This window comes from Agromyces sp. Y782 (assembly GCF_059445405.1).
This window is the reverse complement of sequence record NZ_JCAIUG010000001.1, coordinates 1,756,482-1,813,513: the sequence shown is the minus strand read 5'-3', so window position 1 is coordinate 1,813,513 and position 57,032 is coordinate 1,756,482. Positions and strand designations below refer to the sequence as shown.

The window sequence follows — 57,032 nt, the reverse complement described above, 5'->3', positions numbered from 1 at the left end:
GCGGCGCCGCCGTCAAGCGCCGGCATGAGGCGCCAGCGCGGGCATCAGCCATCAGGCGTCAGGTGTCGAGGAGGAGTCGGCGTCTCCGACCACGCGGTCGGTGTTTCCGTTCGGGCCCCGGTTTCCGCCTGACAGGAAACACCGGGAGCGAACGGAACATTGGCCGAGGGGCAACCTGCGGGTCAGGTACGGGGTCAGGCACCCGCTTCGCGCGACGCCCACCAGGCGAGCAGCCGCTCGGCCGCGGCATCCGGGCCGATGGGCCCCTCGTCGAGGCGCACCTCGAGCAGGAAACGGTATGCCTCGCCGACCACCGGGCCGGGTTTCACGTCGAGCAGCCGCATGATCTCGGCGCCGTCGAGCTCGGGGCGCACCGCGGCGAGCTCCTCCTCCCCCGCGAGCACGGCGATGCGCTCTTCGAGGTCGTCGTACGCGAAGGCGAGCTGGTCGGCCTTGCGGCGATTGCGCGTCGTCACGTCGGCCCGCGCGAGGATGTGCAATCGCTCGAGCTGGTCGCCCGCGTCGCGCACGTAACGGCGAACGGCCGAGTCGGTCCAGGCCCCATCGGTGTAGCCGAAGAATCGCAGGTGCAACTCGATGAGCCGAGAGACCGCCGCGATCGTGTCGTTGTCGAACCGCAGCGCGCGAAGGCGCTTACGGGCGAGCTTCGCGCCGACGACGTCGTGATGGTAGAAGCTCACTGCGCCGCCCGGCTCGAACCGCCGCGTCGCCGGCTTGCCGATGTCGTGAAGCAGTGCGGCGAGCCGCAAGATGAGATCGGGGGAGTCGAGCACCCCGCGTGCGACCTCGTACGCGATGGCCTGATCGAGCACCGTGAGGCTGTGCTCGTAGACATCTTTATGGCGGTGATGCTCGTCGCGTTCGAGTGAGAGGGCCGGCAGTTCGGGCAGCACGCGTTCGGCGAGCCCCGATTCCACGAGCAAGCGGATGCCGCCGCGCGGAGTTCCCGTCAGCAGCAGCTTCGTCAGCTCGTCCCTGACGCGTTCGGCCGAGATGCGGTCGATCTCCTGTGCGAGGTCGCTCATGGCCTGCTCGGTGGCGGGATCGACGGTGAAGCCGAGCTGGGCCGAGAAACGGGCGGCACGAAGCATCCGCAGCGGGTCGTCGCCGAACGACTGTTCGGGCGCCGCGGGGGTGCGCAGCACTCGGGCGATGAGGTCTTCGACACCGCCCGACGGGTCGACCAGTTCGAGCTTCGGCAGCCGGAGGGCGAGCGCGTTGACGGTGAAGTCGCGTCGGGTGAGATCTTCGTCGAGGCTCGTACCGAACACGACCTCGGGCTTGCGCGATGCGCCGTCGTAGGCGTCAGCGCGATACGTCGTGATCTCGACCGTCTCGCCGGCGATCTTCGCACCGATCGTGCCGAATGCACGACCGATGTCCCAATGGGCCTCGGCGATCGGCTTGACGATCGCGAGGATCTCGTCGGGCGTCGCATCCGTCGTGAAATCGAGGTCGTTGATCGGCCGGTCGAGGAAGGCGTCGCGCACCGGGCCGCCGACGAGTGCGAGCTCGTGACCGGCAGCCTCGAAGGCGCTCGCGAGCCGCGCGACGGTCGGCGAAGCCGCCAGCTCGCCCAGCCGGTCGAGGGCCGTCGCGACACTCTGCATGGCTCCTATATTAAGCGGGCGTCGGCCCGAGTCTGGTTTCGTGAAGGGCCCGACCGCCTGTGGATGCCGAACGGATACTCGGCGGGCACGCCGTAGAATCGCCAGCATGCTGCCCGAGTCGTTCCCTGCGCGCCGTCGGCGTCCGAGGGGCGAATCGACGGATGCGACCGCGCGACGCCCCCCACGCGCGGTCGCCGCGACTCGACGAGCGATCGCCGGTTTCGGTCTGATCACCGCAGTGGTCGCCTCGCTCGTCACCGCACCTCTTGCCGCGAACGCGTCGGTTTTCGATGCCTCGGCTGAGAGTGCGACCGCGACGAAGGCCGGGCATACGGCGCGCTCCGCGGCCCGCAACGTCGACGGCGTTCTTGTGCGCATCGCCCCGACCGTGTCGACGACGATCACTCCGGGCATGGCGCTCACCTTCGAGGTCGAGGTCGAGAACGCCACCGCCGAGTCGATCTCGGCGGGATCCCTGCGCCTGGTTCGTGCGAACGGCGCCATCGACGACACGAGCGAGCTCGATGCCTGGCTCGATCAGGCAGTCGCCGAACCGGATGCCGCGGCCGATGCCGATTCCGACGCCCCCGAAATACATTCCCTTGACGGCATGGTGATTGCGGCGGGTGAGTCCCGTGCCCTCGCCGCGGGTGCGGTCGACGTCGTCTCCTTCACGCTTCCGCCCGACACGCTCGACGGACTCGCCGAGTCACCGGTGTTCGGTTTCGGCGTCGAGCTCCTCGTCGACGGTGCCATCGCGGCATCCGCGACCGACGCCTACGCCAACAGCTCGGCGCCCGCGACCGACGCAGTGTCGCTCGCCCTCGCGTATCCGCTCACGGTGCCCGCATCGTCGTCGGGACTCCTGAGTTCCGACGATCTGTCGACGTGGACCGCGCCATTCGGGCTGCTCACCCGCCAGCTCGACGCCGTCGCAGGCCGGCAGGTCGCGATCGGCATCGATCCCCGCATCATCGCGTCGATCAGGGTGCTCGGCACTGCGGCGCCGGCCACGGCCACCGCCTGGCTCGAACGCCTCGCCGTACTGCCCAACGAGATATTCCCGCTCGCGTATGCAGATGCAGATCTCGCGGTGCAGGCGCAGGTCGGCCTGACCGCGCCGCTCACCCCCACGTCGTTCGCCGACGCGCTCGATGCCGCGAACTTCGCGGATGCCGCGGCCGATGGGGGCGCGGATCCCGATGCCGACACCGATGACGCCGCCACGGGCGATACCGCAGCCACCCCGTCGGCGAATCCGACACCGCCCGCTTCGGGCGAGTTGCCCACCACCGAAGAGCTGCTCGCGTGGCCCTACACGCGGACCGACATCGCTTGGCCGGCCGACGACACGGTCGCCGCGGGCAACCTCGCCTTCCTGAGCGATGCCGGGCTGACGACAGCGCTCCTCGCCCCCGGCAACGTCGGTGCGACTGAATCGTGGTCGAACGCGGCATCGAACGTCGACGGCTCGACCGCGGTCGTGGCCGACTCGCGACTGACGGCGCCGTTGCGCGAGGCGTCCGAAGCGCTCACCGACACGGAATGGCGTTCCGCGACCGGATTGCTCGGCGCCGAGTTGGTGCTCGGCGCCGAAGCGAACCCCGGGCAGCAGCTCACACTGCTCACGACGTTCGACCGTGGCGCGGGAACGCAGTCGTCGCGCGTCTCGGCGACGCTCGACGAATTGGCCGCGAGCCCCTGGGCCCGACCGGCGACGCTCTCGGATGCCATCGGCGCGCCCCCGGTCGAGCGTGCGCTGGTCGACCTTCTCGAGACCGAGCAGCGCCGCGCGAATGTCGATCGGCTCGTACGCGCCGAAGCGGATGTCACCGCGTTCGCGACCGTGCTCGAAGACCCCCGCCTGATCTCCGCACCAGCGCGGCGCGATCTGCTCGCCCTGCTCGACGTCGCCTGGCTGGAAGACAATGCGGGCTGGGAGACGGCCGTCGGCCAGTGGCTTCTCGACCAGCGCAACACGCTCGGCGCAGTGTCGGTCGTGCCCAGCAGCCCGATCAACGTGGTCTCGAGTGAAACCGGCGTGCCCACGACGATCCTCAACGCGCTGCCGTACCAGGTCACGGTGATCGTCGATGTCGAGCCATCGAACGGTCGCCTGATCGTCGAAGACCAGAAGACGGTCACGGTCGACCCCGAATCGCGCAGCCTCGTGCGGGTGCCGGTCGCCGCCGGCATCGGCAACGGCGAGGTCACCCTCACGGTGACGCTGACCTCGCCAGAAGGTGTGCCGATCGGCACCCCCGCGATGATCCCCGCGAACGTGCAGGCCGACTGGGAAGGTCTCGGCGCCGCCCTGCTCGGCGTCGTGGTCGTCGTGTTCTTCGGCATCGGCGTGTGGCGCAACATCCGTCGCCTCCGCCGACAGCGCGCCGAAGCTGCTGCGGAAGCACCCGACGATGCAGAGGTAGCAGCGGAGGAATCGGATGCCGCGGACGCGGACACGACCGAAACCGCAGAAGCGACCGAAACCGCGACGCCTACGGAGGAGCCGGATGCCACCGAACCCGATGCCGCGGCAACGCCCCGGGAACCCGGTGACGAGCGCCGCGATGGCTGAAGATCGCATCGGTCGCGCGAGCGTCTTCCTCGCCTCGGGAACGATCGTGTCCCGCATCCTCGGTTTCGTGAAGGCGGCCCTCCTCGCAGCCGTCATCGGCGGCAGCGGTGCCGGTGCCAACGCGTTCGCCGCAGCGAACCAGCTGCCGAACACCATCTACGCGGTCGTTGCCGGCGGCGTGTTGAGCGCCGTGCTCGTGCCGTTGATCGTGCGGTCGGCCGCGCATCGCGACGGTGGCGTCGCCTACATCAACAAGGTCATGACCCTGGGGTTGGTGATCCTCAGTGCTGCCGCGCTCATCGCGACGCTGCTCACACCGCTGCTCACGGCACTGATCGGCAGCCGCATGAGCGACGGCGTGTTCGGTCTGGCCGTCGCCTTCGGCTATTGGTGCCTACCGCAGATCTTCTTCTACGGCATGTACTCGCTGCTGGGCGAGGTGTTGAACGCCAAGCGCGTGTTCGGCCCCTTCACGTGGGTGCCGGTACTGAACAACATCGTCGCTCTCGCGGGGCTCGCCGTATTCGTGCTGGTCTTCGCCTCAGACCCCGATGGCTTGCGCACCGCAGGCGAGTGGTCGCCCGGCATGATCGCCCTCCTCGCCGGAAGCGCGACGCTCGGCGTCGCAGTCCAGGCGCTCGTGCTGTTCTGGTTCTGGCGTCGTGCGGGCCTGCGCTACCGACCCGATTTCGCCTGGCGCGGCGTCGGCCTGAGGTCGACCGCGGGCATCGCGAGCTGGACCTTCGGAATGCTGCTGCTCACGACGATCGCCGGATTCGTCGAGACCTCCGTCGTGGGTGCCCCCGCGGCATCTCACGACGAAGCCTCGATCGCCGCGCAGCAGAACGCCTGGTTGATCTTCATGCTGCCGCACTCGGTGATCACGGTGTCGATCGCCACCGCCTACTTCACGCGGATGAGCGAGCACGCCGCCACCGGCGAACTCCGAAAGGTGCGCGACGACCTCTCCAGCGCGGTGCGCGGCGTCGGCGTCATCCTGATGGTCGCGACCGCGGTGCTCATGGTGTGTGCGTTCCTCTTCGCTCGAGTGTTCTCCTCCGTCGAGCCCCTCGTGTGGTCGACCGGTGCGGTGGTGCTCGCCTACCTCGTCGGCCTCATTCCGTTCAGCATTCTCTTCATCGTGCAACGCACCTTCTACTCGCTCCACGACACGAAGACCCCGTTCTTCATCACCCTCGTGCAGGTCGTGCTGATCATCGCCGGCACCCTGGCCTGCATCGCCCTCCCGAGTGCGTGGGTGGCGTTCGGCATCGCCGTGGTCATCACCGTCGCAGGAACCATCCAGGCGATCCTCGCCATCGTGCTGCTCCGGCGACGCATCGGTCCACTCGACGGCCGACGCATCTTCGTCGCCTACGGACGGTCCGCTGCCGCGCTCGTGCTGCCCGTGATCGCCGGTCTCGCATTGCTCTGGGCGCTCGGTGGAACCACCTTCGACGGTTTCGCGCTCTCGAGCGTGTTCGCCGCGATCGTGTCGATGGCGATCATCGGCGCAGTGATGAGCGCGCTGTACTTCGCGGTGCTCTGGATGCTGCGGTCACCCGAGCTGCGCGGATTCGCCGCCCCGCTCGTCGCGCGCCTTCGCCGGCGCTGAGCCGAGGCGTTGAGCACCGGCGCTGAGCCGCGGCGACGCGGACACGGGCACAGCACCCGCCCCGCAGCATCCAAACACCCTGGCTCGCCGACCGGCCGCGGAATAGTCGCCGCTTAGACTGTGTTGAGCATCTCGTGGCATCCGATTCGTTGAATGCTACGAATCACCAGCAACGACGGGAGCGGCTTTGCGCGACATCATCATCATCGGTTCGGGCCCGGCCGGATTCACGGCCGCGATCTACGCCGCCCGCGCGCAGCTGAAACCCCTGCTCATCGCGAGTTCTGTCGAGATCGGCGGCGAGCTGGTGAAGACGACGGAAGTCGAGAACTTCCCCGGCTTCCCAGAGGGCATCATGGGCCCCGACCTCATGACGAAGCTGCAGGAGCAGGCCGAGCGATTCGGCACCGAGGTCGTCTACGACGACGTCGTCGAGCTCGACCTCGACGGCCCGGTCAAGCGAGTGAAGCTCGGCAACGGCGATGAGCATGAGGCAGCGACGGTCATCTACGCGACCGGTTCGGCGTACCGCAAGCTCGGCCTCTCCGAAGAAGAGGTGCTCTCCGGGCATGGTCTCTCCTGGTGCGCCACGTGCGACGGCTTCTTCTTCCGTCAGAAGACGATCGCCGTGGCCGGCGGCGGCGACTCCGCCATGGAGGAAGCGACGTTCCTGACGCGCTTCGCCGACAAGGTCTACGTGATCCACCGTCGTGACACGCTCAAAGCGTCGAAGATCATGCAGCAGCGCGCGTTCGACAACGAGAAGATCGAGTTCATCTGGAACGCCGAGATCGCTGCGATCCACGGCACCAGCGCGGTCACGGGTGTCACGTTGCGCGACACCGCCACCGGTGACGAGCGCGGCCTCGACCTCGACGGGCTCTTCATCGCCATCGGCAACGATCCGCGCACTCACCTCGTGCACGGCAAGCTCGACCTCACCGCAGAAGGCACCATCGCGGTCGAGGGTCGCAGCTCGAAGACCTCCATCCCCGGCGTCTTCGCGGCCGGCGACGTCGTCGATCCCCACTACCGCCAGGCCATCACGGCGGCCGGATCCGGTGCGGCCGCCGCACTCGACGCCGAACATTACCTCGCGGCGCTCGGCAACGAGAATGCCGCCGAAGCCGTACTCGAGACGGAGTTCGCCGCCGTCAACTGACCTGGTGTCACCCGTTCGCTCGGGTGACACGCGCCCTCGCCGCGGGCTTCGCCTCGCGACATCCGATTTCACCAAAAGGAGAACGCAATGACTGCACGTGCAGTGACCGAGGCCACCTTCGAGCAGGAGGTCCTCAACAACGAAAAGGCCGTCCTCGTGGACTTCTGGGCCGAATGGTGCGGCCCGTGTCGCGCCGTCAGTCCGATTCTCGACCAGATCGCGACCGAGCACGCCGACAAGCTCGACATCGTCAAGCTCAATGTCGATGAGAACCCCGGTCTCGCGATGAAGTACCAGATCACCGCGATTCCCGCGTTCAAGGTGTTCGAGAAGGGCGAGGTCGTCAAGACCGTCATCGGCGCCAAGCCGAAGCCCGCACTCGAGGCCGACCTCGCCGCCTACATCTCGTAGTCGGCGGTCGAACTTCAGACCCGTCCGGCGAAAGCCGGGCGGGTCTTTTTCGTGTCTCCACCGGGCTGCGCGTTCACGAGCTACGGATGCCGCGGCGGCACGCGGCCCCCGACCAAGCGCCCCGTACCCAGCAACTACCATGGAAACCCTGAACAGAACGGAAGAGTGCAGTGACTTCTGACGGCGTCCCCCAGCGGACCGGCAATAATCTCGACCCTTGGTACGCGAATTACGCCGAGCGAGCCGCCGGGCTGGCCGCCTCCGAAGTCCGAGCACTCTTCGCCGTCGCATCGCGGCCCGAGGTGGTCTCGCTTGCCGGCGGCATGCCGTTCGTCTCTGCATTGCCACACGACCTCATCGTCTCGTCGATGGAGAAGGTCATGCGCGAGCGCGGGGCAGTTGCTCTGCAATATGGCTCTGGTCAGGGAATTCCAGAGCTGCGCGAGCAGATTCTCGAGGTGATGTCGATCGAGGGCATCCGTGCCACCGTCGACAACGTCGTGACCGCGACGGGATCTCAGCAAGCACTCGACCTCGTCGCGAAGCTGTTCATCGATCCGGGCGATGTGATCCTCGCCGAGTCGCCGAGTTATGTCGGGGCGCTCGGCATATTCCGGTCGTATCAGGCGAACGTCGTGCACGTGGCCATGGACGAGCACGGACTCATCCCCGAGGCACTCCGTCAGACGATCGCCGCGCTTCGCGGTCAGGGTCGGCGCATCAAGTTCCTGTACACGATTCCGAACTTCCACAACCCGGCGGGTGTCACCCTTTCGGCAGAGCGTCGGCCCGAGATCCTCGAGATCTGTCGCACCAACGAGATACTGATCCTCGAAGACAATCCGTACGGCTTGTTGCATTTCGATGAGCCTGCGCCGAATGCACTCCGATCGCTCGATCCCGAGGGCGTCATCTATCTCGGCTCGTTCTCGAAGACCCTCGCCCCCGGATTCCGGGTCGGATGGGCGCTCGCGCCGCACGCGATCCGTGAGAAGCTCATCCTCGCCGCCGAGTCGGCGATCCTCTCACCGAGTTCATTCAGCCAGTTGGTCGTGTCGGAGTACCTGGCGACGACCGACTGGCGCGGGCAGATCGACACGTTCCGGGGCGTGTATCGGGAGCGGAAAGACGCGATGATCGAGGCATTGGGGGAGTACCTGCCCCATCTGAATTGGACGAATCCCAACGGCGGCTTCTACGTCTGGGTCACGATGCCCGACGTTCTCGACTCGAAGCAGATGCTGCCGCGTGCAGTGAAGGAGCTCGTCGCGTACACCCCCGGTACCGCATTCTTCGCCGACGGCCGCGGGCGGCACGCGATGCGGCTTTCGTATTGCTATCCCACGCCCGAAGCGATCAGGCTCGGCGTCCGGCGACTCGCGACGGTCATCAACGGTGAACTCGACCTCCTCGACACCTTTGCGGGCACCGGACCGCTGCAGCTCCCACCGAGCACGGGATACGATTCCGCGCCGCCATCCGATCTGAAGTAGTGGAGAAACACCTGATCATGAGCGATTCTTCCGCCCCATACGTCGTCGTGCTCGCGGGCGGCATCTCCCACGAACGCGACGTGTCGCTGCGGTCGGGTCGCCGAGTCGCCGACGCGCTCATCGCGGCGGGGCATCGAGTGGTGCTGCGCGATCCCGACGCCGGGCTGCTGCCATTCCTGTCGAGCGAACGCCCCGACGTGGTCTTCCCCGCGCTTCATGGTTCGAGTGGTGAAGACGGATCCCTCCTCGAGTTGCTGGCTGCGATCGATGTGCCCACGGTCGGGTCGTCAGGCGCGGCCGCGCGGCGAGCGTGGTCGAAGCCCGTCGCAAGCTCGTTGCTGGCTGAAGCCGGCGTGGCCGTACCCGAATCGATCGTGCTCTCTCATGAGTCGTTCCGCGAGCTCGGCGCATCGAGCGTACTCAGAGTCGTGCGCTCGGCGCTCGAAGGCGACCTCGTCGTCAAGCCGGCCTCCGGTGGTTCCGCGCAAGGAGTCACGATCGTCGAAGACGCCAACGACCTGCCGCGCGCGATGGTCGAGGCGTTCACCTACGCAGAGGTGGCGGTGGTCGAGCGTCGCATCTTCGGCACCGAAGTCGCGGTTGCGGTCGTCGATACAGGTGATGGGCCACGTGCGCTCCCAGCGGTTGAGATCGAACCGACTGCCGGGGTCTACAGTTTTCAGGCCCGATACAACGCGGGGGAGACCACGTTCTACGCTCCGTCTCGTCTCGATGAGGTAGCGGTCACTGCGGTGTCGGATGCCGCGGTGCTCGCGCATCGCACACTCGGACTTCGGGATCTCTCTCGCGTCGACTTCATCGTCGATGCCGACGGAACACCCTGGTTCCTGGAAGCGAATGTGATTCCCGGCCTCACTGAAACGTCGCTCGTTCCGCTCGCGATCGAGGCGTCCGGTACGGATGCTGCGACGCTCTACGGCGCGCTCGTCGAAGCAGCCAGGTTGCGAGCGAACTGAGTCAGTCCGCTCCGAAGCGGAAGAGGCGTTCGAGCGGCGTTCCCGGCGCGGATTTCACGTGATTTCAGTTCGTCAGGAGCGATCCTGAGCGCCTCTTGTGCTCAGACCCCGTCGAGATTCTCGCCAAGTTCCGTCAGGATGCGCCGAAGGTCTTGAACCGTCGCGAAATCAACGCTGATCTGGCCTTTTCTCGTGCCGAGAGCGATCTTGACCCGAGTGTTCAGCCGGTCACCGAGGCGAGTCGCCAGGTCTTCGAGGAAGTCCTGTCGTTTGCCTGCCGCGGGCTTCGGACGGGACGCCTTCGGCTCCTTCGTGGCGACCGCTTCCGCGGCCCGAACCGACAACTCTTCGTTCACGATCTTGTCGGCGAATCGCTGCATGCCGGCGGCGTCATCGCCGACGGAGAGGATCGCCCGGGCATGCCCAGCGGTAAGCACACCGGCCGCAACACGAAGCTGCACCGCCTCGGGAAGCTTGAGCAGTCTGAGTGTGTTCGAGATTTGGGGCCGCGACCGACCGATACGTGAAGCGAGTTCCTCTTGAGTGATACCGAAGTCGGCGAGGAGTTGCTGATAGGCCGAGGCCTCTTCGAGCGGATTGAGTTGAGAGCGGTGCAGGTTCTCGAGCAGTGCGTCGCGAAGCATGTCTTCGTTCGCAGTGTCTTTGACGACAGCCGGAATGGAGTCGAGTCCCGCTGCCTTGGTCGCACGAAGTCGTCGTTCACCCATGACGAGCTCGTACTTGCCCGGCAACTCGGGGTGCCGACGAACCACGATGGGCTGCAGGACTCCGAACTCGCGCACACTGTGTACGAGCTCGGCCAGGTCATCGGGGTCGAAGACGCTTCGCGGCTGCTGGGCGTTCGGAACAATGTCATCGGGATCAAGACGCGCGAGGTGCGCACCCGGAACTGTGACGAGGTTGTCGATCGACGCTGCTTGTTCGACAACAGCGACGGCAGCGGTGGGCTGGGTCTCTGAATCCGGGAAGAACACGTCGACGGGGCGAGTGCGGGAGTGGTCATCCCCACTCGGGATCAGTGCACCGATCCCGCGACCGAGTCCGGTCCGTTTTGTTGCCATCAGTTCGACTCCTCGGGTCTCGCAGCTCCGCGCCGGGCGATCTCGGCTGCTGCCTCTCGATACGACAGAGATCCGCTCGACGCATAGTCGTAGCTGATCACGCTCTGCCCGTAACTGGGTGCTTCAGACACCCGAACTGAACGGGGAATGATCGTCTCGAGCGTTTGGACGGGGAAGTGCTCCCGCACCTCTTGAGCCACCTGCTGCGCCAAGTTCGTGCGGGAGTCGTACATCGTCAGAAGGATCGTCGATAGTCGAAGTTCAGGATTGAGGTGCTTCTCGATGAGTTCGATGTTGCTCAGGAGTTGCGAGAGGCCCTCGAGCGCGTAGTACTCGCACTGAATCGGAATCAATACCTCGCGGGCCGCGACGAATGCGTTGATCGTGAGCAGTCCGAGTGACGGCGGGCAGTCGATGAAGACGTAATCGTAGGGCCGGTCCATCGAGGCGAGGTGCGCGTCGAGCGCTCGTCGCAGCCGTTGCTCTCGAGCGACGAGGGAGACGAGTTCGATCTCTGCGCCGGCGAGATGAATGGTCGCGGGCACGCAATCGAGTAGCTCGTGCTCGGTCGACGGTTGGACGACTTCGGCCAGGGTGACATCGGAGACGAGCACTTCGTAAACGCTTTTGCGCTCGGAACGGTGATCGACGCCGAGAGCAGTCGATGCGTTGCCCTGCGGATCGAGGTCGATCACGAGCACTCTGGCACCCGAACGTGCGAGGCCGGCCGCGAGATTGACCGCAGTCGTCGTCTTTCCGACGCCGCCCTTCTGATTGGAGATCGTCAGCACGCGCGTCGCTGGCGGCAGGGGGAGCACTGCTTCATCGAGGGCGATGCGCCGACGGGTCTCGTCGGCGAGTTCGTAAGCCAGGGGAGTTCCTCCGTGATCAGGCGATGTTTCACGTGAAACATCAAGGGCTTCGGTTTGTCTCAGGGTTGTAGCCTGCACGTCCGCAGCGACAGGAGCGGCAGGAGCGGCAGGAGCGATGATCATCGGCGTGCTCGCCACACGTTCATGGTCGACCACGGCCGCCGTTGAGTGCGGTTGCTCGCTGACTGGCACGCCGCCGTCGGGTGTCGGTGCAACCTGCGGTTCAACCGCCGAGATGGTCGCATCGTCGGGCTCTTCCGGTGCTGCCTGCGGCGCGGCCGGCACACCGTTGGAGGTTGGTGTGGACGAGTCAGCCTCAGCTGGGGTTCGAATGGGGTGCAGCGCCGAAGCCGTGTCGGCGGTGGCATCCCCGACGATCTCTCGTATGAGGTCTTCCAGGAGGCGATCGGGGTCTGCCGTGTGGTGCACCGCCACCTCATCAATGGGTTCTGCGTCGGCAGTCAGCGCCGCAGCAGTCTCCGCGTCCCAGTCGATGCCACGGTCCGACGGGATCTCGGTCGAGGGGTCGTCGGCATCGTTCACGGTCGCAGATCCAAGCGGCGCGCTGGGCGATTCGGTCTGCTCGAGAGCGGATGCCGCGCGTTCGTCGCCGATGGGCGTGTTCGCGGCGTCGATACCGGATTGCTCCGATGTGCCGTCGGGTCGACCGGCTTCTGCCGCGACACCGACAAGCGGGCGCGCGGCGGCCGCCGAATGAGACCCCGGGCTCCAGTCAGAGAACTGTTGCTGCGACGAGACTTCGGCGGGGTCGGACTGGGGTTCTTCAGGCACGGATGCTTCCGAGACCAACGGCGACGCGGACCTCGCCTGAGCGGTGCCCTCAGCGAGTTCTTCGGGGTCAGGCTGAGAGCGCTTGCGATGAAACCATCCACGTCCCCCGCCCTGTGCCATCCCGATTGCTCCAAACCGTTGGTGTGCGGTCGTTTCGACGCATTCTGCAGCGGCCCGACCTGAGAGACAAGCCTAACCGTCGCGACCGACTCTCAAGTTGACGACGGGCGAAGTCGGGAGTATCCATACCAATCGTCCTCGGGGGAGGAGTGGTCGGCATCTCAGAGATGGTGTCCTCCGGTGGCGGGCACCGGTGCAGCTGACTGAGCGGACGGATGCCGGTTGAATCCGTGCGCCGAAGGGTGAGCTCCCCGCGTTTCACGTGAAACATGAGGCCGGCCATGATCACTTGAAGGCGCCTTCACAAGCTTGCACGCCCGAGTCAGTTGATCGATTCGAAAAGAGACGTGCACGGGACCGGTCGCCACGGCGGGATAGAGAGTCCGGCCACCCGAGGGATCATTCGTGCTGGGTGCTGGGTGCTGGGTGCTGGGTGCTGGGTGCTGGGTGCTGGGTGCTGGGTGCTGGGTGCTGGGTGCTGGGTGCTGGGTGCTGGGTGCTGGGTGCTGGGTGCTGGGTGCTGGGTGCTGGGTGCTGGGTGCTGGGTGCTGGGTGCTGGGTGCTGGGTGCTGGGTGCTGGGTGCTGGGTGCTGGCGAGTGTACCGGCAGGCGTCCGGACGGTCAGAGTGGGTCGGCGATCAAGAGTCTTTGAGCGATGCGCGCATTGAGGCGGGTTCCTCCGCGCTGGATCTTCCTCGTCGACGCGGCGACCCATCAATCACGGCTGTGCGTCGTCCACGTAGTGGTCGAAAGTTCGATCACCCTGGAGCAGGATCAGCACACGGTGATGCCGCGGGCCCCCGAGGCCGCGACCCCTCGTGGAAGAACGCACGAGCGTGATTCGATGAACCAGGGGGTGTTTCACGTGAAACGGCGTCGATGTTGAGTGATGCGGGGTCGCGCCACTCGGCGAGATGCCCTGGGATGCGAGCCGGTCCTTGCAATGCCGACAAGAGGGCGTTCTCCCGCACCTGCCGCCCACGAGCTCGGTGCGGATCGATTGGCATGCGCCCAGACTCACGGCGTTTCACGTGAAACGTCAGGGCAGGGCTTCGCGATATCGGCGCATGCGATGCAAAATCCAACCAGCGGTGCGCGCTTGATGGCTTGTTCACTGTGCAGTCCGCAGCGGCTTCACGGCCTGCCAGTGCGCCCGTCCGCCCCGGATCGTCGACGGCGGCATGGAACGCGCACCGGCTCACCACCCGATGCACATCATCGACAGTTGAACGTCATCGCTTGACACTGGCCACTGGACGTCTAGTGAGTGTTCCGCACTCGTCGGCCCGCGGGCTCGACGCTCGCGCGTCCGCCCGGTTGGCCGAGCGTGCGGCGCGCGACGCTGGGGGAGGAGAGCTACATGTCGCACACGCCCAGGGGAGCGGGCGAATGAGGCCGCACACCCCTACTCCGCGCGAGCGACATGGCGCGGGCTTGCGCGGCGGCAAGCTGGGTCCACACCTTGTGGACGGCAATCTCGCACTACTCGTAGTGACCATGGCGAACACATCGCTCGGACTCGTCACCTACTCCGACACGTCGGAGCGCCGAGAAGTTCGGGTCGCGGGAACGCACCGATCGCGCGGCGATCTGGCCTTGGGCGGCATCCACATCGTGGTGCGCAAGCTCCGATTGAACATTGCATGGCAATTCGAGATCTGATCGCGAAGCGACCATGCGTCACAACACCACCCAGCAAACACCACCCAGCACAACGCTGCACAACAGGCGTGCGGGAACCTCGGTGGCACGAGCACCGAACGTGAATCTGCGTGGCGGTCGCGCGCCGTCCGCACTGGATCGGGACTTTGAACAACATCCCCTGCGTCCCTGAACCGCGGTTCGCTTCCGAAGTCCGGATTCGTGTGTGCCCCGACCTTGGCAGGAACAGCATCTCGGATACTCCGATCCGACCGCGAGAGTCGACGGGTTCCGTGCGGTCGATGTCTTGCTTGCCCCAACCGGTGCGTCAGGGTTCTGCCAGTTCGCCTCGGCATCCTCTCGATCCCGTCGCGCATTCGTGTCACCCGCCACCGGGTGTAGTTCGTTCGACGTCGTCCTGGTGATGGTCGGCATCGCACAAAGCGTCGCTGACGACTCGACGGCAGCTGCAGCAGCCGAACGCGCGTGACCGGCAACCGTGCATGCGCCCCCACCACTGGCCAGCGCGAGTCAGCGAGTGCCCCGGCCGACGCAATCACGCGACACGCCCTAGAGCCGGCGCTCCAATGTGCCTCTCCGCACGTCCACTCCTCGTTGTGGCCTCATCCATGTTTCACGTGAAACGCACGACCTGCCACGATGCAGACGACGGCACGATATGCCGAATATCCGACCATCCTGAAGCCGGCCACCTTCAGACCGGCAAGCAGCAGTGCATCGACCATGTTTCACGTGAAACGTACGATCCGCCACGGCGGAGACAGTGGCAAGATGTTCGACCGTCTGCGTGTGAGGCACACGATCGATTCTCTGAATCTCATACCTGCCTGAACGCCCTGCTGCAGGCCACTTGTCCATGATCATGGCGCGGGCGATCTCGAGAAGGCGCTGGGAAGGGTTGTGCCGACGAACGAGTCGAAACACGTAGATTGCCGCACCACGCATGGATCGTAGGAACATCCGGGACACGCTGATCGAACACGGCTGTGTCCGCCGTGCCGCTTCCGATCCGACTCGAGATCCGACTCGAGATCCGAGCCGACCCCGGATCCGGAGCCAGATGCCCATGCAGGTACGAACCAGGTTCAGAACGGTCGAGGTGTACCCGGTCAGGGCGTTGGTATCAGTCGGCTGGCCGGGGGGTTCGCCTCCAGGTGCGGTGTGACTCCGTCGCGTGTTGTACCTCTCGATCCAGGGCGCAAGGGCGGCTTCGGGTTCGTCGTTGCAGGTGAAGGGCTGCCGGTAGGCCCACCCGGTTGCGAGGTTCGGTTGAAGCGTTCGACCGTGCCGTTCTGCTCTCGGCAGTGAGGGTTGATGAACTTCTGCGTGGCGCCCAGGGCTGTGACCACGGCGCCGATCGAGTGCTTGTACGCGCACGCGTTGTCGGTCATCACGCGTTCGATACGGGTGATGTCGTGACCGGCGAAGTACGTGGCGGTGCAGGTCACGGGCCCGCACAGGTGACCTCGATCTCGTCAGGGAGGACCTCGGAGTACACCAAGCTGGAGTGGTCGTCGACACGGGAATGAACGTAGGCGTAGGCGACCTTCCTCAGCCGCTTCTCGGCCGCGTGCGTCGCAGCCCCGCTATAGACGCGCGCCGCCCCGTCGGGGATCTTGCCGAGTTTCTTCACGTCCATGTGCACCAGCACGCCCGGGCGGTCCTTCTCGTAGCGGGTCGCGGTCGTCTTCTCCGAACGGATCTCCTGGCCCGTCATCCGGGTCCAGCTTCGCCAGGTACACCACGTTGTGCCGGCGCAGGATCCGCGACACCGTTCGCTCGCGCAGCCCCAGTTCCGGGCCGATCCAGTTCTGCCCGCCGAGGAGAGGAGTCAGCCCGCAGTTGCGCGGAACACCCGGGTGACCTCGGAGACGACACCCTCGCCGAGCACGAGAACCTCGACGTCGCGGAGGTGGTACTTGCGAATGACCTTCTCGGCTGCGCCGATCTCGGCGTCGACGCCGGCGCCCTTCATGAGCACCAGCTCGCCGCCTGCTCGCAACAGCGGTGCGGTCACTGGAATCAGTGTGCGCAAGGCGCTCACTGCGCGAGCCGTGACCTGGTCGAGTGAGCCGAAGAGCTTCGCTTCTTCGGCTCGGGCTCTCACGACCGTGACGTTCGTGAGCGCGAGTTCACTCGCTTGCCGCTCGAGCCAGGCGACGCGACGCTCCATCGGCTCGATGAGGGTGAACGAGACATCCGGTCGCAAGATGGCGAGAACGATTCCGGGGAGCCCGGCGCCCGAACCGACATCACCCACGCGCCCCGGTGTCAGGAGCGGTGCCACCAGCGCGCTGTTCAAGACGTGACGGGTCCAGAGCCGGGGGAGTTCCAGTGGCCCGATGAGGCCGAGCTCTTCGCCGCGCCGCGCCAGCGCCATCGTGAATGCGCGGCCGGCGTCGATGTGCTCGCCGAAGATCTCGGCTGCGGCGGCCGGTTCCGGCTCCAGTCCGTCGATCACCGTTTCACGTGAAACGTCAGGCACCGCGCGTGATGACCGTGTGACGGTCACTGCCCTCGCCGCGTGACTCGGAGTGCAGACCGCGCTCGGCCACGAGATCGTGCACCAGCTTGCGCTCGTACGAAGACATCGGGGGGAGCGAGGCTTCTGCCGCGCCTCCATCGATACGTTCGGCAGCCCGAGTCACGAGATTCGCGAGCTCGTCGCGACGAGCGTCGCGTGAACCACCGATGTCGAGGATCAGTCGCGAGAACGCACCGGTCTTCGTCTGCACGGCGAGTCGAGTGAGCTCTTGGAACGCGCTCACCGTCTCGGGCTTGGAGAGGAGGTTGAGGTTCTCACCTGCACCGGCGTTCACTGACACATACGCGCGCCCGTTGCGGGCGTCGATGTCGATGTCGCCGTCGAGATCCATGATGTCGAGGAGTTCCTCGATGTAGTCCGCCGCGATCTCGCCCTCTTCCTCGAGCTGAGCGGTCGAGCGGTCTTCCGTCTCGTGCTGTACGTCGGTCATGGGTCTACTTCCCCTGCTTCTTCGAGCGAGACTTGCTCACGGGCTGCTGGCGCTGCGTCTTCTTCGGTTCCTGCAACTCGATCGCGGTCTCGGTCTTCTCATCGACGACGAGCTTGCCCTTGCGAGCGAGCCGCTCTTCACGGGCCTTCGCGGCTTCACTGCCCGGCGTCGGCATGTTCCTGATGACCACGAACTGCTGACCCATGGTCCAGAAGTTCGAGACGAGCCAGTAGAACATGACGCCGATGGGGAAGGCGACACCGGAGAACGCGAACACGAGGGGGAGCAGGTACAGCATGATGCGCTGCTGGCGGAACATCGGGCTCGCCTTGGTCTCGGGCGACATGTTCTTCGAGACGATCTGCAGCTGGGTGATGAACTGCGAAGCCGTCATCAGCACGATCATCGTGGCCGCGATGGCCATGACCTGCCAGGGGTACTCTCCGTTCATCGCGCCGATGAACGTGCCTTTCAACGGGGCACCGAGGAACTCTGAGTTCGCGAACGAGTTCGCGAGTTGCTGGGTGAACACGCCGACGCCGGCCTTGTCATGCTGGGCGTCGTTCAGCACCGAGAAGAGTCCGAAGAAGATCGGCATCTGCAGCAGGAGCGGCAGGCACGATGAGAGCGGGTTGGTGCCCGTCTTCTTGTAGAGTTCCATGGTCTCGCGCGACATGGCCTCGCGGGAGAACTGGTCCTTCTTGCCCTTGTACTTGTCTTGGATCTTCTTGAGTTGCGGCGCGACCTCGAGCATGCGGCGCTGGCTCTTGATCTGCCGGACGAAGATCGGGATCAACGCCGCACGAACGACGATCACCAGGCCGACGATCGAGAGGATCCAGGTGCCACCTGCGTTGGGATCGAGGCCGAGGAAGTCCCACATCGAGTGGAACGCGACGAGGATCAGCTCGATGACCCATTTGATGGGCCAGAGGACAATGCTGATGATGTCCATGTAGTGAGTCAGTCCTTCCGGGACAAGGTGGGGGAGGAGAGCAAGAGCTCCGCGTCGTCGCGGTGCAAGTCGTCGCGATGAGAGTGATCGTGGTGAACCGAGCCAGTACGCATCGGCAGAGATGCATCCGTCTGCCCCATGCCGGCCGGAACGACCCAACCGAACGGGGTCACCCGGTAGCGCGAGTGGCGTGCGGCCTTGACGTCGTCGATGCCGCCGGCAGTCCACGGGTTGCAGCGGAGGATGCGCCAGGCCGTCAGCGCCGAGCCGAGGAGAAGGCCGCGCTGTTGCACGGAACCGAGTCCGTAGGACGAGCAAGACGGATAGTAGCGGCAGACATCGCCGTACAGCGGGGAAATGGCTGCGCGATAGCCGCGAATGACGAGCACCCCGAGATTGCGGGGGATGAGCCCGACGAACAGGGCGGCGTTCTTCACGCTATTCGCCCTTCTCCTGCGATGGGGTTGCTGAGGCGCGCGTGCGCCGGCGTTGAAGTGCACTCAGCACCTCGGCGCGGATCTCATTCCAGTCGGCGGCGGCGGCCGACGGCAGCGCTCGTACGACCACATCGACGTCGTAGATACCATCGCCGAGCGCCTCATGGCACACGGCCTTCAAGCGCCGACGCACGAGATTGCGTCGAACGGCGGAGCCCACCTTCTTCGAGACGATGAAGCCGAACCGTGCATCAGCGCCCGACTCCCGTGAGCGCACATAACTCACGGTGTGGGCACCGGCCACCTTCGCACCCCGGCGCACGATGACTCGATAGTCGTCGGCGCTCGTGATGCGATTGGCTTTGGCAAGCACCGAAGTACTAGGCCGAGAGTTCGGTGCGACCCTTGCCGCGGCGAGCCGACAGGATGGCGCGGCCGGCGCGAGTGCGCATGCGAAGGCGGAAGCCGTGCTTCTTGGCGCGACGACGGTTGTTCGGCTGGAAAGTACGCTTGCTCATTCTTCTTCTCCGGCGTTCGGATCTCCTCGCCGGGACCGCTGAACAGCGCGAAGGCGGGAAAAATAGGTGCCCTGATGGGCTGGGGTCAACTGATTAAAACTACGGCCTCGAGGCCTCGGGGTCAAACCGAACAGAGTTCAACCCGGCATAGTGCAAAAGAGACAGTATCGCCCGAACCTCAGGATCGCCTGTGGAATGACACGCCCACGACGTCGAATCCCCCAATCGGCATTTGTCGGGAACGGGTTCATTGGATAGCGTTTGACACCAGTTATCCCCAGCTTGGTGCGCGGAATCTCGGGCTTCTTCCGAATTCTCCCCACAGGGCGTGGATAACCCAGTGAACACTTCGCCTCGCGCCGCTTGCTCCGTCGATCGGGGGATCGATGAGCGGCAGACGACGGCACCGGACTGATTGCGGGGAACCATGACAGAACAGCCCATCACGGATACTTGGGCGACGATCCTCGATCGGCTGTCAGACGACGACGCGATCACTCCGATGCTGCAGGGCTTCCTCAATCTCGTCGAGCCGAAGGGCATCGCGGCCGGCACCTTCTATCTGGAAGTTCCGAACGACTTCACGGCGACAATGCTGAACCAGCGCATGCGGGTGTCGTTGCTCTCCGCGATGAGCGTGGTCGAGGCGCCGTCGCCGGTGACCTCGTTCTACGTCGTCGTGAACCCCGAGCTCGAGGAGGCGCGGGCTCCAGAGCCCCAGTCTCCGTTCATCGACGAGCTCGATCCGGTCGAGATGCCCGCCTCCCCCCAGTCGGTCTTCGAGAACACCAGCCCGGTCTCGTCACGAGACACTCGCCTGAACCCGAAGTACGCCTTCGAGAGTTTCGTCATCGGGCAGTCCAATCGCTTCGCCCACGCCGCCGCGGTCGCGGTCGCGGAAGCCCCGGCCAAGGCGTACAACCCGCTGTTCATCTACGGCGACTCCGGCCTGGGCAAGACCCACCTCCTGCATGCCATCGGCCACTATGCGATGAGCCTGTACCCGGGCATTCGCGTGCGGTATGTGAGTTCCGAGGAGTTCACGAACGACTTCATCAACTCGATCGCCAACAACCGCGGATCGCTCTTCCAGCAGCGCTATCGCAACATCGACATCCTGCTGATCGACGACATCCAGTTCCTGCAGGGCAAGGCGGAGACGCAGGAGGCGTTCTTCCACACCTTCAACACCCTGCACGATCACAACAAGCAGGTCGTGATCACGAGTGATGTGCCGCCGAAACACCTGACGGGCTTCGAAGACCGCATGCGGAGCCGCTTCGAGTGGGGCCTGATCACCGACGTGCAGGCGCCCGACCTCGAGACCCGCATCGCCATTCTCCGCAAGAAGGCGCAGTCCGAACGACTCCAGGTGCCCGACGACATCCTCGAGTACATGGCGTCGAAGGTCTCGAGTAACATCCGTGAGCTCGAGGGCACCCTCATTCGCGTCACCGCGTTCGCGAGCCTCAATCGCACGGCGGTCGACATGCCCCTCGTGCAGACGGTCTTGAAAGACCTCATCACGGATGACTCGGACAACGTCGTCTCCCCGGTCGACATCATCACGGCGACCGCCGACTACTTCAAGTTGACCGTCGACGACCTCTACGGTTCGAGCCGGTCGCAGGCCGTGGCGACCGCACGCCAGATCGCGATGTACCTCTGCCGTGAGCTCACGAGCCTGTCGCTGCCGAAGATCGGCCAGTTGTTCGGCAATCGCGATCACACGACGGTCATGTACGCGAACAAGAAGATCTCGGAACTCATGAAGGAGCGCCGCTCCATCTACAACCAGGTGACCGAGCTCACCGCCCGCATCAAGCAGGTCAGCCGCTACCGCTGAGCGTCAGCAACCGTTGGTCGAGTAGCGACGAAGGAGCGTATCGAGACCTGTCGCAAAGTCTCGATACGTCATTTGCGCGCCGTCTCGACCAACACCGGAGGCGGGTCTCGATACGTCATTGGCGCGCCTTCTCGACCAACGCGGGCGGGTCTGCAGCGACCGTGCACGACCATTCCAGGCGATTCCCACAGTTGTGGAGAACCTGTGGATTGTTCGCGAAGAACCGCATGAAGCCTGTTGAGACAGGGTGCCTGCCTGTGCAGAACAGTGTCATGCGATCGGCGTCATGACGAGGCATCCGCTCACGAACCCACACACTGTGCACAGATCGGATGCCGCGCGATCGGCGTCGTTCCGCAGGTCTCTGCACACCATCCACAGTTTCCACAGCGGTTAACACTGTTAAGAGTTAAGTGTTTAAGGGGGGATTCCCACAACCTTGGAAATCGGCGAGCGTCGAGCATCGGCGGGGCAGCGCACAGTCGGCATCGATTCGCCCGCGGAGAGCTGAACTCTGCGGATAACATGGGAGCCACCCAGCGACATCCACGACGGGAGAACCGTGAAGTTCCAGGTCAACCGCGACGTCTTCAGTGAGGCCGTTTCCTTCGCCGTCAAACTGCTGCCCCAGCGCACCACATTGCCGATCCTGTCGGGCGTGCTGATCCAGGCGAACGCCGACGGCCTCGTGCTCTCGTCCTTCGACTACGAGGTTTCCTCTCAGACGGAGATCCAGGCAGACGTCGAAGAGCCCGGCACAGTGCTCGTCTCGGGGCGCCTGCTCGCCGAGATAGCCGGCCGCCTCCCGAACGCTCCCGTGCGTGTCGCAACAGAAGAGAGTCGAATCTCGGTCAGCTGCGGCTCCGCGAGCTTCACACTGCTATCGATGCCGGTCGAGGAATATCCTTCGATTCCCGAGATCGGGCCCCCGTCGGGTGTCGTACCGGCAGAGGAGTTCGCCGCGGCCGTCGCACAGGTGGCGGTCGCTGCGTCGCGCGACGACGTCACGCCCGTGATCACGGGCGTGCAGCTCGAGGTGCGCGAGAACAATCTCAGCCTCGTCGCGACCGACCGCTACCGCGTTGCAGTTCGTCAACTCGACTGGGACGGCGGTTCTGTCGCCAGTGAAGAGACGGTCACCGCGCTGGTGCCCGCCCGCACCCTGCAAGAGGTGGGCAAGACGTTCGGCCACTCCGGCACGATCTCGGTCTCGATCACGAGCCGCGACGATCGCGAACTCATCGCCTTCAGTGCCGACAAGAAGACGGTGACGTCATTGCTCATCAAGGGCAACTTCCCGCCGGTGCGACGACTGTTCCCCGAGACGGTCGACAACTACGCGGTCGTGAACACGGCCGAGCTCATCGAGGCGACCCGCCGTGTGGCATTGGTACTCGAACGCGAGGCCGCCTTGCGGTACAGCTTCACGGCCGACGGGCTCACACTCGAGGCGATCGGCAGCGAGCAGGCGCAGGCTTCGGAGTCGATCGACGCGATTCTCACCGGTGACGACACCGTGGTCTCGCTGAAGCCCCAGTTCCTGCTCGACGGCCTCGGCGCTGTGCATTCCGAGTTCGTCCGCGTCTCGTTCACGAAGACCGAGAACCCGAACAAGCCGGGCCCGGTGCTCATCACGAGCCAGTCCTCGCGCGAGCAGGCCGGCGCCGACAGCTACCGCTACCTGCTGCAACCGAACCTGCTGCTGCGCTGATACACCGACGCTGGTCGAATAGCGACGAAGCGGGGTCTCGAGACGGTCGCTTCGCTCGCTACTCGACCGAAGTGCTCCACGTCGGCGGTGCGGGGTAGCGTGGTGAATTGCGATTCCGAGGCTATGAGGCATTCGGATGCCGCGCAGTCGAAGGGAGCCAGCGTGCACGTCGCCCGGCTCTCCCTGACCGACTATCGCAACTACGAGCGTGCAGAACTCGATCTCGGCCCGGGTGCGACAGTGCTCGTCGGGCGCAACGGACAGGGCAAGACCAACCTCGTCGAAGCGATCGGCTACCTCGCCACGCTCAGCTCGCACCGCGTATCCGGCGACCAGGCGCTGATCAGGGCGGGCGCCGACGCCGCGATCGTGCGCGCCTTGCTCACGCACGGCGATCGCGAGTTGCTCATCGAGCTGCAACTGAATCGCCAGGGCGCCAACCGCGCCCAATTGAATCGTTCCCCGGTGAAGACGCGTGAGTTGCCGCGCTATGTGCACAGCGTGCTCTTCGCTCCCGAAGACCTGGCCATCGTTCGGGGCGAGCCTTCCGTTCGCCGGCGCTTGCTCGACGAGTTGCTCGTTCAGCGCACACCGCGGCTCGCCGGCGTGATGGCCGACTACGAGCGAGTGCTGAAGCAACGCAATTCCTTGTTGAAGAGCGCGCGGGCCAGAGGGCTCGCCGTCGACAAGCTGACGACACTCGACATCTGGGATGAACGTCTCGTCACACTCGGTTCGGAGCTCATCGACCAGCGGCTCGCCCTCGTCGCCGAGCTCCGCGAACCGCTCGCAGCGTCCTACCGCGCGATCGTCGACGCCGACCACGCGCCGGGCATGACCCCATCGCTCTCGATCGACGGTGCCGACCCCGACGATGAGCACGATGCATCCGCTGCGCCTCTCGATTCGACATCGGGCACGAGCGAGCGATTCGCCGAGGCACTGCGCGTGCTTCGACCGAAAGAGCTCGAGCGAGGCGTCACCCTCGTCGGTCCGCACCGCGATGACATCGTGCTTCTTCTCAACGACCTGCCCGCGAAGGGGTACGCCAGCCACGGCGAGTCGTGGTCGTTCGCGCTCGCGCTGCGACTCGCCTCGGCCGAGCTCTTACGCCGCGACTCCATGACGGGCGACCCGGTGCTCGTGCTCGACGACGTCTTCGCCGAGCTCGACCGCTTGCGGCGCGAACGTCTCGCCACCGCCATCTCGGGCTTCGAACAAGTGCTCGTGACGGCAGCGGTGCTCGAAGACGTGCCGGCGCCGCTCACCGCCCGCGTCGTGCACATCGAGGCGGGCCGCATCGTCGAGAGCGAGAGCGAGAGCGAGGCGGAGGCCGCCGATGTCTGAGGCCGCACGCGTCTACCAGCATTTCCGCGAGATCTTCGGCGGCGAACGAACCCGCAGCGGTCGCGCGGGCAAGGTGCGCACTCGCGAGACCTCCGGGAGCGAGCCGTTCACCCCCGGCCGCGACCCGAAGCCGCTCGCCGACACGATCGACTCGCTGAGCACCCAGCTCGGTTGGAACGGACCGCTCTCGCAGCACGACGTGCTCGCCTCTTGGGCCGAGATCGCCGGCGAAGAGACGGCACGTCACTCCGAGCCCATCGCGATCGAGGGCGGAGTTCTCCAGGTGCGCTGCGAATCGACCGCGTGGGCGACCCAGTTGCGCATGATGCGCACGCAACTGATCACCGAGATCACGACGAGATTCCCCGGAGCGGCCGTCGAGACGATCCGGTTCCAAGGGCCGGATGCCCCCACCTGGAAAAGGGGCCCCAGATCGGTTCCAGGGCGCGGTCCGCGCGATACTTACGGTTAGGCAGGCAAATTCGGTCACTTCCGACCTGATGTCGCCCCAGATCGGCGCTTCAGGGCTTGTGTCGACCCTCCGTTTGATAGGATCGAGAGTCGCCAGAATGACGGTCAGGAGCCCGATTCACACATGACAGCGGAACCGACGAAGGCCCAGCAGACACCGGCATACGGTGCTGATGAGATCCAAGTACTCGAGGGCCTCGAAGCGGTTCGCAAGCGGCCGGGTATGTACATCGGCTCGACGGGCCCACGAGGCCTGCACCATCTCGTCTCCGAGATCGTCGACAACTCGGTCGACGAAGCGCTTGCGGGCTATGCCACCACGATCGACGTGACGATCCTGCCCGACGGCGGCGTGCGTGTCATCGACGACGGCCGAGGCATCCCGGTCGACATCCACAAGAGCGAAGGCCGTTCGACGGTCGAGGTCGTGCACACCGTGCTGCACGCCGGCGGCAAGTTCGGTGGTGGCGGTTACGCCGTCTCCGGCGGGTTGCACGGCGTCGGGGCATCCGTGGTCAATGCGCTCTCGTCCAAGTTCGACGTCGAGGTGCGCCGCCAAGAACACGTGTGGCGTCAGTCGTTCACGATCGGCGTACCCGACGCCCCGCTCTCGAAAGACGAGCCGAGCGACGAGACCGGCACGACGACCACGTTCTGGCCGAACCCCGACATCTTCGAGACCGTCGAGTTCGACTACGAGACGCTGCGCGCCCGATTCCAGCAGATGGCCTTTCTCAACAAGGGCCTGCGAATCACCCTCACCGACGAGCGCAGCGGGCACGTCGAGATCGATCCAGAAGACACGGCCGAGAGCGAAGCGGATGACGCGGCTCCCGGCCCTCGCACCGACACCTTCCTCTACGAGCGAGGCCTCGTCGACTACGTCGAGTACCTGAACCGCTCGAAGAAGTCCGACGTCGTGAACGACGAGATCATCTCCTTCGAAACGGAGGACACCGAGCGAAAGATCGCACTCGAAGTCGCGATGCAGTGGACGACCGCGTATACCGAATCGGTGCACACGTACGCGAACACGATCAACACGCACGAGGGCGGCACCCATGAAGAGGGCTTCCGCGCGGCGCTCACGACGCTCGTGAACAAGTACGCCCGCGAGAAGGGCATCATCAAGGAGAAAGACGACAACCTCTCCGGCGACGATGTGCGCGAAGGCCTCACCGCGGTCATCTCGGTGAAGCTGGCGGAGCCGCAGTTCGAGGGCCAGACGAAGACGAAGCTCGGCAACACCGAAGTGAAGTCGTTCGTGCAGAAGGTCACCTCAGACCAGCTCGGCGACTGGTTCGAGCGCAACCCAACGCAAGCCCGCGACATCATTCGCAAGGCGATTCAGGCGGCCACTGCGCGCCTCGCTGCCCGCAAAGCGCGCGAGGCGACTCGTCGCAAGGGCCTGCTCGAGTCGGGTGGCATGCCGGGCAAGTTGAAGGACTGCTCGTCGAAAGACCCGTCGGTCTCCGAGATCTTCATCGTCGAGGGCGACTCGGCCGGCGGCTCCGCCGTGCAGGGCCGCAACCCCGAGACGCAGGCGATCCTGCCGTTGCGCGGCAAGATCCTGAACGTCGAGAAGGCACGCCTCGACCGGGCGCTCGCCAACAACGAGGTGCAGGCCATGATCACGGCGTTCGGCGCCGGTATCGGTGAAGACTTCAACACCGAGAAGGCCAGGTACCACAAGATCGTGCTCATGGCCGACGCCGACGTCGATGGCCAGCACATCACCACACTGCTGCTCACGCTGCTGTTCCGGTACATGCGCCCGCTCATCGAGCTCGGCTACGTGTACCTCGCCCAACCCCCGCTCTACCGCCTCAAGTGGACGAACTCCGATGACGAGTACGTCTACTCCGACAAGGAGCGCGACGCCCTGCTCACGGCGGGCGCAGCGGCCGGCAAGCGAATCCCCAAAGACAACGGGGTGCAGCGCTACAAGGGTCTCGGTGAGATGAACCACCAAGAGCTGTGGGAGACGACGATGAACCCCGAGACCCGCACTCTGCTGCAGGTCACCATGGACGACGCTGCTGCCGCTGACGAGATCTTCTCCACACTGATGGGCGAAGACGTCGAGAGCCGGCGCAACTTCATCCAGAAGAACGCGAAAGACGTCAGGTTCCTTGATATCTAGTGGTCTCGTTCCCTGAGCTCGTCGAAGGGAACGGACAACGGCAAGACTCCCTTCGACAGGCTCAGGGAGCGGACAGGCGAAGAAGAGAAGCAGATGACAGACGCAGACGAGAATACCGACGGCCCCGGCATCCACGGCAGGATCGACCAGGTCGACCTGCAGCTCGAGATGCAGCGTTCCTACCTCGACTATGCGATGAGTGTCATCGTCGGACGAGCGCTGCCCGACGTGCGCGACGGGCTCAAGCCCGTGCACCGCCGCGTCATCTACGCGATGTACGACGGCGGCTACCGCCCCGACAAGGCGTTCTCGAAGTGCGCGCGCGTCGTCGGCGACGTCATGGGTCAGTTCCACCCCCACGGTGACACTGCGATCTACGACGCACTCGTGCGCCTCGTGCAACCGTGGAGCCTGCGGTACCCGCTCGCACTCGGGCAGGGCAACTTCGGTTCGCCCGGCAACGACGGCGCGGCCGCTCCCCGGTACACCGAGACGAAGATGGCTCCGCTCGCGCTCGAGATGGTGCGAGACATCGAGAAGGACACCGTCGACTTCCAAGACAACTACGACGGCCGTACGCAAGAGCCGTCGATCCTGCCCGCCCGGTTCCCGAACCTCCTCGTCAACGGCTCGGTCGGCATCGCGGTCGGCATGGCCACGAACATCCCGCCGCACAACCTGCGCGAAGTGGCATCCGGTGCCCAGTGGTACCTCGAGCACCCCGAAGCATCGCGCGAAGAGCTGCAAGAGGCGCTGATCCAGCGCATCAAGGGCCCCGACTTCCCGACGGGCGCACAGATCCTCGGCGTCAAGGGCATCAACGACGCCTACCGCACGGGCCGCGGCTCGATCACGATGCGCGCGGTCGTCTCGGTCGAAGAACTGCAGGGCCGCACCTGTCTCGTCATCACCGAGCTGCCGTACCAGGTGAACCCCGACAACCTCGCGATCAAGATCGCCGACCTCGTGAAAGACGGCAAGGTCGGAGGCATCGCCGACATCCGGGATGAGACCTCAGGCCGCACCGGCCAGCGACTCGTGATCGTGCTGAAGCGCGACGCGGTCGCGAAGGTCGTGCTCAACAACCTCTACAAGCACACGCCGCTGCAAGAGAACTTCGGCGCGAACATGCTCGCGATCGTCGACGGCATACCGCGCACGCTCTCGATCGACGGGTTCATCGCGCACTGGGTCGACCACCAGATCGAGGTCATCGTGCGACGCACGCAGTACCTGCTGCGTGAAGCCGAGGCTCGCATGCACATCCTGCGTGCGTACCTCAAGGCCCTCGATGCCCTCGACGAGGTCATCGCGCTCATCCGCCGCTCGCCGACGGTTGAAGAGGCCCGCGACGGTCTCATAGAGCTGCTCGAGATCGACGAGCTCCAGGCGCGTGCCATCCTCGAGATGCAGCTGCGCCGCCTGGCCGCACTCGAGCGGCAGAAGATCATGGACGAGGCAGCCGAGCTCGCCGAACTGATCGCGGACTACGAGTCGATCCTCGCGTCGCCCGAACGTCAGCGCACGATCATCTCGGAAGAGCTGGCAGAGATCGTCGCGAAGTACGGCGACGACCGGCGCACGCACATCATGCCGGGCTTCGACGGCGACATGTCGGTCGAAGACCTGATCCCCGAAGAGGAGATGGTCGTCACCGTCACCCGCGGCGGCTACGTCAAGCGCACGCGCAGCGACAACTACCGCTCGCAGCACCGCGGTGGCAAGGGCGTCAAGGGCGCGCAGCTCCGCGCCGACGACGTCGTCGAGCACTTCTTCGTGACCACGACGCACCACTGGTTGTTGTTCTTCACGAACAAGGGCCGGGTGTACCGGGCGAAGGCGTACGAGATCCAAGAGGCCGGCCGTGATGCGAAGGGCCAGCACGTCGCGAACCTGCTCGAGATGCAACCCGACGAGCAGATCGCCGAGATTCTCGACATCCGCGACTACGGGGTGGCCCAATATCTCGTGCTCGCCACTCGCGACGGCCTGGTGAAGAAGACCGACCTCACCGCGTACGACACCAATCGCTCGCGTGGCGTCATCGCGATCAACCTGCGCGACGATGACGAGCTCGTCTCGGCGATGCTGGCCGACGAGCACGACGAGATCCTCCTCGTCTCGAAGAAGGGGATGTCCCTGCGCTTCGAGGCGACGGATGAGGCGCTCCGGCCCATGGGGCGGTCGACCTCGGGTGTGAAGGGCATGTCGTTCCGCGCGGGCGACCAGTTGCTCGAGGCATCCGTCGTAGCCGGCTCAGAGCACGCCGGCGCGGTGCTCCCTGAGCTCGTCGAAGGGGGCGAGTCCGCCCCGACAGGCTCAGGCGCCGACGGCGACCATGAGGCGAGGTACGTCTTCGTCGTCACCGAAGGCGGTTACGCGAAGCGCACCGCCGTCGACCAGTACCGCCTGCAGAATCGTGGGGGGCTCGGCATCAAGGTGGCCAAGTTGAACGACGATCGCGGCGACCTCGCCGGCGCCCTGATGGTCGGCGACGACGACGAGGTGCTTGTGGTTCTTGCCAGCGGCAAGGTGGTACGCTCTGACGTCGCCGAGGTTCCCGCCAAGGGCAGGGACACGATGGGCGTCGTGTTCGCGAAGTTCGCGGACGACGACAAGATCATCGCCATCGCGAAGAATTCCGAACGGAATCTCGTGGAGGAGACCGCAGAGTCCGAAGCGGCCGAGCCCGCGCGAGAGGAGTAGCCGTACATGAGTAGCGTCGCCGAGAAGCTGGCCCGCAAATCGAACCGTAAGACCCCTGCCAAGCAGGTGCGCCTTCGGCTCGTCTACATCGACTTCTGGTCGGCGGTGAAGCTGTCGTTCCTCGTCGCCGTGTGTCTCGCGGTGGTCAGCATCGTCGCCATGTTCCTGATCCACACTGTGCTGAGCTCGACCGGCATCTTCGAGAAGCTCAACGAACTCGTGAAAGACGTGGCCGGTGCCGGTGGCGATCTCACCTCGGTGCTCTCGCTCGGCAATGTCATGGGCTTCGCCGTCGTGGCGGCGCTGCTGAACCTCGTGGTGACCACCGCGCTCGGCGCGATCCTCGCGGTGCTCTACAACCTGAGCGTCAGGATCACGGGCGGAATTCTCGTCGGTTTCACGAACAACTGACGCGCGCCGAACGCGTGAGCGTTCGGCCGAGTCAGATCGAGGGGCGGCCCCTTCCGGGCCGCCGAATCGAGATCTCACCGACGAGATTCGGCCGATTCGGAGATTGCCAGAACGTCCGGTAGTCTTTCCTTCGGCCGAAATTCGGGGATATAGCTCAGGCGGTTAGAGCGCTTCGCTGATAACGAAGAGGTCCGAGGTTCAAGTCCTCGTATCCCCACTGTGAACAATTGACACCGGCAACAATTGACACCGGCAACAATTGAGACCGGCAACAATTCAACGCCCGTGAACAACTCCATATGAACATCCGGATGCCTCGGCATTCGGCCCGGGGCCTTAGCTCAGTTGGTAGAGCGCCTGCTTTGCAAGCAGGATGTCAGGAGTTCGATTCTCCTAGGCTCCACAGTTTCCGCACATCGGGTTCGCGAACTCGACACCTCGAGTTCGCGCCTGTGCTTCACAAGTGCAGCCAGCGCTCGACCAATCCCACGATCGCCTCGAGCCTCTCGTCGAGTTCGCCCGGATCGAGCGTGATGACGCCGCGATCGGCAGCAGCCCAGCGCACGAGCCCGGTGCCGTCATCGAAGCTGAAGCCGTCGGCATCGACGAGCTTCACACCGCGGTGCATCACCACCCGCAACTTGCCGCGCGGGTCGATGCCGAGCGTGACGCGGTCGGCGCCGTCGAGTGCGTAATTGGGACCGTTCCACTTGATGTTCTCGACGGTGCCCGCGGGGGCGACACCACGGATTCCCTCGCACAGCCGCCCGAGCGGGCCGCCCTGATCTGGTGGGAGCCGGGCGAGGAACCGCTCGACCTCGGCCGAAGCCGCGATCACGTTCGTGTCATCGGCCATGTGCTGCTCCTTCGCCTCGCGGGATGCCTCGACCATAGCCCTCGGCGGACATGGCCGTCGATGCTCCCGCTACAGTGTCCGAATGGACATCCGCATCGCTGCGTACGGGGTCATCATTCACGACGACCGAATCCTGCTTTCGCATTGGAACGAGCACGGGCGATCGGGATGGACCCTTCCAGGCGGGGGAATCGAGGGCGCTGAGCATCCTGTGGTGGCCGCGCGGCGCGAAATCCGGGAAGAGACCGGCTACGAGGCATCCATCGACCGACTGCTCGGCATCGACACGATGGTCGTTCCGGCGTCGAAGCGCCACACGGGCGCCTCGCCGCTCTATGCCATGCGCGTCGTGTACCGGGCGAGCGTCGTCGGCGGGGAGTTGCGGAATGAGGTGGGGGGTTCGAGCGACGAGGCCCGATGGTTCCCGCTCGACGAGGTGCCGAAGCTCAAGCGAGTGAGCCTGCTCGACATCGCACTTCGCTTGAATGCGGCCGAGCCGGTCGACGGTGTGCCGCCGCCCGTCGGCGGCTGAATGCACTGACCGCGCGGCCGTGTCGCCGACCTTCCGACCGTGACTGGCCGAACCGTTCGCGACACGGACGCGCGGTGCCGAGCTCCCCGAGGTCGATGCCGTCGCGCTGGCGATGACATCGACCTGTGGGGGCCAGGCATGCGTGCTGGTGCTGGTGAAGCTCTCCATGATGATCAGACCATCGGCAGCGCGAGGAGCGCGATCCGCTGGAACTCGGCGTCCCGAAGCCGGTTCGCGATCTGTTCGTTGCGGCGACGCTCGGAGAGCGCCGTGTAGCTCCGCTTCGCGTCTTGGCGACGACCCCATGCGATGAGGGCGAGGCCCAAACGGCGTGCGAGCCGTTCGCGGAGCTGCCGTGCGTCTGCACGAAGGATGACGGTCTGGCCCTGGGGGCTTCGGCCGGCGGTGAGAGTACTCGTATTCACAGTGATTCCTTCTGGTGTGTTGGTGTTGGGCGTGGAGCGATGGTGCTGGTGTGTTTCACGGGCGGCTCGTCGGCCCACGATCGGATCCCGTGATCGACAGCATCCGAGCATGGATGCCTCGTCAGGGCTTCGAGGGCAGGGCTGACGGCTCGTCGCGAGGTGTGATCGGGCGGTTGGCCGTTACGGAGCGTCGAGATGCCGAAGTCTCCGATGGCCGGCGGTCGCGATCTGACGGTGGCGTACTCCGGGGCATCCGCTCGTCACCGTGAGGTGACGAAGACGACGATGTGCCGTCGGACGACCCTGCTTGCCGCAGTGGTCACGCGCGAGGGGCGCAGATGGCGGTCAGGCGCTATTGCGCGTGCCGCCGGAGCGAACCGTTAGCCCGCTCGACGCGCGAGGAGGACTCCCGTGTTGGCCGCAGTAAATGCTGGCGTGAAGATGTGCTTCATCATGGGTATCAACTCCTCTGCTGCTCAGGTGCGATGCGCACCGCTTATGGACACTAGCGGGATATTCACGTCGACCGCAAGATGAATTCCCAGAAACTTCGGAAATCAGGGTCAGCACCGAGATCGGGCCCGCCTGGAACGACGATGGCCCCGCCTGGATCAGGCGGGGCCATCGGTGGTCTTGCGTGTGGAATCAGTCGTCGGCGGGGGCGCCGGGCGTCGGCTCATCGTCGGCGACCCAGAGCTCGTCGTCGGCACGGAACGTCTGCCAGACGGCGTAGGCGACGCCGGCCGCGGCGACGATGCCGGCTCCGATCGCGAGATAGGTGCCCACTCCGGGGCCTTTCTTCTGCTTCACGACGGCTGCGGCACGAGGCGACACCCGCTCGATGGCGCGGCGTACGCGTGCGTCGTTGGCGATGTCGCCGATGGAGAGCACGGAACCGAGCGCGTTGCCCACGCTGCGCTCGACGGTGTCGCTGGCAGTACGCGCGACACGACCCGCCTGCTGGACGCCAGGTCGGACGTAACTCTCGTACCCGGTGCGGACCCGCGGCACGACCTCTTCACGCGTGAGGTGACCGAGTTGACGGCTGGCCTCGCGCGCGACGGCATTTGCATGCTCGAGCACGTGCTGCTGGTTCTCCCAGAGATCCCCAGCGGTGCTCTGCAGTCGCTTGAGTTCCTTCCGGCGCTTGCGTGACAGGCTCATGTCGACCTCCATCGTTGTGCAGCGAACCACTCCATCTTGCCACCGAAACAGCTGGAAGCGGGGTGGGAGTCCGAATACGGCATACCACTTGACGAATCCACCCATGCCAGAATAAGAGGATGCCGATTCCCACCGCAGTCGCGACACTCAACACTAATCACGGCCCGATCAAGGTCGACCTCTACGGCGACCACGCCCCGAAGACGGTCAAGAACTTCGTCGGCCTCGCCACGGGCGAGATCGAATGGACGCACCCCGCCACCGGTGTGAAGTCCACTACCCCCCTCTATGACGGGGTCATCTTCCACCGCATCATCCCCGGCTTCATGATCCAGGGCGGCGACCCGCTCGGTCAGGGCGTCGGCGGCCCGGGTTACCAGTTCGATGACGAGATCAACTCGGAGCTCGACTTCACCGAGCCCTACGTGCTCGCCATGGCGAACGCCGGCATCCAGATGGGGCACGGCACCAACGGCTCGCAGTTCTTCATCACCACCGGCCCCACGACATGGCTGCAGGGCAAGCACTCCATCTTCGGCAAGGTGACCGATTCCGCGAGCCAGGCCGTCATCGACCGGCTCGGCGCCGTCGCCACCGATGGCCGCGACAAGCCCCTCGAAGACATCGTCATCGAGAGCATCACCGTCGAGCAGGTCTGACACTCGAGTGAGCGAATCGGGGCCTGATCGGGCGAACTTCTGTTATCGGCATCCCGATCGCCAGAGCTACATCCTGTGCCAGCGGTGCGGGCGCACGATCTGTCCCGAGTGCCAGACGCAGGCGGCCGTCGGCGTGATCTGCCCCGAGTGCATGCGCGAGCAGCGCGCGACGGCGCCACGCACGAAGCCGGCGATGCTCACTCGCGTGCGTTCGGCGGCTGACCGCGGCGCCCCCGTCGTTACGTATTCCCTCATCGGAATCACGCTGGCGGTGTTCGTCCTCCAGCTGATTCCGGGTCTCGGTGTGACGAACTGGCTCTACTTCACGCCGCTTGCGATGAGCGACATCGCGTTCCAACCGTGGCGGCTGCTGACGACGGTGTTCGTGCACTCGACCGCACTGATCTTCCACGTGGTGCTCAACATGTACACGTTGTGGATCTTCGGACGGCTGCTCGAAGGGCTGCTCGGGCGCTGGCGCTTCCTCGCCCTCTACCTGCTGTCGGGACTCGCGGGTTCGGTCGGCGTGATCTGGTTGTCGGATCCGAACACGAGCGTCGTCGGGGCATCCGGTGCCATCTTCGGGTTGATGGGCGCGTACCTCGTGATCCAGCGTCGCCTCGGCGGCCAGACGATCCAATTGTTCGTGCTGCTCGGCATCAACCTCGTCATCGGGTTCGTCCCGAGCTTCAACATCGCCTGGCAGGCCCACCTCGGCGGGCTCATCGGCGGAGCACTCGTCGGGTTCATCCTCCTCGAGACACGCAAGCGATCGCAGCAGACGCTGCAGGTCTGGCTGCTCGTCGCGGTCGCCGTGGTTTTGGTGCTGCTGAGCCTGCGGTACTTCGTCTTGCCGATCGTCTGACACCGTGCGAAGTTATCCACAGCTCTCTCCACAGCTGGGGAGAGTTACACGCGTGTAATTGTCGGCATTTCTGGGGACGCGAGCATCGAGAGATATCCGCACCTGTGGATAACTGTGCGGGGCGAGGCTCGACGATCAGGTCCGCCGAGCACGACAGAGGGGCGGATGCCGCAGCATCCGCCCCTCTCTCGGTCGTTGAAGCGGTGTGTGTGCCGCTAGCGCCAGCGGGTGGTCATGAGGAAGCCGACGAAGGCGATGCCGAAGCCGATGAGGATGTTCCACGAGCCGAGGTCGGCGATCGGGAAGCGGCCCTGGCTCACGTAGAACACGATGATCCACGCGAGCCCAACGAGCATGAAGCCGAACATGACGGGCTTGAACCACACCGGGTTCGGAGCCTCTTCGCCGCTGGCCGGTTCAGCGCGCGCGGGCTTCGGGGATTTCGTACGTGCCATGGGGTGATTCTAGCCGAGCCGGAGGCCCTCGCACATTCGGTTCACGTTCGCGCGGGCTAGAATCGGCCCTATGTCCGAGTCGCCACCCGATGCCCGGCGTGCGCGCCGCCCGTCGGGCGGCCAGCGGCACCGGGTGAGCGTCGTCGGCGTGTTCGGCGAACTGCTGCTCACGGGCGGCGTACTGATCCTCCTCTTCCTCGGCTGGCAGCTGTGGTGGAACGACGCGATCATGGCCGGACAACAGTCGTCCGCGGCATCCGCTCAGAGCGCCGAATGGCTGAAAGAGGCCCTCGCTGCACAGGGCGGAACGCCGCCGCCCGCTCCGGCCGACTACGGCGACCCCGTCGTCGACACGACGGAGTACGGCAATGGCGAGGCGTTCGCGGTCATGTACGTGCCGCGGTTCGGCGAAGACTCCCAGCGCAGTATCGCCGAGGGCTACGGGCTCGATGTGCTCAACAGCTTCGACCTCGGCGTCGGCCACTACCCGCAGACGCAGATGCCCGGCGAGGTCGGCAATTTCGCGATTGCGTCGCACCGCAGCGCCTACGGCGGCGGCATGCACGAGATCGAACAGCTGCAATTGGGCGACGCGATCTACATTCAGACGAAAGACGGCTGGTTCACCTACCGGTTCCGAGACTTCGAGTATGTGACCCCCGAGACGGTCGACGTGCTTGCCCCGGTGCCGCACCACCCCGACGTCGCGCCGACCGATCGCCTCGTCACGCTCACGAGCTGCAACCCGCTGTTCTCGACCGCGGAGCGCATCATCGCCTACGGCGTGCTCGAGTCCTGGCAACCGATCTCGGCGGGCGCCCCCGCCGAGATCGCACCGATCGTCGCAACCTGGGGGAGCTGAGACATGTACGGCGCACTCTGGCGCATCCTGCCCGGGCCCGTGTGGCTGCGCATCATTCTGATGCTGATCCTCGTCGCGGCCGCGGTGTTCGCCCTCTTCACGTGGGTGTTCCCATGGGTCGACGGCGTGCTGAATCCGATCAACGTCACGGTGGAGTGAATGACCCGCGTCCTCGTCATCGACAACTACGACAGCTTCGTCTACACGCTCAACGGCTACCTGCAAGAGCTCGGCGCCGAGACCGAGGTCGTGCGCAACGACTCGTTCGGCGTCGCTGAGGCGGCGACGCGCATCGCCGACTACGACGCGGTGCTCATCTCGCCGGGGCCCGGCAAGCCGTCGGATGCCGGTGTGTCGATCCCCATCGTCGAGGCAGCCCTCGCCTCGGGGCAGCCGATCCTCGGCGTGTGCCTCGGACACCAGGCGATTGCCGAGGCCTTCGGCGCGGTCGTGACGAACGCCGATGAGCTCATGCACGGCAAGACCTCGCGCATCACGCATGACGAGAGCGACTTCTACGACGGGGTGCCGCAGCCCTTCACCGCGACGAGGTACCACTCGCTCGCCGTCGTCGATGGCACCGTGCCCGCGTCGCTCGTGGTGACGAGCCGAACGCAGGGCGGCGTGATCATGGGCCTGCGCCACGAGAGCGCTCCGATCTTCGGCGTGCAGTTCCACCCGGAGTCGGTGCTGACCGAGGGCGGCTACCGCATGCTCGGCAACTGGCTCGCGGTCGCAGGGCTGCCCGAGGCGCGAGAGCGCGCCGTCGGCCTCAGCCCGTTGATGCGTGCGGCAACGGCTTAGGTCTCGATACGCTCGCTGCGCTCGCTACTCGACCGGCGAGGGTGCGGCGCGGCTCGACTGGCGAGGGCGGGTCAGCCGGCGCAGTAGGTGAGTTCGACCGAGGAGTGTTGCGGAACGTCGCCGGGCGGCACCGACTGCTGTGTCACCGGCGAGCCCGGCTGCGACTTGCACGAGGCGTCGGGCTTGGGCTCGGCGGTCAATTGCAGGTTCTCGGCCGCGAGATACGACGTGGCGGCTGTGAGCGTCTGCCCCGTGAGGTCGGGGAGCGTGACCATGCCGCTGGAGATGCGGAAGTCGACCGTGGAACCGGCCTCGACCGATGCACCGGCCTCGGGCGTGGTGTCGAGCACAGTGTCGCCGGGCACGGTCGGTGACGGCTCTCTCGTCTCGGTTCCGGGCACGAGCCCGGCGGCAGTCACATCGGCCTTCGCCTGTTCGAGGGCCTTGTTGCGGACGTCGGGCACGGCGACGGCTTGTCGCCCGGTCGAGACATACACCGTGACCGCCGTGTCGGCGTCGACGATCTCGCCCGCGGCCGGATCACTGCGGGTCACCTGATCGGCGGGCACCGTCTCGCTCGTCTCGTTGACGCGGGTAGCCGGGAGCCCGAGCTCTTGGAGCTTGGCCACAGCCTCTTCGTAGGTGCCACCGGTCAGCACCGGGATCTCGCGAGAGTTCGTCGGCAGCTCGGTTGTGGGTTGCAGATTGAACGCCCAGTACATGACGGCGATCACGATCACGATCACGCCGATGATGCCCGACCAGATCCAGATCGCCGGCGGGCGGCGCTGGGTGCGGGTCATCGTCTCGTCTTCCGCGAGCTGGCGGAGCGCCAGTTCAGAGCTCGACAGCGAGGCGGTAGGGGCTCCGAAGAGCATCGTGGACTGGTCGGGTTCACGGTGCACCGGCACGCGACCGGATGCCGCGACGTCGACGTCGGCCCGGAACTCCGCCGCCGTCTGGTAGCGCTGGTCGCGGTTCTTCGCGAGGGCGTGCAGCACGACCGAATCGAGCGCGGGCGAGACCTTCGGGTTGATGACGCTCGGCTTGACCGGGCGCTCGCTCACGTGCTGGTACGCCACCGCGACGGGCGTGTCGCCGCGGAACGGCGGCCGGCCCGTGAGCATCTCGAAGAGCACGACACCGGTGGAGTACAGGTCTGTGCGCGCGTCGACCGTCTCGCCCTTGGCCTGCTCGGGCGAGAAGTACGACGCCGTGCCGAGGATCGCCGTCGTCTGCGCGACCGTCGTCGACGAGTCGGAGACAGCACGGGCGATGCCGAAGTCCATGACCTTCACCTGGCCGGTGGTGGTGATCATGATGTTGCCGGGCTTGATGTCGCGGTGCACGACGCCCGCCCGGTGCGAGTACTCGAGCGCCGTCAGCACGCCATCGATGACTCGTACGGCTGCAGACGCCTCGACGGGGCCGTCGTGGATGATGTCCTTCAGCAGCCGGCCCTCGACGAACTCCATCACGATGAAGGGCAGCTGCACCTCTTGACCGGAGGAGTCGACGACGGTCTCTTCGCCCGCATCGAACACGCGCACGATCGTGGGGTGCGCCATACGCGCCGCAGATTGCGCCTCCTGCCGGAAACGCATGCGGAACGCCGGGTCTGTCGCCAGCTGGGGCTTAAGCAGCTTGATGGCGACCTGGCGACCGAGCCGAGTGTCGGTGCCGACGTGCACGTCGGACATGCCACCGCGCCCGATGAGGGCGCCGACGCGGTATCGACCCGCGAGCACTCGTCCTTCATCGTTCACCGTGCGGCTCCGTCCCTTCTGCGATAGGTCCCGTCAGTTGCGGCGTGCTAGTTGTTGTTGTTGGCCGCGGCTGTCACTTTTACCGCCGCCGACGGGGACGAGGGGGAGGCCACCGAACCGCAGTAGTAGATGTAGGTGACCGTGAGGTCGCCGCTCGTCGCCGAGGTCGTCTGCAGAAGCGCTTCGGTCGCGCCGGCACCCGACGGCTGCGCCGACGGCGCCCCCGTTCCCTGTACCGACACCTGATAGCCCGACAGCGTCTGGCCGGCAGGGCACGATTGGGGGTCCCACGAAACGGTGAACGTCTCGCCGGCCTTGAGCGTCGCCGGCGTCACACGAGGCGCCGCCGTCGGTGCGCTCGGCGTCTCAGGATCGACGTAGAACGTGATCGTGACCTCGGAGCCGATCTGCATATTGCCCGTGGGGTTCACGTCGTAGACCCGGCCGGCCTCTTCAGCGGTTGCCGCCGGGTTGCCCTCGACGGCGTTCACGACCATGCCGAGGGCCTGGAGGTTCGCCCGAGCCTCGTCGACCGTGAGCCCCAGGTAGTCTTCACGGTTGACCTGGGCGGTCGTCGGAGCCTCTGCGGTCGGCGGAGCCTCCGTCGTCGGCGGAGCGCTCGACGGCGGCGTGGACGGCGCCGTCGACGCCGCCTCTTTCTCGTCGCCGTTCAGGGCGAGCGCGATGATCGTGCCGATGAGCACGATCGCGAGCAAGGCGATGAGGACGATGAGCGGCCAGGTCCAGGGGCTGCGCTTCTTCTTCTCTTCGACGGGCTCTTCGTCGTCGCCCGGCACACCCGCGGCAGACGGCATCACCGTCGTCGCCGCGGTGGCGCCTGACTGCGGCATGAGCATCGTGGCAGCCGTGACGCCGGCAGCGCCGAGCACGGCGGGCACTGCAGCGGCGGCGGCCTGCACGTCGCCCCGGCGAAGCGCCGTTGCGGCGCGTGCGAGATGTGCGGCCGACTGCGGCCGATCGGCCGGGTTCTTCGCGATGCATCCGTAGACCAAGTTGCGCACCGGCTCGGAGACCGTGACCGGCAGGTCGGGCGGTGTCTCGTTGATCTGCGCCATCGCGATGGCGACCTGCGACTCGCCCGTGAAGGGGCGACGGCCCGCGAGGGCCTCGTAGGCGACGATGCCGAGCGAGTAGATGTCGGTCGTCGGCGAGGCCGGGTGGCCCGACGCCTGCTCGGGCGAGAGGTACTGCACGGTGCCCATGACCTGGCCGGTGGCCGTGAGCGGCACCTGGTCGGCGATGCGCGCGATGCCGAAGTCGGTGATCTTCACGCGACCGTCGGGCGTGATGAGCAGGTTTCCGGGCTTGATGTCGCGGTGCACGAGACCGGCCGCGTGCGCGGCCTGCAGCGCCGCCGCAGTCTGCGCGACGATGTCGAGCACCTTGTCGGTGGAGAGCACGTGCTCGCGCTCGAGGATCGTGGAGAGCGCCTCGCCCGGCACGAGCTCCATGACGAGGTACGCGCTGCCGTCTTCCTCGCCGTAGTCGAAGACATTGGCGATGCCTTCGTGGTTCACGAGTGCGGCATGGCGGGCCTCGGCGCGGAAGCGCTCGAGGAAGCCCGGGTCGCCCAGGTACTCGTCTTTCAAGATCTTGATCGCGACCTGACGGCCGATGACGAGGTCTGTGGCTTGCCACACCTCGCCCATCCCGCCGATCGCGATGCGGGATTGCAGTTCGTAGCGCCCCCCGAAGGTGAGCCCTGCGCTCGGTCTCATTTGTTCAGCACCGCCTCTAGTACCTGCTTTGCGATGGGTGCGGCAATGCCATTGCCGAACCCTTCCTGACCAAGTCCCCCGCCATCCTCAACGAGCACTGTGATCGCGTACTGAGGATTGTCGGCGGGGGCAAAACCGGTGAACCAGAGAGTGTAGGGGTCACTCTCGCCGTTCTCTGCTGTACCTGTCTTACCAGCCACACTGACGCCGTCTATTCTTGCATTACTCGCGGCCCCGTTCTCGACGCCATTGATCATCATGCCGACCATCGTCTTCGCCGTCTCCTCGCTGATCGCACGGCCGAACTCTCGGGGTTCGAACTCCTGCAGTGGGTTGAAGTCGGGCGCCGTGATCTGATCGACCAGATTCGGGTTCATGACGATGCCGCCGTTCGCGATCGCAGCCGACACCATCGCCATCTGCATGGGCGTTGCGCGCACCTCGTACTGCCCGAATGCCGAGAGGCCCGTCTGCGCGTCGTCGAGCGCTCGCGGGTAGATGCTCGCCTCGGTCACCGTCGGAATCTCGAACTCGGTGTTGAACCCGAACTTCTGGGCCTGCTCGCGGATCGCGGCGTCGCCGAGTTGGATGCCGAGCTCAGCGAACGGGATGTTGCATGAGAGACGCAACGCGGTTGCGAGGCTGACGGTGTCGCCGCCGCCGCAGTTGCCGCCTTCGGTGTTGCGCACGACGGAGTCGGTGCCGGGCAGGGTGAGCGAGCCGGGGTTCGGCAACTGGCTCTCGGGCGTGTACTTGCCCGACTCGAGTGCGGCCGCGGTGACGACGAGCTTGAACACCGATCCAGGCGGGTTCATGTCGCCGCCGGTCGCGCGATTGAAGAGCGGGTCGGCCGGGTCGGCGAGCAGCCCCTCGTAGGTCGCGAGCGCCTGGGCGCTGTCGTGCACGACCAACGCGTTCGGGTCGTATGTCGGCTTGGTGACCATCGCGAGGATGCGCCCGGTCGACGGCTCGGTGACGTAGATCGCGCCCGTGTAGTCGCCGAGCGCGTCCCACGCGGCCTGTTGCGCCACCGGGTCGATCGCAACTTCGACGGATGCCCCCATTGGATCCTGCCCCGAGATCAGGCGGTTCAGGGAGTCGAAGAACTGGCTCGAGGACTGCCCGCTGAGATAGTCGTTGAGCGAACGCTCGAGGCCAGTGGCCTCGCCGTTGACGGGGATGTACCCGGTGACTGCGGCGTACAAGGGCCCGTTCGAGTAGACCCGCTGGAACTTGTAGTTGTCGTCTGAGGGCTGCGAGTACGCGATCGGATCACCGTCGACGAGGATCGGGCCGCGCTCGACGGAGTAGCTCTCGAAGAGGGTGCGCGAGTTGCGAGGGTCGGCTGCGAGAGTCTCGGCCTGTGCGTACTGGATGATCGTCGTCGAGACGAGCAGGGTGAGGAACATGAGGAGCGCGACGATCGAGACGCGCTTGAGCTCGCGGTTCATCCGTCGATCACCAGCCTCGGGTGGTTGCGCACCGTATCGGACAGGCGCAGGAGCAGGGCGACGATGATCCAGTTCGCCACGAGCGAGGAACCACCCGCCGCGAGGAACGGGGTCGTGAGCCCGGTGAGCGGGATGACTCGAGTGACGCCGCCGACGACGATGAACACCTGCAGGGCGATGACGAACGCGAGGCCCACCCCGAGCAGCTTGCCGAAGTCGTCTTGACCGGCGAACCCGATGCGGAACCCGCGGGCGACGAACAGCAGGTACAGCGCGAGGATCGCGAAGATGCCGGCGAGGCCGAGCTCCTCGCCGAGGCTCGCGATGATGTAGTCGCTCTGCGGAACCGGCGTGATGTCAGGGCGGCCCTGACCCCAACCCGTGCCGATCAACCCGCCGTTGCCCAACCCGAAGAGGCCCTGCACGAGCTGATAACTGCCGCCGTACTCCTGATCGAAGCGCTCGGGATTGAACGGGTCGAGCCAGTTCGCGAAGCGGTTGCCGACGTAGTCGAGGGTCTGGCTGGCGATGATCGCACCGCCGATGAAGAGGCTGAGCCCGAGCACAACCCACGACAGCCTGCTCGTCGCGACGTAGAGCATCACGAGGAAGAGGCCGAAGTAGAGGAGCGCGGTGCCGAGGTCGCGCTGGAAGACGATGACGGCCATCGACAGCGCCCACACGATGAGGAGCGGGCCGAGGTCGCGTGCCCGCGGGAACTGCATGCCGAGGAACTTCCTGCCCACCATCGACAGTGAGTCGCGGTTGCGCACGAGGTAGCCGGCGAAGAAGACCGCCAGGGCGATCTTCGCGATCTCGCCGGGCTGGAAGGTGGCGAAGTCGCCGATGCCGATCCACACCCGCGCACCGCTGACCTCGCGCCCGAGTCCGGGCACGAGCGGTAGGAGCAGCAGGATGATCGCGGCGAGGCCTGCGAGATAGGTGTACCGGAACAGCACCCGGTGGTTGCGGATGACGAGGATGGTCGCGATCGCGCAGACGATCGCGATGCCGCTCCATGCGATCTGCCGCACCGCTGCGCTCTCCCAGCCCGACTCGTTGTTGGCGATGTCGATGCGGTAGATCATCGCGATGCCGAGGCCGTTGAGCACCGTCGCGATCGGCAGCAGGAACGGGTCGGCGTCGCGCGCGACGAATCGCATGCCCACGTGCAGGCCGAACACGAGCACCGAGAGTCCTGCGCCGAGCAGCACGAGCTGCGTGTCGATGTGCCCGAGCGCCCCGAGCTGCACGAGCACGATCGCCGCGGCGTTGATGAAGCATGCGATGAGGAGCAGCCAGAACTCGAGGTTGCGCAGCTTCTGCGGAATCCGGATGCGGCGCACACCCTCTGGGGGCGTCGTGGGTCTCGATACGCGGCCGGCTTCGCCGGGCGCTACTCGACCGACGTTGAGGTCACTCAACGGAATCCTCCAGCCGCTGCACGATGCGATACGCCTCGGAGAAGGAGCCCGCGCTGATGGTCTGCTCGACACGCTGCTGGTCGTAGGTGCGAAGCTCTGCCACGTCGAGATCCATCTCGGTGTGCAATTCGTGCAGCGAGATCGGCCCCAGGTCTTGCTGGATGCCTTGGAAGATCGCGACCCGCCCGTCGGACTCGCCCACGTAGTAGCGCGTCTGCGTCCACTGGTAGCCGAGCAGGAACGCCGCCGCGATGGCGGCGACGAGCAGCACGATCCAGAAGCTCCACGTCCAGCGCCGGCGGCGGCGGCGGCGAGCGTCTTCTTCGATGATCTCGTCGAAGAAGTCTTCGGAGTCGGGCTCGAAGTGAGTCTCTTGAACGGGGTGCGGACGGAACGGAGTGAGACGGATGCCGCGGGCGCGTACCGGCTCGGGCTGGCCGAACGCGAGGGGGGCGGCGGCCGAGCCGACCACGAGGGGCGGGGTCGCCGGTGCCGGCGGCTCGCCGATGTCGAGGATCACCACCGTCACGTTGTCGGGTGCCCCGCCGTCGAGGGAGGCCTTCACGAGCCGGTCGGCCACTTGCTTGGCACCCGCTTCAGCCGACATCAGGTCGTGGATCTCGTCGAACGAGACGACGCCTGAGAGGCCGTCGGAGCACAGCATCCAACGGTCGCCTGCGCGCGTGTCGAGCACCATCGCGTCGATCTCGGGCGATGCCTCGACGTCGCCGAGCACTCGCATCAGCACCGAACGCCGTGGGTGCACCATCGCCTCTTCGGCGGTGATGCGGCCGGCGTCGACGAGACGCTGCACGAAGGTATGGTCGGTGGAGATCTGGCTGAGTTCGCCCGACCTCAGCAGGTAGATGCGTGAGTCGCCGATGTGCGAGATGACGATGCGATCGCCGACGAGCAGCACTGCGCTCACGGTCGTGCCCATGCCCGTGAGTTCGGAGTGCTCGGCGACGGTGGCCGCGAGCTGGCGGTTCGCGGCGATCAGGGCGCCCTCGAGGGATGCCGCGGCTTCGGTCGTGTTGTCGTAGTCGACGTCGGCCTCCGCGATGCGCCGCGTGGCGATCGCGCTCGCGACATCACCGCCCGCGTGCCCGCCCATGCCGTCGGCGACGACGAACAGGCGGCGCCCAGCGTAACCCGAGTCCTGGTTGTTCGCGCGGATGCGTCCTACATGCGAGACCGCGGCGCTCGCCTTGACCGTCGCCATGGGCTACCGCCGCAGCTCGAACGTCGTCGCTCCGACCTTGACGGTGGCTCCGAGCGGGATCGGGGTCGGCACGGTCACTCTGGAGCCGTTGAGGAAGGTGCCGTTCGTCGAATCGAGGTCTTGGATCATCCAGCGGCCGTTCCACTGCATGATGCGGGCGTGGTGGGTGGAGGTGTAGTCGTCGCGGATGATGATCGCCGAGTCGCTCGAGCGGCCGATCGTGATCTCGTCGTGGCCGAGCGGGAACTCCGCGCCGGTCTTCGCGCCGCTCGTGATGACGAGGCGGGTCGCGTTCTCGTTCGAGGCGAGCTCGCCGGCGCCGCCGGTCGGTGCTGTGGCATGCACGACCGGCGCAGTGGCCGCGGCGAGCGGTGCCGCCGATACCGGTGAGCTGGGGAACCCGGATGCCGTCGCTGCTCCTGCCCCGGCCGACTCGGGCTGCAGCTTGCGCACCCGCTGCCCGAAGAGGTCGCTGCGCAGCGCGTAGACGATCGCGAAGATGAACACCCAGAGCAACAGCAGGAAGCCGAGCTGGAGGACGAGGAGGGTCAGTTCGCTCATTCGCCGGGCCCCCAGAACCCGCCTATGTCGTGACGTTCGGTGGCCGGGTCGGTGCGCGAGCCTGCGTCGCCGGCGGACGCTTGCGCGAGCACCCGGAACACGATGCGGGTGCGGCCGATGGTGATGACCGAGTCGGGTTCGAGGATCGCGTCTTTCAGGGGAGCGCCGTTGAGCTGGGTGCCGTTCGTGGAGCCGAGGTCGCGCACGCGCGCACGGCTGCCGTCCCATTGCACCTCGGCGTGCCGGCGTGACGCACCCGAGTCGTCGAGGGTGATGTCGGCCTCGCTGCCGCGGCCGATGACCGTGCGCCCCTTCAGGATCGGGTAGCGCTTGCCGTTCACGTCGAGCACGGGGGTCCAGGCGACCTGGCCCTTCACGTTCTGCGAGTCGACCTGCACCATGCCCTCGGCGAGGCTGTCATCGGGGTGCAGCGCGATCGTGATGCCGCCCGCGAACTGGAAGCGCTGGCTCGCGGCGTGCTTCTGCACGAGGTCGACGAGTTCGTCGATGAGCGCCGGGCCGAGGCCCGTCATGCGCGCGTAGTCGGCGGATGCCATGCGCACGACGAAGCTGTTCGGCACGAGCACGCGGTCGCGTGAGACGACCGCAGCCTTCGTGTCGATCTCCCGCTTCAGGGCGGAAGTGATCTCGACGGGTTGCAGCCCCGAGCGAAAGGTCTTCGCGAACGCGCCGTTGACGGCTCGCTCGAGACCTTTCTCGAAGTTGTCCAGTAGGCCCACAGGTCTCCCGTTCCAGATGTGCTACGACGCTGTCGTGACTGTGACATGGTAGCCCGAAGGGCTGTATGTCTCGCGAATCAATCGACCTGGATCGCCGAGTCGGCTTCGTCGACGTCGAGCGAGAGCGTCGGGATCGACGCCGTCAGCAGGGTGCCGTCTGCGCGGCGCGAGCCGGTGACGTCGCGCATCGTCGGCGCTCCGTAGAGGCGCGGACCCTGCCCGTCGAGCGGCACCGAGACATCCGTGCCTGCCGTGACGACCACGTCGACACCGCGTACCCGCACGCGTGCCTCGCCCCCGTCTTCGACCGCGAACGAGATCGACTCGGGGTCGAGGCTCACGCGCAACCGCGTGCCGCGGAGCGTGATGCGGAAGGTGAGGCCCTGCCAGCCGTCGGGCAGGCGCGGGTCGAACGTGAAGACGCCGTTGTGGTCGCGGAACCCGCCGAAACCCGACACGAGCGCGCCCCACACGCCGCCCGCCGAGGCGACGTGCACTCCGTCGGATGCATTGTGGTGCAGGTCGGCGAGGTCGACGAAGAGCGCCGATCGGAAGTAGCGCATCGCGAGCTCGTGGTAGCCGACCTCGGCCGCGATGATCGACTGCACGATCGCCGACAGCGTCGAATCGCCGGTCGTCAGCGGGTCGTAGTACTCGAAGTTGGCGCGTTTCATCTCGGTCGAGAACCGGTCGCCCTGCAGGTACAGCGCGAGCACCACGTCGGCCTGCTTCAGCACCTGGAAACGGTAGATGACGAGCGGGTGGTAGTGGAGGAGGAGCGGGCGACGGTCTTCGGGGGTGTTCTCGAGATCCCACAGCTCCTTCTGCAGGAACGCGCTGTCTTGCGGGTGGATGCCGAGCTGCTGGTCGAAGGGGATGTGCATGTGCGCGGCCGCGCGACGCCAGCTCGCGACCTCGGCCGGCGTCACCTCGAGCCGCTCGACGAGGCGGTGGTAGGCCACCGGGTCGAGCACCTGCAGGTTGTCGACTGCGGATGCCGCTGCGGCGAGGTTCGCTCGCGCCATCACGTTCGTGTACAGGTTGTCGTTGACGACCGTCGTGTACTCGTCGGGGCCCGTGACGCCGTGGATGTGGAACACGTCGTCGGCGTTCGACCGCCAGAAGCCGAGGTCTTCCCACATGCGGGCGGTCTCGACGAGGATGTCGATCGCCCCGCGACCCAAGAAGTCTTGGTCGCCCGTCGCGGCGACGTACTGGCACAGCGCATACGAGATGTCGGCGTCGATGTGGTACTGGGCGGTGCCGGCCGCGTAGAACGCGCTCGACTCCTGCCCGTTGATCGTGCGCCACGGGAACAGTGCCCCCATCTGGTTCAGCTCCAGCGCGCGGGCGCGGGCGGGGTCGAGCATCCGCTGCCGGAATCGCAACACGTTGCGGGCGACGATCGGCGCCGTGTAGGTGAGGTAGGGGAGGACGTAGACCTCGCTGTCCCAGAAGTAGTGGCCCCCGTAGCCGGAGCCCGAGACGCCCTTCGCGGCGACGCCGCCGCCATCGGTGCGCGCCGTCGCCTGCGCGAGCTGGAAGAGGTTCCAGCGGGTCGCCTGCTGGATCGCCGCCTGGCCGGTGATCTCGACGTCGGAGCGGGTCCAGAAGTCGTCGAGCCACGCGCGCTGCTGGGCGAAGAGCTCGCCCACGCCCACCTCTGCCGCGCGGTCGAGGGTGCGGTCGCTGCGATCGGCGAGCTCGCGCGCGGGCACCTTCCTGGCGGTGTGATAGCTGACCATCTTGGTGATGCGGATCGGCTGGCCCTGCTTGGCGCGCACCCGGTAGATGTGCTTGGCGAGGTCGTCTTCGATGGAGCCCGACTCGGTGAAGGAGTTGTCGGTGGTGATCGAATGCTCGGCGGCGATCGCGATCGCCATGCCCGAGTTCGTCGTCTGGTAGCCGAGGAGGTAGCGGCCCTCGGTGCGACGCTTCACGCGGGGCTGCAGCACGCGTTCGTTGAACTGCTCGGCCTTGCGGGGATCGAAGCCGCCGCTGGTCTCGAGCACGCCCGAGCGGTACTCGTCGCGGCCGTCTTGACGGTTCAGGATCTGGCTCGAGATGGTCACCGCGGCATCCGAGTCGAGCAGTTCCACCTCGTAGTCGATGACGGCCAGGTGACGGTCGGTGAAGCTCACCATGCGCCGGCTCGTGATGAGCACGCGCTTGCCCGACGGGGTGCGCCAGACGATCGAGCGACTCAGTGCGCCGAGGCGGAAGTCGAGCCGACGCTCATAGGCGAGGAGCTCGGCCTCGGTGAGCACGAGGGGCTCGTCGTCGACGTAGAGGCGGATCACTTTGGCATCGGGTGCGTTCACGATCGTCTGGCCCACGCGCGCGAACCCGAACGCCTCTTCCGCGTGCCGGATCGGCCACGTCTCGTGGAAGCCGTTCACGAACGTGCCGTGCACGAAGCCGTCACGGCCCTCCTCGACATTGCCGCGCATGCCGAGGTAGCCGTTGCCGACGGCGAAGAGCGTCTCGGTGCGGCCCATGTCGGCCTCGCCGAAGTCGGTCTCGACGAGCGCCCACTCGTCGATCGGAAACCGGGTGCGGTTCAGCGGGTCGTGGTCGGCGAACCTCATTCGCGTTCCTCTCGGGGAGTGTCGGTCGCGGGAGTCGCGGGCAGCAGGGGGATGAGTTCGTCGAGTTCGTCGACCACGATGTCGGCGCCGAGTGCTTCGAGGGCCTCGCGGCCGACGCCGCGGTCGACGCCGATGACGACGCCGAAGTCGCCGGCCGCACCGGCCTTCACCCCCGACTCGGCGTCTTCGACGACCGCACAGGCCGTCGTCGGCAGGCCGAGCAGCTCGGCCGCGCGCTCGAAGGTGTCGGGGGCCGGCTTGCCGGGGATCCCGTCGTGCGCGGCGACCGCGCCGTCGACGACGACCTCGAAGCGATCGGCGAGCCCCGCCGCCGCCAGCACCGAGGGGGCATTCTTCGAGCTCGAGACGACGGCCACGCGGCATCCGCTCGCCTGCACCGCGTCGAGGAAGGCGACACTCGCAGGGTAGGCGGCGACACCCTCGTCGGCGAGCGTCTCGTTGAAGGCCTCGTTCTTGCGGTTGCCGAGGCCGTGCACGGTCTCTTCGGCGGGCGAATCGGTCACGTCGCCTTCGGGCACGCGGATGCCGCGGCTCTCGAGGAGGCTGCGAACCCCGTCGTAGCGAGGCTTGCCGTCGATGTATGAGAAGTAGTCGGCCTCTTCATACGGCGCGGCGCCGTGCTGCTCGAGATAAGGGGTGAACAGGCGCGCCCACGCGTGCATGTGCACGGTCGCGGTCGGCGTCAGCACACCGTCGAGGTCGAAGAGATATCCACGGATGTCGCGGAGCGCCGTTGCCGTGCGCGTGGCGCGCTCGTCGTGGCTGGTGGGGGAGTGGGGGGTCTCGCCGGGCGAGGTCACGGGCGGTCCTTTCGTCGCGTCGGTCGGGGCACCGGAACCCGCTGCTCGATGCTATTCCCGGGTGGCGGGGCAACGCGAGGCGAGGCGGATACTCGGAGGAATCGCCAAGGGTCTGAGAGGGGAACTTCGGGCTCGTCGGGAGGTCGCCTCGAATGGCTTTGCCGCCCAGGAAATGTTAGTCTCTCGTGGTTGGACGCACTGCGGTGCATCCATACGTGCGCGAGTGGCGGAATTGGCAGACGCGCTGGCTTCAGGTGCCAGTACTCGCAAGGGTGTGGGGGTTCAAGTCCCCCCTCGCGCACCACGGGGAATTAGCGAGTTCCCAAGAATCAGTTGGCGATATCGAACCGGCCCGGGCCTTATTGAGGTTTCGGGCCGTTTTCTTTTGCGCCGATGGCCGATTCCGGGCCGCGATCAGAGCACGAATGAGCTCGAGCGGCGGAGCGAGTGGCTGGGGTGAGTGTAGAGTCACTCACTAACAACTCACATGGAAATGGAGCTCACATGTCCGACAACATCGCAGTCGCAACACTTCAGGCGGGAACGCGGAGACCACGTCGCGCACACCTTGCCGTGACGATCTCCGCATGGTTGATCCCCGTGCTCGTCATCGGCCAGTTCGCGTTCCTGGCCGTCGTGCCCGTCGTCATCGCCATGGTCGTCACCCTCGTCGACGCCCGAACGCGGGCGCTCAGCTGGTGGGTGGGCCTGCTCACCGCGTTCTACCTCACGCCCTTCCTCATCTGGGCGCTCTCACAGGACCGTGCGCCGAGCCTGAGCAAAGACATGAACCCGGTGTTCCTGGGTCTCATCGTCGCGGCATCCGTCGCCGTCCTCATCAAGATCTCCACCCGCCGCAGGCGCTGAGCCGGTCAGATGTCGCAGCTCGGCTCGCTTCCGGTCGACACCGTTCCCCTCCGCGTTGTGGTGACGATGCCGGAGTCGTTCAAGTTTCCGCGACAGTTCGCGATATCGAATCGGTTCGAACCGCAATCTCGTGTTGTGCGGGAGCCGGGTTCTGTCAGTTCCGCGGCTTCACGCGCTTCGGGCGCGGCAGGAGCGGGACGAGCAGCGCGATGCCTGCGGCGCCGGTGAACGCAGCGACGACCGTCTCGGTGTGGGGCGTCATGTCGAACGATTGGTAGCCGAGGATCGCGGGGGCGATGACGAGCGCAGCGATCGAATACCCGAAGAACGTCGCGCCGATCAGCAGGAGCCAGGCCACCGAGGTCGCGATCGACGTCCGCACCCAGCTCGCGGCGAGGAACAGCAGCGCGAGCACTTCGGCCAGCCCGTGCACCATCTGGAACGGCAGGTTCTGCAGAAAGGTCGGCACCCCCAGCAGGCCCGAGACGAGGGCGTGCAATCCGGTGATGCCGAAGCACGCCGCAGCGACGTACCCCGCCACGATCTGCAGGTGCCGGGGTTCGAACGTCGCGCGACCGATGGCGAGGACCCCGAGCGCGAGGAGCAGGTAGGCCGCGCCGAACGTCTGCGCCGCGGCGCCCAGATTCTCCCAGGGGTCCGCGGGGTAGGAGTAGTCGAAGCGGCTGTCCTCGACCAGCCGGTCCTCCCGCGACCAATTGCCGGCTGCCCACACCCACCGCTGCAGTGAAGCGAAGGACTGGAGGGCCGCTGACGCCAGGACGAGCGCCCCTCCGACCAGGCGCCAACTCGCCGGACGGACCGACCCGGCGAGACGGGAGAGCTTCTGATCGGTCGTCATGTGCTCACGCTAAAGGACGCGATGATCGACGAAAGCGAACACTTTCGGAACTCTTGCCCCTCACGGCCTCGGGGGCACGGAGGGGGTCGCAGCCGCCTGTGCGACGGCTTTCCACTGCTGTTGAGAACGGAGAAGACCGCGGGGGCCGCCGTCACGGCGGACCCGCTCATTCAGGCGACGTCAACAGCGACGCGCCTGCGCCACAGGACAGCCGACCGTCAGTTTCGAACAGGAGCTCGGGGCTCGGCCAGCGCCGGCGACTCGGAGGGCGAATCCTCGGAGAATGCCGACACGGAGAACGATCCCGGCATCGAGAACGATTCCGGCTCGACGAACGATTCCCGCTGAACGGTCGGTCGTGTCCAATCGGGCTCGACGACCGGGTCATCGACCGGCGGCGCGTCGGCACCGATCGAGGCACCGGCGACCGGTTCGTGTTCGGCCAGAGGCAGGGTTCCGAGACGGTCGACCTGTTCGGTGAGGGCGTCGAGCACGGAGCGCAACTGGATCTGCGCGACCTTGGCGTAGGTACGCACGTACTCGATCTCGGGAAGGGCCGGCTTCTCTGATGTGGTGAGCCCCGCGACCACATGCACCGCGCTGCGTTCTGCGCGCTCCAGAACCTCGCGATACTGGTCGCGGGCCGTTACCACCAGATCGCGGGCGTACTGCTCAGCGTCGGCCACCGCGCGGTCTGCGATCAGCTGCGCCTGAGAGAGCAACCCGACGGCCCCTGCAGCGATCTCCTGATGGAGATCGGTGCCGGCCTCCGCACGGAGCTTGGCGTTCTCAGTGCGCAGGTTCGTCAACTCCTCGCGGTCGCTGTCCGCGGCGGCCCGGACGGCGCCAACGGCTTCCGACGTCTTGCGTACGAATGCGTCGACCTCAACCCGGTCGTACCCGCCGCCGATGTGCTTGATGCCGAAGCGCACCTCACTCGCCTCGGGCAGGCGGCCCACCGCGCTCGCCAGGGTTCCCTCGTGCTCCACGGCGGGAGGAGCGTCGGGAAAGTCGGGGTCGTCGGTCGTCATGGGCGTCATCAGCGGGTTCCCACTTGCTCTACGGCAGCCTGCGCCGGCTGCGGGTTCTGGGTGTGGTGATGCAATGCGTGGCTGTCTTCGTCGAGGGTAGCGAACTGCTCGAAGCGAATGTCGCTCGAGGGCAGGCCGGCGTCGCGCACACGCAACACCGCGTGCCGCACCATGTTGGGCGACCCGCACACGAGTGCGAGGTCACCGGGCCGGGCGGCGTCAGCAGCGACATCCCCCACCAGACCCTTGGCGCCCGGGTAGCTCGGGTCGCCCGAGACCACCGGCGTATAGGTGAACCACGGGCGAACGCGCAGATCTTGGAGCAGCTTGTTCTCGTAGAGGTTCCACGGCACGCGCGCCCCATGGAACACGTGCACCTGAGGAGCCTCGCCGGTCTTCTGCCAATGCTGGTCGATGCGCTCCAGGTGAGCTCGGAGCGGCGCCAGGCCGACACCGCCGGCGATCATCAGCAGGTCGCGTCCGCGATCGTTCTCGCCGAGCGTCAGCTCCTCACCGACCGGAGCACCGAGGCGCACGGTCTCTCCGACCGCGAGCGAGCTGATCAGCGTGCCGCTCACCTGACCTCCGGGAACCAGCTGGATGTGGAACTCGAGGGTGCCGTCGGCACGCGGAGCGTTGGCGGGACTGAAATAGCGCCAGAGCCGGGGGCGGGCCGGGATCTCCATCGCCATCGACTGGCCCGGTTCGAAGGACAACGCGGGCTCGGGCAGCACTTGGACCACCGCGATGTCGAGGCTTCGCCGATCGACTGAGAGCACCTGCCCAGCCCATGAGGCTGGACTCGTGCGCTCGGACTCCTCAGCCGCCTGGATCATCACCGTGGCGATGAGGCCATAGGCCGCCGCCCAGTCTGCGGCGAGCTCCTCGGTCCACAAATCTCCGAGGAAGTGCTTCAGCGTGGCGAGCAGGGAAGCACCGACCGCGTCGTAGTGCTGCGCCACGACCTGGAAGCGCCGGTGGTCGCGGCCGAGCTGCTGGATCAGCCCGGTGACCTCGTCGAGCTGATCGACTCCCGACACGATGCGGCCCAGCGCTCCGACCAACCGGTCGCGCTGGGTCGCCATCGAGACCGGGAACATGCTCCGCAACTCGGGATGGGAGAGGAACAGGTGGGAATAGAAGTGGAGCGGGACTTCGTCGCCGAGAGTCTCGGCCAGCGCCCACGTCTCTTTCAGAGCGGCAGTGTTCACCGAGTCAGCCTCGCGTCGAGGCCACCTCGACGATGTCCGATTCCGTACCGCCGAGCGCAGCCCCCACCCGGCCGATGATCGCGGGCTCGACGCCGGCTTCGGTCAGCGCCGTCACCAGGTGGTCGACGACGACGGCGAAGTCGTCGGTCGAGATGCCCATGCCCTGGTGCGCCGCGCGCAGGTCGCGCCCCGAGTACTCGACCGGACCGCCCATGACCTGCGAGACCAGCGCGACCTGGTGGCGCTTGAGCCGGACCATCTCGACCCCCTCGAAATACGGGGCGAGCCGGTCGTCGGCCACTACCAGTTCGTAGAACCTGCCGACCACCGCGGTGATCGCCGGCGCGCCCCCCACGGCCGCGTAGTCGCTCTGCTCGAGTACATCGGACTGCTGGTCGCCGCTGGGACTTGTCACGTTTCATCCGTTCGTTCGGGGAACACCTGGGTTCTCTTCCTAGCAGAACGCGACCCCAAGGGGCCACTTCAGCGCGAAGGTCCGCGTGCTCGGTGAACGTGAGTCTCCTCGTCGAGGAGACTGAATCGATCGTGCGCCAAGCTCGGGGGGAAGCTCTCGCCAGTTCCGGGTAGGAACCCATCCTATTCGACGGGTCCGAGCCATCTTCCCACCGACTTGGCAGAACCATCTCGCTTGCGTCATTCACGGGTCAGCGATGCCGCAGCGAAACGGAATGAAGGTTCAGTTCCGTTCGGTGTTCAGCATCTCGAAGCGGCTGGCTCGGCCCGATTCGTCGAAGGTCACGGTCCACACGTTGTCGAAGTCACCGAGCTTCGTGTAGTGCCCGATTCCGGTGATCACGACGGTCGGGCCGTCGATCGACGAGAGCGACCATTCGAATTGCCAGCCGCCCTGCTGCCAGTCCCAGCGGCCGCGCCAGCCTTCGACGATCTCGTCGCGTCCAATCCATTCCGTCTCGTACGGCGACTCGTGATACTCGGCGTCTTCCGTGAAGAGCGCGGCGATATCGGGCGAGGCGTTGGACTCCCACGCTTTCAGGTACCCGTCGACCCAGCGAGCGACGGACTCGGCGGTGGGCGCGGACTCGGTGGCGGCGCTCACAATTGCGCGACCGCGTCGAAGGCCTCGTCGAGGAGGCTGGAATACGATCGACCACCGTCGGTGGCCCACGCCGCCGTGGCGACGTAGAGGCACGCGAGAGCGGACTGCGTGATGGCGTCGGCTGTGATGATCGGGTGCTCCTTCTTCCCTGTGAGGCGACGGGCGACGATCGGAGCGAGCACGGCCGCCCATGCGGTGTGCCGTTCGATCGTCTTCGCTCTCAGGCCCGGGGTGCTCAGTGCCACACGCGTGGTTCGTCGCACGCTCTCGAGGTCGCCCTCGGAGATGCGTTCGAGTGGCGCAAGCGCTGCCCGAAGTGCCGCCCACGGCGGCTCCTCGTCTGGGCGCGACAGAAGTGCCTCCTCGATCACACGCCCCATCGGCATGAGGTCGCCGATGACGAGGTCCTCTTTCGTCGCGAAGTAGCGGAAGAAGCTCCGCGGGGAGATTCCGACCGCTGCGGAGATCTCCTCGACGGTCGTCTCGTCGAATCCGCGTTCGTCGAGAAGGGCGAGCGCGCGTTGGGCGATTTCCGCGCGAACCGCCTGTTTGCCGATTTCACGAAGATCGCCCCGGTCGGATGCATCCGTGTTCATGCTCTTCATCCTCCTTTGCCTTCCGTGGCGCACGCTTCGATATGTCGCCCGTCCGCAATTGGCAGTTTATGCCAAGTTGCGGATCAATCTGGCAGATCGGGCATAATCTGCCAGCCTTCGTGTTGTAGCCAGTACGCCGCGATCGGGTGACAGCCGATCAGAAGCGGAAGCGGCTCCGACCAGGAGCCCTCGAGAAAAGGGAAGTATTCACATGTCCGGTTCGATCAAGCCCACCATCGTCATCGTCCACGGAGCGTGGACCGACGCCAGCTCGTTCGCGGAAGTCCAGAGGATCCTGTCGGCAGACGGATTCGACGTACTGGAGTTCGCGAACCCGCTGCGTTCGCTCAGCGGTGACGCCGACTACCTCGCCACGTTCCTGCAGACGCGCACCAACGGACCCGTCATCCTCGTCGGGCACTCCTACGGCGGGGCACTCGTGGGCACCGCGGCGCTCCGCGCGCCCGATGTTCGCGGCATCGTGTACGTCGATGCGTTCGTGCCCATCGAGGGGGAGAGTCTCCTCGATCTGCTCAACAGCGCCGGACCGGTCGACCCGAGTCAGCTGTTCGACATGGTCCCCTACCCGGGCGCCGCGGAGGGTGACGTCGATCTCTACATCAAGCGCGGCCCGTTCGAGCCTGCGTTCGCCACCGGCCTCTCGGAGGAGTTGCAGACGGAGTTCTTCGCACGCCAGCGACCCATCACGTTCGGCGCCGTCGGTGCACCGGCGGCCGGTGGCCAGGCGTGGGAGACCCTGCCGTCGTGGTACGTGGCCGGCACCCTCGATGGCAGCATCCCGCTCGCGCTGCAGTTGCGTATGGCGAACCGGGCCGGCGCGACCGTGACCGAACTCGAAGCCGGACACCTGTCGATGGTGAGCCACCCGCGCGAGGTCGCGGCGGTCATCGAAGCGGCGGCGGCGAGCACAGCGGAGGCAATCACAGCGGAGGCAATCACAGTGGAGGCGGTCGCAGGGCAGTAGCCGCGGCATCCGACCGATCGATCGATCGCAAGACAACACTCAAGGAGGACTCCGTGAACACCGAACAGCAGGTCAGCCTCGAAGCCGCGCGCGAGCGCGCGATGGAGGTGCGGGCGCTATACGAAACGATCGAGCAGCGGCTCAACGGAAGGGTGTGGACACTGCACGAGCTCATGCTCGGCTTCAGCAATGACGTCGGCACGGTCGGGCGACTGATTCTCGCCCACGACGGCACGTGGGAGATCGGCGGCGACGTCGATGCGCAGCTGCGGCACAAGCTCTCGGAATCCCTGTGGTGGGTGATCGTCATCGCCGAACGACTCGGCATCGACATCACCGACGCCTACGCCGGCACCATGGACCGGATCGAAGCGGGTCTCCGGCCGCACGAGGCGAGGACGTCGGAGGGGAGGTCTTGAGTTCAATCTCGTGGGCGGCCGAAACAGGCCGCCCGTGGGCGCGGAGTCAGAAGGTGAGCAGAACCTTCGTGGCGCGGCGCTCATCCATCGCCTTGTAGCCTTCGGCGGCCTCCTCGACCGGCAGAGTCAGGTCGAACACCTTTCCGGGGTCGATCTTGCGGTCCCAGATGAGCTGGATGAGGTCGGGGAGGTACTGGCGCACCGGGGCCGGCCCGCCGTGCAGGTGCACGCTGGCGAAGAAGAGGTTCAAGCCGCTCAATTCGACGCCATGAGAGACTCCGACGTACCCGACGTAACCGCCGGGACGAGTGCAGTTGATCGCCTGCCACATCGACTCCTGCGTACCGACGGCCTCGACGGTGCCGTGGGTACCGTAGCCGCCCGTGAGCTCCTTGACCTTTGCTGCACCCTCATCGCCGCGCTCTTCGATGATGTCCGTTGCGCCGAACGCGCGCCCCAGCTCCTGCCGTTCGGGGTGGCGGCTGAACAGAATGATCCGTTCGGCACCGAGCTGCTCGGCAGCGAGGACCGCCGAAAGCCCCACAGCACCATCGCCGACGACAGCGATGGTCTTCCCGGGTCCTGCTTCGGCGGCGACGGCCCCGTACCATCCGGTGCCGAGCACATCGGATGCCGCCATCAGCGACGGGATCAGGTCCGCATCCGGGTGACCAGGGGTGGCGACAAGAGTGCCGTCGGCCAGCGGAATACGTGCGAGCTCAGCCTGCGTGCCGATCGCGCCCATCATCACGTTGTGGATGCAACGGGATTGGTAGCCGGCCTGGCAGATCTCGCAGGTATTGTCCGAGGCGACGAACGATCCCACTACGAAATCGCCGATCTCCACATTCCTCACATCTGCGCCGATCTTTTCGACCACGCCGATGTACTCATGACCCATCGCCTGCGGCGTCGAGTAGAGAGGCTCCGCCCCGCGGTACGGCCACAGATCAGACCCGCAAATACACGTCGCGGACAAGCGGATAATGGCATCAGTGGGTTCGATGATCGTCGGGGCGTCGCGCTCTTCGAGCCGAACGTCTCCCGGCCCGTACATCATCACTCCGCGCACAATGTGCTCCTTCGTTTCGTGGTTCACGGCCGGCACGATCTCGGTCGCGATCATCAGCTCGGTCA

At 66.1% G+C, this 57,032-nt stretch carries 52 protein-coding genes, 3 tRNA genes and 3 pseudogenes (1 of these 58 only partly in view); 26 read left to right on the top strand and 32 right to left on the bottom strand.

Translation table 11 applies throughout. The features are described from left to right. Positions 1-194: 194 nt before the first annotated feature. Positions 195-1,631, bottom strand: coding sequence for a CCA tRNA nucleotidyltransferase (locus tag AC1C2S_RS08235; RefSeq protein WP_495352033.1), 1,437 nt, complete (start codon positions 1,629-1,631; stop codon positions 195-197). A 106-nt stretch (positions 1,632-1,737) separates the two neighbouring features. Between AC1C2S_RS08235 and AC1C2S_RS08230 the strand changes: the two genes are divergently transcribed. The 6 genes from AC1C2S_RS08230 (at position 1,738) to AC1C2S_RS08205 (ending at position 9,867) form a co-directional block, all read left to right on the top strand. Continuing rightward, positions 1,738-4,209 carry a DUF6049 family protein gene (locus AC1C2S_RS08230; protein WP_495352032.1) on the top strand — a complete coding sequence of 824 codons (2,472 nt, stop codon included), beginning with the start codon at positions 1,738-1,740 and terminating at the stop codon, positions 4,207-4,209. Continuing rightward, positions 4,202-5,824, top strand: coding sequence for a murein biosynthesis integral membrane protein MurJ (gene murJ, locus AC1C2S_RS08225; RefSeq protein WP_495352031.1), 1,623 nt, complete (start codon positions 4,202-4,204; stop codon positions 5,822-5,824). The genes AC1C2S_RS08230 and murJ overlap by 8 nt, the downstream gene beginning before the upstream one ends. Positions 5,825-6,011: 187 nt before the next feature. Further along, entirely contained in the window at positions 6,012-6,986 is a 975-nt protein-coding gene (gene trxB / locus AC1C2S_RS08220; protein WP_495352030.1) for a thioredoxin-disulfide reductase, read from the top strand. A gap of 87 nt (positions 6,987-7,073) precedes the next feature. After that, positions 7,074-7,397: a thioredoxin gene (gene trxA, locus AC1C2S_RS08215; RefSeq protein WP_056007113.1), complete on the top strand. Its 324-nt coding sequence runs from the start codon at positions 7,074-7,076 to the stop codon at positions 7,395-7,397. 170 nt (positions 7,398-7,567) lie between these two features. Continuing rightward, positions 7,568-8,890, top strand: coding sequence for an aminotransferase-like domain-containing protein (locus tag AC1C2S_RS08210; protein ID WP_495352029.1), 1,323 nt, complete (start codon positions 7,568-7,570; stop codon positions 8,888-8,890). A 17-nt stretch (positions 8,891-8,907) separates the two neighbouring features. Then, positions 8,908-9,867 carry a D-alanine--D-alanine ligase family protein gene (locus AC1C2S_RS08205; RefSeq protein ID WP_495352028.1) on the top strand — a complete coding sequence of 320 codons (960 nt, stop codon included), beginning with the start codon at positions 8,908-8,910 and terminating at the stop codon, positions 9,865-9,867. Between the two features lie 101 nt (positions 9,868-9,968). On the opposite strand, the gene AC1C2S_RS08200 is transcribed toward AC1C2S_RS08205, so the two are convergent. Then, entirely contained in the window at positions 9,969-10,949 is a 981-nt protein-coding gene (locus tag AC1C2S_RS08200; RefSeq protein ID WP_495352027.1) for a ParB/RepB/Spo0J family partition protein, read from the bottom strand. Then, positions 10,949-11,944 carry a ParA family protein gene (locus AC1C2S_RS08195; protein ID WP_495353219.1) on the bottom strand — a complete coding sequence of 332 codons (996 nt, stop codon included), beginning with the start codon at positions 11,942-11,944 and terminating at the stop codon, positions 10,949-10,951. Before AC1C2S_RS08195 ends, AC1C2S_RS08200 begins: the two co-directional genes overlap by 1 nt. Positions 11,945-14,230: 2,286 nt before the next feature. Between AC1C2S_RS08195 and AC1C2S_RS08190 the strand changes: the two genes are divergently transcribed. Beyond that, a complete protein-coding gene (locus AC1C2S_RS08190; RefSeq protein ID WP_495352026.1) occupies positions 14,231-14,395 on the top strand; it encodes a hypothetical protein in 165 nt (54 codons plus the stop codon). Between the two features lie 1,137 nt (positions 14,396-15,532). On the opposite strand, the pseudogene AC1C2S_RS08185 reads toward AC1C2S_RS08190, so the two are convergent. The 8 genes and pseudogenes from AC1C2S_RS08185 to rpmH form a co-directional block, all read right to left on the bottom strand. After that, positions 15,533-15,932 (bottom strand): annotated as a pseudogene (locus AC1C2S_RS08185) (integrase core domain-containing protein); the annotation flags it as partial. 65 nt (positions 15,933-15,997) lie between these two features. Beyond that, positions 15,998-16,188, bottom strand: a pseudogene (locus tag AC1C2S_RS08180) (IS481 family transposase); the annotation flags it as partial. A 38-nt stretch (positions 16,189-16,226) separates the two neighbouring features. Next, positions 16,227-16,856: a 16S rRNA (guanine(527)-N(7))-methyltransferase RsmG gene (rsmG, locus tag AC1C2S_RS08175; RefSeq protein WP_495352025.1), complete on the bottom strand. Its 630-nt coding sequence runs from the start codon at positions 16,854-16,856 to the stop codon at positions 16,227-16,229. 16 nt (positions 16,857-16,872) lie between these two features. Continuing rightward, the gene (locus AC1C2S_RS08170; RefSeq protein WP_495352024.1) at positions 16,873-17,370 is read right to left on the bottom strand and encodes a Jag family protein; all 498 of its coding nucleotides are present in this window, start codon (positions 17,368-17,370) and stop codon (positions 16,873-16,875) included. 4 nt (positions 17,371-17,374) lie between these two features. Further along, positions 17,375-18,325, bottom strand: a complete 951-nt coding sequence (yidC, locus tag AC1C2S_RS08165) for a membrane protein insertase YidC (RefSeq protein WP_495352023.1) — start codon at positions 18,323-18,325, stop codon at positions 17,375-17,377. A gap of 8 nt (positions 18,326-18,333) precedes the next feature. Beyond that, positions 18,334-18,762 carry a membrane protein insertion efficiency factor YidD gene (gene yidD, locus AC1C2S_RS08160; protein WP_495352022.1) on the bottom strand — a complete coding sequence of 143 codons (429 nt, stop codon included), beginning with the start codon at positions 18,760-18,762 and terminating at the stop codon, positions 18,334-18,336. Position 18,763: 1 nt separating this feature from the next. Further along, on the bottom strand, positions 18,764-19,135 hold the full coding sequence (rnpA, locus tag AC1C2S_RS08155; RefSeq protein ID WP_495352021.1) for a ribonuclease P protein component: 372 nt from the start codon (positions 19,133-19,135) through the stop codon (positions 18,764-18,766). 7 nt (positions 19,136-19,142) lie between these two features. Beyond that, positions 19,143-19,280, bottom strand: coding sequence for a 50S ribosomal protein L34 (rpmH, locus tag AC1C2S_RS08150; protein ID WP_022892375.1), 138 nt, complete (start codon positions 19,278-19,280; stop codon positions 19,143-19,145). A gap of 427 nt (positions 19,281-19,707) precedes the next feature. Between rpmH and dnaA the strand changes: the two genes are divergently transcribed. The 9 genes from dnaA (at position 19,708) to AC1C2S_RS08105 (ending at position 30,318) form a co-directional block, all read left to right on the top strand. Next, positions 19,708-21,126: a chromosomal replication initiator protein DnaA gene (gene dnaA / locus AC1C2S_RS08145; RefSeq protein WP_495352020.1), complete on the top strand. Its 1,419-nt coding sequence runs from the start codon at positions 19,708-19,710 to the stop codon at positions 21,124-21,126. A 562-nt stretch (positions 21,127-21,688) separates the two neighbouring features. Next, positions 21,689-22,837 carry a DNA polymerase III subunit beta gene (gene dnaN / locus AC1C2S_RS08140; RefSeq protein ID WP_495352019.1) on the top strand — a complete coding sequence of 383 codons (1,149 nt, stop codon included), beginning with the start codon at positions 21,689-21,691 and terminating at the stop codon, positions 22,835-22,837. Between the two features lie 162 nt (positions 22,838-22,999). Then, the gene (gene recF / locus AC1C2S_RS08135; protein ID WP_495352018.1) at positions 23,000-24,184 is read left to right on the top strand and encodes a DNA replication/repair protein RecF; all 1,185 of its coding nucleotides are present in this window, start codon (positions 23,000-23,002) and stop codon (positions 24,182-24,184) included. After that, positions 24,177-24,656: a DciA family protein gene (locus AC1C2S_RS08130; RefSeq protein ID WP_495352017.1), complete on the top strand. Its 480-nt coding sequence runs from the start codon at positions 24,177-24,179 to the stop codon at positions 24,654-24,656. Before recF ends, AC1C2S_RS08130 begins: the two co-directional genes overlap by 8 nt. 123 nt (positions 24,657-24,779) lie before the next feature. Then, positions 24,780-26,798 (top strand): DNA topoisomerase (ATP-hydrolyzing) subunit B, encoded by a 2,019-nt coding sequence (gene gyrB, locus AC1C2S_RS08125; RefSeq protein WP_495352016.1) that lies wholly within the window; start codon positions 24,780-24,782, stop codon positions 26,796-26,798. A 93-nt stretch (positions 26,799-26,891) separates the two neighbouring features. After that, positions 26,892-29,504 carry a DNA gyrase subunit A gene (gene gyrA / locus AC1C2S_RS08120; RefSeq protein WP_495352015.1) on the top strand — a complete coding sequence of 871 codons (2,613 nt, stop codon included), beginning with the start codon at positions 26,892-26,894 and terminating at the stop codon, positions 29,502-29,504. A 6-nt stretch (positions 29,505-29,510) separates the two neighbouring features. Beyond that, the gene (locus tag AC1C2S_RS08115) at positions 29,511-29,915 is read left to right on the top strand and encodes a DUF3566 domain-containing protein (RefSeq protein WP_495352014.1); all 405 of its coding nucleotides are present in this window, start codon (positions 29,511-29,513) and stop codon (positions 29,913-29,915) included. Between the two features lie 143 nt (positions 29,916-30,058). Next, a tRNA-Ile gene (locus AC1C2S_RS08110) sits at positions 30,059-30,132 on the top strand. A 113-nt stretch (positions 30,133-30,245) separates the two neighbouring features. Further along, a tRNA-Ala gene (locus tag AC1C2S_RS08105) sits at positions 30,246-30,318 on the top strand. Positions 30,319-30,372: 54 nt separating this feature from the next. Here the strand turns inward: AC1C2S_RS08105 and AC1C2S_RS08100 are convergent. Next, a complete protein-coding gene (locus AC1C2S_RS08100) occupies positions 30,373-30,771 on the bottom strand; it encodes a hypothetical protein (RefSeq protein ID WP_495352013.1) in 399 nt (132 codons plus the stop codon). Positions 30,772-30,853: 82 nt separating this feature from the next. On the opposite strand from AC1C2S_RS08100, the gene AC1C2S_RS08095 reads away from it, so the two are divergent. Beyond that, positions 30,854-31,303 carry an NUDIX hydrolase gene (locus tag AC1C2S_RS08095; RefSeq protein WP_495352012.1) on the top strand — a complete coding sequence of 150 codons (450 nt, stop codon included), beginning with the start codon at positions 30,854-30,856 and terminating at the stop codon, positions 31,301-31,303. A 173-nt stretch (positions 31,304-31,476) separates the two neighbouring features. Here AC1C2S_RS08095 and AC1C2S_RS08090 read toward each other — a convergent pair whose 3' ends face one another. Continuing rightward, complete coding sequence (locus AC1C2S_RS08090) at positions 31,477-31,728, bottom strand: hypothetical protein (protein ID WP_495352011.1); 252 nt, start codon at positions 31,726-31,728, stop codon at positions 31,477-31,479. A 645-nt stretch (positions 31,729-32,373) separates the two neighbouring features. After that, complete coding sequence (locus AC1C2S_RS08085) at positions 32,374-32,892, bottom strand: hypothetical protein (protein WP_495352010.1); 519 nt, start codon at positions 32,890-32,892, stop codon at positions 32,374-32,376. Positions 32,893-33,011: 119 nt separating this feature from the next. On the opposite strand from AC1C2S_RS08085, the gene AC1C2S_RS08080 reads away from it, so the two are divergent. Further along, positions 33,012-33,551 carry a peptidylprolyl isomerase gene (locus tag AC1C2S_RS08080; RefSeq protein WP_495352009.1) on the top strand — a complete coding sequence of 180 codons (540 nt, stop codon included), beginning with the start codon at positions 33,012-33,014 and terminating at the stop codon, positions 33,549-33,551. Positions 33,552-33,558: 7 nt separating this feature from the next. Then, positions 33,559-34,416: a rhomboid family intramembrane serine protease gene (locus AC1C2S_RS08075; RefSeq protein WP_495352008.1), complete on the top strand. Its 858-nt coding sequence runs from the start codon at positions 33,559-33,561 to the stop codon at positions 34,414-34,416. 215 nt (positions 34,417-34,631) lie between these two features. Here the strand turns inward: AC1C2S_RS08075 and AC1C2S_RS08070 are convergent, their stop codons facing one another. Next, a complete protein-coding gene (locus tag AC1C2S_RS08070; RefSeq protein ID WP_495352007.1) occupies positions 34,632-34,871 on the bottom strand; it encodes a cell division protein CrgA in 240 nt (79 codons plus the stop codon). Positions 34,872-34,941: 70 nt separating this feature from the next. On the opposite strand from AC1C2S_RS08070, the gene AC1C2S_RS08065 reads away from it, so the two are divergent. The 3 genes from AC1C2S_RS08065 to AC1C2S_RS08055 are packed head-to-tail and all read left to right on the top strand — an operon-like array spanning position 34,942 to position 36,537. Further along, complete coding sequence (locus tag AC1C2S_RS08065) at positions 34,942-35,733, top strand: class E sortase (RefSeq protein ID WP_495352006.1); 792 nt, start codon at positions 34,942-34,944, stop codon at positions 35,731-35,733. 3 nt (positions 35,734-35,736) lie between these two features. Further along, a complete protein-coding gene (locus tag AC1C2S_RS08060; protein WP_495352005.1) occupies positions 35,737-35,892 on the top strand; it encodes a hypothetical protein in 156 nt (51 codons plus the stop codon). After that, positions 35,893-36,537 carry an anthranilate synthase component II gene (locus AC1C2S_RS08055; protein WP_495352004.1) on the top strand — a complete coding sequence of 215 codons (645 nt, stop codon included), beginning with the start codon at positions 35,893-35,895 and terminating at the stop codon, positions 36,535-36,537. Between the two features lie 71 nt (positions 36,538-36,608). Here AC1C2S_RS08055 and pknB read toward each other — a convergent pair whose 3' ends face one another. The 9 genes from pknB to AC1C2S_RS08010 form a co-directional block, all read right to left on the bottom strand. Next, a complete protein-coding gene (pknB, locus tag AC1C2S_RS08050) occupies positions 36,609-38,303 on the bottom strand; it encodes a Stk1 family PASTA domain-containing Ser/Thr kinase (RefSeq protein WP_495352003.1) in 1,695 nt (564 codons plus the stop codon). A gap of 47 nt (positions 38,304-38,350) precedes the next feature. Further along, entirely contained in the window at positions 38,351-40,042 is a 1,692-nt protein-coding gene (locus tag AC1C2S_RS08045) for a protein kinase domain-containing protein (RefSeq protein ID WP_495352002.1), read from the bottom strand. After that, positions 40,039-41,493, bottom strand: a complete 1,455-nt coding sequence (locus tag AC1C2S_RS08040; protein WP_495352001.1) for a peptidoglycan D,D-transpeptidase FtsI family protein — start codon at positions 41,491-41,493, stop codon at positions 40,039-40,041. Before AC1C2S_RS08040 ends, AC1C2S_RS08045 begins: the two co-directional genes overlap by 4 nt. Further along, on the bottom strand, positions 41,490-42,839 hold the full coding sequence (locus AC1C2S_RS08035) for an FtsW/RodA/SpoVE family cell cycle protein (protein WP_495353218.1): 1,350 nt from the start codon (positions 42,837-42,839) through the stop codon (positions 41,490-41,492). The genes AC1C2S_RS08040 and AC1C2S_RS08035 overlap by 4 nt, the downstream gene beginning before the upstream one ends. A 70-nt stretch (positions 42,840-42,909) precedes the next feature. Further along, positions 42,910-44,139 carry a PP2C family protein-serine/threonine phosphatase gene (locus tag AC1C2S_RS08030; protein ID WP_495352000.1) on the bottom strand — a complete coding sequence of 410 codons (1,230 nt, stop codon included), beginning with the start codon at positions 44,137-44,139 and terminating at the stop codon, positions 42,910-42,912. Positions 44,140-44,142: 3 nt separating this feature from the next. Next, on the bottom strand, positions 44,143-44,700 hold the full coding sequence (locus AC1C2S_RS08025; protein WP_495351999.1) for an FHA domain-containing protein FhaB/FipA: 558 nt from the start codon (positions 44,698-44,700) through the stop codon (positions 44,143-44,145). Beyond that, complete coding sequence (locus AC1C2S_RS08020; protein ID WP_495351998.1) at positions 44,697-45,440, bottom strand: FHA domain-containing protein; 744 nt, start codon at positions 45,438-45,440, stop codon at positions 44,697-44,699. Before AC1C2S_RS08020 ends, AC1C2S_RS08025 begins: the two co-directional genes overlap by 4 nt. 77 nt (positions 45,441-45,517) lie before the next feature. Continuing rightward, positions 45,518-48,028 (bottom strand): glycoside hydrolase family 65 protein, encoded by a 2,511-nt coding sequence (locus AC1C2S_RS08015; protein WP_495351997.1) that lies wholly within the window; start codon positions 48,026-48,028, stop codon positions 45,518-45,520. After that, complete coding sequence (locus AC1C2S_RS08010; RefSeq protein WP_495353217.1) at positions 48,025-48,768, bottom strand: beta-phosphoglucomutase family hydrolase; 744 nt, start codon at positions 48,766-48,768, stop codon at positions 48,025-48,027. The genes AC1C2S_RS08015 and AC1C2S_RS08010 overlap by 4 nt, the downstream gene beginning before the upstream one ends. A gap of 298 nt (positions 48,769-49,066) precedes the next feature. Here AC1C2S_RS08010 and AC1C2S_RS08005 point away from each other — a divergent pair. Both AC1C2S_RS08005 and AC1C2S_RS08000 read left to right on the top strand, forming a co-directional pair. Beyond that, positions 49,067-49,153 (top strand) — tRNA-Leu (locus AC1C2S_RS08005). A 269-nt stretch (positions 49,154-49,422) separates the two neighbouring features. Then, a complete protein-coding gene (locus tag AC1C2S_RS08000) occupies positions 49,423-49,716 on the top strand; it encodes a hypothetical protein (RefSeq protein ID WP_495351996.1) in 294 nt (97 codons plus the stop codon). A 154-nt stretch (positions 49,717-49,870) separates the two neighbouring features. On the opposite strand, the gene AC1C2S_RS07995 is transcribed toward AC1C2S_RS08000, so the two are convergent. The 6 genes from AC1C2S_RS07995 to AC1C2S_RS07970 all read right to left on the bottom strand — a co-directional run bounded on the left by AC1C2S_RS07995 (position 49,871) and on the right by AC1C2S_RS07970 (position 54,491). Continuing rightward, positions 49,871-50,575 (bottom strand): hypothetical protein, encoded by a 705-nt coding sequence (locus AC1C2S_RS07995; protein ID WP_495351995.1) that lies wholly within the window; start codon positions 50,573-50,575, stop codon positions 49,871-49,873. A 218-nt stretch (positions 50,576-50,793) separates the two neighbouring features. Continuing rightward, a complete protein-coding gene (locus tag AC1C2S_RS07990) occupies positions 50,794-51,615 on the bottom strand; it encodes a hypothetical protein (protein ID WP_495351994.1) in 822 nt (273 codons plus the stop codon). Then, positions 51,615-52,817: a globin domain-containing protein gene (locus AC1C2S_RS07985; RefSeq protein WP_495351993.1), complete on the bottom strand. Its 1,203-nt coding sequence runs from the start codon at positions 52,815-52,817 to the stop codon at positions 51,615-51,617. Before AC1C2S_RS07985 ends, AC1C2S_RS07990 begins: the two co-directional genes overlap by 1 nt. Before the next feature lie 4 nt (positions 52,818-52,821). After that, on the bottom strand, positions 52,822-53,232 hold the full coding sequence (locus tag AC1C2S_RS07980; protein WP_495351992.1) for a group I truncated hemoglobin: 411 nt from the start codon (positions 53,230-53,232) through the stop codon (positions 52,822-52,824). 282 nt (positions 53,233-53,514) lie between these two features. Further along, complete coding sequence (locus AC1C2S_RS07975) at positions 53,515-53,895, bottom strand: nuclear transport factor 2 family protein (protein ID WP_495351991.1); 381 nt, start codon at positions 53,893-53,895, stop codon at positions 53,515-53,517. Continuing rightward, complete coding sequence (locus AC1C2S_RS07970) at positions 53,892-54,491, bottom strand: acyl-CoA-like ligand-binding transcription factor (protein WP_495351990.1); 600 nt, start codon at positions 54,489-54,491, stop codon at positions 53,892-53,894. Before AC1C2S_RS07970 ends, AC1C2S_RS07975 begins: the two co-directional genes overlap by 4 nt. Before the next feature lie 211 nt (positions 54,492-54,702). On the opposite strand from AC1C2S_RS07970, the gene AC1C2S_RS07965 reads away from it, so the two are divergent. Then, positions 54,703-55,476 (top strand): alpha/beta fold hydrolase, encoded by a 774-nt coding sequence (locus AC1C2S_RS07965; RefSeq protein WP_495351989.1) that lies wholly within the window; start codon positions 54,703-54,705, stop codon positions 55,474-55,476. A 53-nt stretch (positions 55,477-55,529) separates the two neighbouring features. Next, positions 55,530-55,895 (top strand): nucleoside triphosphate pyrophosphohydrolase family protein, encoded by a 366-nt coding sequence (locus AC1C2S_RS07960; RefSeq protein WP_495351988.1) that lies wholly within the window; start codon positions 55,530-55,532, stop codon positions 55,893-55,895. A 46-nt stretch (positions 55,896-55,941) separates the two neighbouring features. Here AC1C2S_RS07960 and AC1C2S_RS07955 read toward each other — a convergent pair whose 3' ends face one another. Continuing rightward, positions 55,942-56,967 carry a zinc-dependent alcohol dehydrogenase family protein gene (locus tag AC1C2S_RS07955; protein ID WP_495353216.1) on the bottom strand — a complete coding sequence of 342 codons (1,026 nt, stop codon included), beginning with the start codon at positions 56,965-56,967 and terminating at the stop codon, positions 55,942-55,944. Positions 56,968-56,988: 21 nt separating this feature from the next. Continuing rightward, positions 56,989-57,032: pseudogene (locus AC1C2S_RS07950) on the bottom strand (aldo/keto reductase) (its annotated part continues 423 nt past the right edge of the window); the annotation flags it as partial.

Excerpts from the sequence above, each read along its gene's own strand:
- AC1C2S_RS08235 (WP_495352033.1), bottom strand. The coding sequence starts at position 1,631 with ATGCAGAGTGTCGCGACGGCCCTCGACCGGCTGGGCGAGCTGGCGGCT.
- AC1C2S_RS08230 (WP_495352032.1), top strand. The coding sequence starts at position 1,738 with ATGCTGCCCGAGTCGTTCCCTGCGCGCCGTCGGCGTCCGAGGGGCGAA.
- murJ (WP_495352031.1), top strand. The coding sequence starts at position 4,202 with ATGGCTGAAGATCGCATCGGTCGCGCGAGCGTCTTCCTCGCCTCGGGA.
- trxA (WP_056007113.1), top strand. The coding sequence starts at position 7,074 with ATGACTGCACGTGCAGTGACCGAGGCCACCTTCGAGCAGGAGGTCCTC.
- AC1C2S_RS08205 (WP_495352028.1), top strand. The coding sequence starts at position 8,908 with ATGAGCGATTCTTCCGCCCCATACGTCGTCGTGCTCGCGGGCGGCATC.
- AC1C2S_RS08200 (WP_495352027.1), bottom strand. The coding sequence starts at position 10,949 with ATGGCAACAAAACGGACCGGACTCGGTCGCGGGATCGGTGCACTGATC.
- AC1C2S_RS08195 (WP_495353219.1), bottom strand. The coding sequence starts at position 11,944 with ATGATCATCGCTCCTGCCGCTCCTGCCGCTCCTGTCGCTGCGGACGTG.
- AC1C2S_RS08190 (WP_495352026.1), top strand. The coding sequence starts at position 14,231 with ATGGCGAACACATCGCTCGGACTCGTCACCTACTCCGACACGTCGGAG.
- AC1C2S_RS08170 (WP_495352024.1), bottom strand. The coding sequence starts at position 17,370 with ATGACCGACGTACAGCACGAGACGGAAGACCGCTCGACCGCTCAGCTC.
- yidC (WP_495352023.1), bottom strand. The coding sequence starts at position 18,325 with ATGGACATCATCAGCATTGTCCTCTGGCCCATCAAATGGGTCATCGAG.
- rpmH (WP_022892375.1), bottom strand. The coding sequence starts at position 19,280 with ATGAGCAAGCGTACTTTCCAGCCGAACAACCGTCGTCGCGCCAAGAAG.
- dnaA (WP_495352020.1), top strand. The coding sequence starts at position 19,708 with ATGACAGAACAGCCCATCACGGATACTTGGGCGACGATCCTCGATCGG.
- AC1C2S_RS08130 (WP_495352017.1), top strand. The coding sequence starts at position 24,177 with ATGTCTGAGGCCGCACGCGTCTACCAGCATTTCCGCGAGATCTTCGGC.
- gyrB (WP_495352016.1), top strand. The coding sequence starts at position 24,780 with ATGACAGCGGAACCGACGAAGGCCCAGCAGACACCGGCATACGGTGCT.
- gyrA (WP_495352015.1), top strand. The coding sequence starts at position 26,892 with ATGACAGACGCAGACGAGAATACCGACGGCCCCGGCATCCACGGCAGG.
- AC1C2S_RS08115 (WP_495352014.1), top strand. The coding sequence starts at position 29,511 with ATGAGTAGCGTCGCCGAGAAGCTGGCCCGCAAATCGAACCGTAAGACC.
- AC1C2S_RS08100 (WP_495352013.1), bottom strand. The coding sequence starts at position 30,771 with ATGGCCGATGACACGAACGTGATCGCGGCTTCGGCCGAGGTCGAGCGG.
- AC1C2S_RS08095 (WP_495352012.1), top strand. The coding sequence starts at position 30,854 with ATGGACATCCGCATCGCTGCGTACGGGGTCATCATTCACGACGACCGA.
- AC1C2S_RS08085 (WP_495352010.1), bottom strand. The coding sequence starts at position 32,892 with ATGAGCCTGTCACGCAAGCGCCGGAAGGAACTCAAGCGACTGCAGAGC.
- AC1C2S_RS08080 (WP_495352009.1), top strand. The coding sequence starts at position 33,012 with ATGCCGATTCCCACCGCAGTCGCGACACTCAACACTAATCACGGCCCG.
- AC1C2S_RS08070 (WP_495352007.1), bottom strand. The coding sequence starts at position 34,871 with ATGGCACGTACGAAATCCCCGAAGCCCGCGCGCGCTGAACCGGCCAGC.
- AC1C2S_RS08065 (WP_495352006.1), top strand. The coding sequence starts at position 34,942 with ATGTCCGAGTCGCCACCCGATGCCCGGCGTGCGCGCCGCCCGTCGGGC.
- AC1C2S_RS08060 (WP_495352005.1), top strand. The coding sequence starts at position 35,737 with ATGTACGGCGCACTCTGGCGCATCCTGCCCGGGCCCGTGTGGCTGCGC.
- AC1C2S_RS08055 (WP_495352004.1), top strand. The coding sequence starts at position 35,893 with ATGACCCGCGTCCTCGTCATCGACAACTACGACAGCTTCGTCTACACG.
- AC1C2S_RS08045 (WP_495352002.1), bottom strand. The coding sequence starts at position 40,042 with ATGAGACCGAGCGCAGGGCTCACCTTCGGGGGGCGCTACGAACTGCAA.
- AC1C2S_RS08040 (WP_495352001.1), bottom strand. The coding sequence starts at position 41,493 with ATGAACCGCGAGCTCAAGCGCGTCTCGATCGTCGCGCTCCTCATGTTC.
- AC1C2S_RS08030 (WP_495352000.1), bottom strand. The coding sequence starts at position 44,139 with ATGGCGACGGTCAAGGCGAGCGCCGCGGTCTCGCATGTAGGACGCATC.
- AC1C2S_RS08025 (WP_495351999.1), bottom strand. The coding sequence starts at position 44,700 with ATGAGCGAACTGACCCTCCTCGTCCTCCAGCTCGGCTTCCTGCTGTTG.
- AC1C2S_RS08015 (WP_495351997.1), bottom strand. The coding sequence starts at position 48,028 with ATGAGGTTCGCCGACCACGACCCGCTGAACCGCACCCGGTTTCCGATC.
- AC1C2S_RS07995 (WP_495351995.1), bottom strand. The coding sequence starts at position 50,575 with ATGACGACCGATCAGAAGCTCTCCCGTCTCGCCGGGTCGGTCCGTCCG.
- AC1C2S_RS07990 (WP_495351994.1), bottom strand. The coding sequence starts at position 51,615 with ATGACGCCCATGACGACCGACGACCCCGACTTTCCCGACGCTCCTCCC.
- AC1C2S_RS07970 (WP_495351990.1), bottom strand. The coding sequence starts at position 54,491 with ATGAACACGGATGCATCCGACCGGGGCGATCTTCGTGAAATCGGCAAA.
- AC1C2S_RS07965 (WP_495351989.1), top strand. The coding sequence starts at position 54,703 with ATGTCCGGTTCGATCAAGCCCACCATCGTCATCGTCCACGGAGCGTGG.